This window comes from Pseudomonas sp. TWR2-1-1 (genome assembly GCF_049897045.1).
GTDB lineage: Bacteria > Pseudomonadota > Gammaproteobacteria > Pseudomonadales > Pseudomonadaceae > Aquipseudomonas > Aquipseudomonas versuta.
In genome coordinates this window covers 54,675-112,345 of the sequence record NZ_JAFCVM010000001.1, presented here as the reverse complement: position 1 = coordinate 112,345, position 57,671 = coordinate 54,675, and the positions used below count along the sequence as shown (strand labels likewise).

At 59.4% G+C, this 57,671-nt stretch carries 48 protein-coding genes (2 of these 48 cut by a window edge); 18 read left to right on the top strand and 30 right to left on the bottom strand.

The window, feature by feature from the left end; translation table 11 throughout:
- The 3 genes from rsfS to ACP7BO_RS00570 form a co-directional block, all read right to left on the bottom strand.
- Positions 1 to 320, bottom strand: the 5' portion of a protein-coding gene (rsfS, locus tag ACP7BO_RS00580; protein WP_060697013.1) for a ribosome silencing factor. 175 nt of this gene lie to the left of the window's left edge; the window shows 320 of its 495 coding nt (coding positions 1-320); its start codon is at positions 318 to 320; its stop codon lies off the left edge, out of view.
- A 71-nt stretch (positions 321 to 391) separates the two neighbouring features.
- A complete protein-coding gene (gene nadD / locus ACP7BO_RS00575) occupies positions 392 to 1,057 on the bottom strand; it encodes a nicotinate-nucleotide adenylyltransferase (RefSeq protein WP_060696811.1) in 666 nt (221 codons plus the stop codon).
- Between the two features lie 25 nt (positions 1,058 to 1,082).
- Positions 1,083 to 2,354: a glutamate-5-semialdehyde dehydrogenase gene (locus tag ACP7BO_RS00570; RefSeq protein WP_426208083.1), complete on the bottom strand. Its 1,272-nt coding sequence runs from the start codon at positions 2,352 to 2,354 to the stop codon at positions 1,083 to 1,085.
- A 177-nt stretch (positions 2,355 to 2,531) separates the two neighbouring features.
- Here ACP7BO_RS00570 and ACP7BO_RS00565 point away from each other — a divergent pair, with 177 nt between their 5' ends.
- Positions 2,532 to 3,209 (top strand): DNA-3-methyladenine glycosylase, encoded by a 678-nt coding sequence (locus ACP7BO_RS00565; RefSeq protein ID WP_426208888.1) that lies wholly within the window; start codon positions 2,532 to 2,534, stop codon positions 3,207 to 3,209.
- A gap of 78 nt (positions 3,210 to 3,287) precedes the next feature.
- Complete coding sequence (locus tag ACP7BO_RS00560; RefSeq protein WP_426208081.1) at positions 3,288 to 4,604, top strand: bifunctional DedA family/phosphatase PAP2 family protein; 1,317 nt, start codon at positions 3,288 to 3,290, stop codon at positions 4,602 to 4,604.
- Between the two features lie 13 nt (positions 4,605 to 4,617).
- Here the strand turns inward: ACP7BO_RS00560 and ACP7BO_RS00555 are convergent, their stop codons facing one another.
- From ACP7BO_RS00555 to ACP7BO_RS00545, 3 genes are read right to left on the bottom strand one after another with little or no spacing between them, the layout of a single operon-like run.
- Positions 4,618 to 5,220: an LON peptidase substrate-binding domain-containing protein gene (locus ACP7BO_RS00555; RefSeq protein ID WP_426208079.1), complete on the bottom strand. Its 603-nt coding sequence runs from the start codon at positions 5,218 to 5,220 to the stop codon at positions 4,618 to 4,620.
- 10 nt (positions 5,221 to 5,230) lie between these two features.
- Complete coding sequence (locus ACP7BO_RS00550) at positions 5,231 to 5,947, bottom strand: LrgB family protein (protein ID WP_060696806.1); 717 nt, start codon at positions 5,945 to 5,947, stop codon at positions 5,231 to 5,233.
- Positions 5,944 to 6,306, bottom strand: coding sequence for a CidA/LrgA family protein (locus ACP7BO_RS00545; protein WP_060696805.1), 363 nt, complete (start codon positions 6,304 to 6,306; stop codon positions 5,944 to 5,946). Before ACP7BO_RS00545 ends, ACP7BO_RS00550 begins: the two co-directional genes overlap by 4 nt.
- A 173-nt stretch (positions 6,307 to 6,479) precedes the next feature.
- On the opposite strand from ACP7BO_RS00545, the gene ACP7BO_RS00540 reads away from it, so the two are divergent.
- Both ACP7BO_RS00540 and ACP7BO_RS00535 read left to right on the top strand, forming a co-directional pair.
- Positions 6,480 to 8,171: a C13 family peptidase gene (locus ACP7BO_RS00540; RefSeq protein ID WP_426208076.1), complete on the top strand. Its 1,692-nt coding sequence runs from the start codon at positions 6,480 to 6,482 to the stop codon at positions 8,169 to 8,171.
- A 53-nt stretch (positions 8,172 to 8,224) separates the two neighbouring features.
- On the top strand, positions 8,225 to 8,866 hold the full coding sequence (locus ACP7BO_RS00535; RefSeq protein ID WP_397455668.1) for an oxidoreductase: 642 nt from the start codon (positions 8,225 to 8,227) through the stop codon (positions 8,864 to 8,866).
- A 91-nt stretch (positions 8,867 to 8,957) separates the two neighbouring features.
- On the opposite strand, the gene ACP7BO_RS00530 is transcribed toward ACP7BO_RS00535, so the two are convergent.
- The 4 genes from ACP7BO_RS00530 to ACP7BO_RS00515 form a co-directional block, all read right to left on the bottom strand.
- Entirely contained in the window at positions 8,958 to 9,245 is a 288-nt protein-coding gene (locus tag ACP7BO_RS00530) for a YceK/YidQ family lipoprotein (RefSeq protein ID WP_397455667.1), read from the bottom strand.
- Positions 9,238 to 9,867, bottom strand: a complete 630-nt coding sequence (gene ubiX / locus ACP7BO_RS00525; protein ID WP_003444235.1) for a flavin prenyltransferase UbiX — start codon at positions 9,865 to 9,867, stop codon at positions 9,238 to 9,240. Before ubiX ends, ACP7BO_RS00530 begins: the two co-directional genes overlap by 8 nt.
- The gene (gene mpl, locus ACP7BO_RS00520) at positions 9,864 to 11,213 is read right to left on the bottom strand and encodes a UDP-N-acetylmuramate:L-alanyl-gamma-D-glutamyl-meso-diaminopimelate ligase (protein WP_073508789.1); all 1,350 of its coding nucleotides are present in this window, start codon (positions 11,211 to 11,213) and stop codon (positions 9,864 to 9,866) included. The genes ubiX and mpl overlap by 4 nt, the downstream gene beginning before the upstream one ends.
- A 171-nt stretch (positions 11,214 to 11,384) precedes the next feature.
- On the bottom strand, positions 11,385 to 13,271 hold the full coding sequence (locus ACP7BO_RS00515) for a sigma-54-dependent Fis family transcriptional regulator (RefSeq protein ID WP_426208073.1): 1,887 nt from the start codon (positions 13,269 to 13,271) through the stop codon (positions 11,385 to 11,387).
- Between the two features lie 347 nt (positions 13,272 to 13,618).
- Between ACP7BO_RS00515 and exaC the strand changes: the two genes are divergently transcribed.
- The 7 genes from exaC to ppa all read left to right on the top strand — a co-directional run bounded on the left by exaC (position 13,619) and on the right by ppa (position 21,380).
- The gene (exaC, locus tag ACP7BO_RS00510) at positions 13,619 to 15,139 is read left to right on the top strand and encodes an acetaldehyde dehydrogenase ExaC (RefSeq protein WP_060696799.1); all 1,521 of its coding nucleotides are present in this window, start codon (positions 13,619 to 13,621) and stop codon (positions 15,137 to 15,139) included.
- A 143-nt stretch (positions 15,140 to 15,282) separates the two neighbouring features.
- A complete protein-coding gene (gene eat, locus ACP7BO_RS00505) occupies positions 15,283 to 16,731 on the top strand; it encodes an ethanolamine permease (protein ID WP_060696798.1) in 1,449 nt (482 codons plus the stop codon).
- 52 nt (positions 16,732 to 16,783) lie between these two features.
- A complete protein-coding gene (locus ACP7BO_RS00500) occupies positions 16,784 to 18,184 on the top strand; it encodes an ethanolamine ammonia-lyase subunit EutB (RefSeq protein ID WP_426208070.1) in 1,401 nt (466 codons plus the stop codon).
- 2 nt (positions 18,185 to 18,186) lie between these two features.
- A complete protein-coding gene (gene eutC, locus ACP7BO_RS00495; RefSeq protein ID WP_060696796.1) occupies positions 18,187 to 18,996 on the top strand; it encodes an ethanolamine ammonia-lyase subunit EutC in 810 nt (269 codons plus the stop codon).
- 259 nt (positions 18,997 to 19,255) lie between these two features.
- The gene (locus tag ACP7BO_RS00490; protein WP_426208068.1) at positions 19,256 to 19,903 is read left to right on the top strand and encodes a DedA family protein; all 648 of its coding nucleotides are present in this window, start codon (positions 19,256 to 19,258) and stop codon (positions 19,901 to 19,903) included.
- Positions 19,904 to 19,917: 14 nt separating this feature from the next.
- Positions 19,918 to 20,739, top strand: coding sequence for a zinc-dependent peptidase (locus ACP7BO_RS00485; RefSeq protein ID WP_060696794.1), 822 nt, complete (start codon positions 19,918 to 19,920; stop codon positions 20,737 to 20,739).
- 113 nt (positions 20,740 to 20,852) lie between these two features.
- Positions 20,853 to 21,380, top strand: coding sequence for an inorganic diphosphatase (ppa, locus tag ACP7BO_RS00480; protein ID WP_003444254.1), 528 nt, complete (start codon positions 20,853 to 20,855; stop codon positions 21,378 to 21,380).
- 777 nt (positions 21,381 to 22,157) lie between these two features.
- Here ppa and ACP7BO_RS00475 read toward each other — a convergent pair.
- The 6 genes from ACP7BO_RS00475 to ACP7BO_RS00450 all read right to left on the bottom strand — a co-directional run bounded on the left by ACP7BO_RS00475 (position 22,158) and on the right by ACP7BO_RS00450 (position 31,905).
- Positions 22,158 to 23,531 (bottom strand): N-6 DNA methylase, encoded by a 1,374-nt coding sequence (locus ACP7BO_RS00475; RefSeq protein ID WP_426208065.1) that lies wholly within the window; start codon positions 23,529 to 23,531, stop codon positions 22,158 to 22,160.
- A complete protein-coding gene (locus ACP7BO_RS00470) occupies positions 23,528 to 24,112 on the bottom strand; it encodes a restriction endonuclease subunit S (protein WP_426208063.1) in 585 nt (194 codons plus the stop codon). Before ACP7BO_RS00470 ends, ACP7BO_RS00475 begins: the two co-directional genes overlap by 4 nt.
- A gap of 621 nt (positions 24,113 to 24,733) precedes the next feature.
- The gene (locus tag ACP7BO_RS00465) at positions 24,734 to 27,856 is read right to left on the bottom strand and encodes a type I restriction endonuclease subunit R (protein WP_426208061.1); all 3,123 of its coding nucleotides are present in this window, start codon (positions 27,854 to 27,856) and stop codon (positions 24,734 to 24,736) included.
- Positions 27,856 to 28,905 carry a PDDEXK nuclease domain-containing protein gene (locus ACP7BO_RS00460; RefSeq protein WP_426208059.1) on the bottom strand — a complete coding sequence of 350 codons (1,050 nt, stop codon included), beginning with the start codon at positions 28,903 to 28,905 and terminating at the stop codon, positions 27,856 to 27,858. The genes ACP7BO_RS00465 and ACP7BO_RS00460 overlap by 1 nt, the downstream gene beginning before the upstream one ends.
- Entirely contained in the window at positions 28,902 to 30,182 is a 1,281-nt protein-coding gene (locus tag ACP7BO_RS00455; protein ID WP_426208057.1) for a restriction endonuclease subunit S, read from the bottom strand. Before ACP7BO_RS00455 ends, ACP7BO_RS00460 begins: the two co-directional genes overlap by 4 nt.
- Positions 30,172 to 31,905, bottom strand: coding sequence for a type I restriction-modification system subunit M (locus ACP7BO_RS00450; protein WP_426208055.1), 1,734 nt, complete (start codon positions 31,903 to 31,905; stop codon positions 30,172 to 30,174). Before ACP7BO_RS00450 ends, ACP7BO_RS00455 begins: the two co-directional genes overlap by 11 nt.
- A 546-nt stretch (positions 31,906 to 32,451) precedes the next feature.
- Between ACP7BO_RS00450 and ACP7BO_RS00445 the strand changes: the two genes are divergently transcribed.
- Positions 32,452 to 32,802, top strand: a complete 351-nt coding sequence (locus ACP7BO_RS00445; protein WP_426208053.1) for a DUF6124 family protein — start codon at positions 32,452 to 32,454, stop codon at positions 32,800 to 32,802.
- An 851-nt stretch (positions 32,803 to 33,653) separates the two neighbouring features.
- Here ACP7BO_RS00445 and ACP7BO_RS00440 read toward each other — a convergent pair.
- Together ACP7BO_RS00440 and ACP7BO_RS00435 are read right to left on the bottom strand one after the other, a co-directional pair.
- Positions 33,654 to 36,170 carry a heavy metal translocating P-type ATPase gene (locus ACP7BO_RS00440; protein ID WP_426208051.1) on the bottom strand — a complete coding sequence of 839 codons (2,517 nt, stop codon included), beginning with the start codon at positions 36,168 to 36,170 and terminating at the stop codon, positions 33,654 to 33,656.
- Between the two features lie 181 nt (positions 36,171 to 36,351).
- Entirely contained in the window at positions 36,352 to 37,350 is a 999-nt protein-coding gene (locus ACP7BO_RS00435) for a LysR family transcriptional regulator (protein WP_426208049.1), read from the bottom strand.
- Positions 37,351 to 37,477: 127 nt separating this feature from the next.
- Between ACP7BO_RS00435 and ACP7BO_RS00430 the strand changes: the two genes are divergently transcribed.
- Positions 37,478 to 38,236: a class II aldolase/adducin family protein gene (locus ACP7BO_RS00430; protein ID WP_426208047.1), complete on the top strand. Its 759-nt coding sequence runs from the start codon at positions 37,478 to 37,480 to the stop codon at positions 38,234 to 38,236.
- 352 nt (positions 38,237 to 38,588) lie between these two features.
- On the opposite strand, the gene ACP7BO_RS00425 is transcribed toward ACP7BO_RS00430, so the two are convergent.
- The 5 genes from ACP7BO_RS00425 to ACP7BO_RS00405 all read right to left on the bottom strand — a co-directional run bounded on the left by ACP7BO_RS00425 (position 38,589) and on the right by ACP7BO_RS00405 (position 44,356).
- A complete protein-coding gene (locus tag ACP7BO_RS00425; protein ID WP_397455659.1) occupies positions 38,589 to 39,368 on the bottom strand; it encodes an acetoin reductase in 780 nt (259 codons plus the stop codon).
- 68 nt (positions 39,369 to 39,436) lie between these two features.
- On the bottom strand, positions 39,437 to 40,834 hold the full coding sequence (gene lpdA, locus ACP7BO_RS00420) for a dihydrolipoyl dehydrogenase (RefSeq protein WP_426208044.1): 1,398 nt from the start codon (positions 40,832 to 40,834) through the stop codon (positions 39,437 to 39,439).
- Between the two features lie 8 nt (positions 40,835 to 40,842).
- Positions 40,843 to 42,360 carry a 2-oxo acid dehydrogenase subunit E2 gene (locus tag ACP7BO_RS00415; RefSeq protein WP_426208042.1) on the bottom strand — a complete coding sequence of 506 codons (1,518 nt, stop codon included), beginning with the start codon at positions 42,358 to 42,360 and terminating at the stop codon, positions 40,843 to 40,845.
- A gap of 2 nt (positions 42,361 to 42,362) precedes the next feature.
- The gene (locus ACP7BO_RS00410) at positions 42,363 to 43,382 is read right to left on the bottom strand and encodes an alpha-ketoacid dehydrogenase subunit beta (protein WP_397455655.1); all 1,020 of its coding nucleotides are present in this window, start codon (positions 43,380 to 43,382) and stop codon (positions 42,363 to 42,365) included.
- Between the two features lie 11 nt (positions 43,383 to 43,393).
- Positions 43,394 to 44,356, bottom strand: a complete 963-nt coding sequence (locus tag ACP7BO_RS00405; RefSeq protein WP_426208040.1) for a thiamine pyrophosphate-dependent dehydrogenase E1 component subunit alpha — start codon at positions 44,354 to 44,356, stop codon at positions 43,394 to 43,396.
- 201 nt (positions 44,357 to 44,557) lie between these two features.
- Between ACP7BO_RS00405 and ACP7BO_RS00400 the strand changes: the two genes are divergently transcribed.
- The 5 genes from ACP7BO_RS00400 to ACP7BO_RS00380 all read left to right on the top strand — a co-directional run bounded on the left by ACP7BO_RS00400 (position 44,558) and on the right by ACP7BO_RS00380 (position 52,539).
- On the top strand, positions 44,558 to 47,260 hold the full coding sequence (locus ACP7BO_RS00400) for a LuxR C-terminal-related transcriptional regulator (protein ID WP_426208038.1): 2,703 nt from the start codon (positions 44,558 to 44,560) through the stop codon (positions 47,258 to 47,260).
- A 150-nt stretch (positions 47,261 to 47,410) separates the two neighbouring features.
- A complete protein-coding gene (locus ACP7BO_RS00395; protein WP_003444260.1) occupies positions 47,411 to 47,653 on the top strand; it encodes an exodeoxyribonuclease VII small subunit in 243 nt (80 codons plus the stop codon).
- Entirely contained in the window at positions 47,650 to 48,537 is an 888-nt protein-coding gene (ispA, locus tag ACP7BO_RS00390; RefSeq protein ID WP_060696782.1) for a (2E,6E)-farnesyl diphosphate synthase, read from the top strand. Before ACP7BO_RS00395 ends, ispA begins: the two co-directional genes overlap by 4 nt.
- A gap of 130 nt (positions 48,538 to 48,667) precedes the next feature.
- Positions 48,668 to 50,566, top strand: coding sequence for a 1-deoxy-D-xylulose-5-phosphate synthase (gene dxs, locus ACP7BO_RS00385; RefSeq protein ID WP_426208035.1), 1,899 nt, complete (start codon positions 48,668 to 48,670; stop codon positions 50,564 to 50,566).
- Positions 50,567 to 50,655: 89 nt separating this feature from the next.
- Positions 50,656 to 52,539, top strand: coding sequence for a TonB-dependent receptor domain-containing protein (locus ACP7BO_RS00380; RefSeq protein WP_426208033.1), 1,884 nt, complete (start codon positions 50,656 to 50,658; stop codon positions 52,537 to 52,539).
- 96 nt (positions 52,540 to 52,635) lie between these two features.
- Here the strand turns inward: ACP7BO_RS00380 and ACP7BO_RS00375 are convergent, their stop codons facing one another.
- From ACP7BO_RS00375 to ribBA, 7 genes are all read right to left on the bottom strand, one after another.
- Complete coding sequence (locus ACP7BO_RS00375; protein ID WP_426208032.1) at positions 52,636 to 53,427, bottom strand: cobalamin-binding protein; 792 nt, start codon at positions 53,425 to 53,427, stop codon at positions 52,636 to 52,638.
- A complete protein-coding gene (locus ACP7BO_RS00370; RefSeq protein WP_426208030.1) occupies positions 53,427 to 53,846 on the bottom strand; it encodes an MFS transporter in 420 nt (139 codons plus the stop codon). The genes ACP7BO_RS00375 and ACP7BO_RS00370 overlap by 1 nt, the downstream gene beginning before the upstream one ends.
- Positions 53,843 to 54,460 carry a GTP cyclohydrolase II gene (gene ribA, locus ACP7BO_RS00365; RefSeq protein WP_426208028.1) on the bottom strand — a complete coding sequence of 206 codons (618 nt, stop codon included), beginning with the start codon at positions 54,458 to 54,460 and terminating at the stop codon, positions 53,843 to 53,845. The genes ACP7BO_RS00370 and ribA overlap by 4 nt, the downstream gene beginning before the upstream one ends.
- Before the next feature lie 201 nt (positions 54,461 to 54,661).
- Positions 54,662 to 55,624, bottom strand: a complete 963-nt coding sequence (thiL, locus tag ACP7BO_RS00360) for a thiamine-phosphate kinase (RefSeq protein WP_426208026.1) — start codon at positions 55,622 to 55,624, stop codon at positions 54,662 to 54,664.
- A gap of 15 nt (positions 55,625 to 55,639) precedes the next feature.
- Complete coding sequence (gene nusB / locus ACP7BO_RS00355; RefSeq protein WP_060696775.1) at positions 55,640 to 56,140, bottom strand: transcription antitermination factor NusB; 501 nt, start codon at positions 56,138 to 56,140, stop codon at positions 55,640 to 55,642.
- Positions 56,137 to 56,613 carry a 6,7-dimethyl-8-ribityllumazine synthase gene (ribH, locus tag ACP7BO_RS00350; protein WP_016779228.1) on the bottom strand — a complete coding sequence of 159 codons (477 nt, stop codon included), beginning with the start codon at positions 56,611 to 56,613 and terminating at the stop codon, positions 56,137 to 56,139. The genes nusB and ribH overlap by 4 nt, the downstream gene beginning before the upstream one ends.
- A gap of 91 nt (positions 56,614 to 56,704) precedes the next feature.
- Positions 56,705 to 57,671, bottom strand: partial view of a bifunctional 3,4-dihydroxy-2-butanone-4-phosphate synthase/GTP cyclohydrolase II gene (gene ribBA, locus ACP7BO_RS00345; RefSeq protein WP_060696774.1) — the 3' portion only. The gene runs 125 nt beyond the window's last position; the window shows 967 of its 1,092 coding nt (coding positions 126-1,092); the start codon falls outside the window, past its right edge; the stop codon is at positions 56,705 to 56,707.

Genomic DNA, 57,671 nt, shown 5'->3' with positions numbered 1-57,671 from the left:
ACCCAGTCGCTGTCGCCCTTGCCTTCTTCGCCCAGCGGCTTGACGCCCAGTGCTTTGACGGCTTCGCGAATCTTGTCCAGCATCGCGCCGATCTGACGGTTCGAAGTACCGGTAGCGATGATCATGAAGTCGGTGATGCTGTGCTTGTCACGCACGTCGATGATCTGGATGTCCTGACCCTTGACGTCTTCCAGGGCAGCTACGGCTACCTTGACCAGCTCTTCGCCTTTAAGCGGCTCACCGGCGAAAACCTTGACCGGCAGCGGTGCGCTTTTGGCTGTGCCTTTGCGCTTTACTTTGTTTACGTCGTTGTTCGTCATATAAAAACTCGTTTTGCTCATGTGTTCGGGCGTTTCAATACACGTTGAATCGTGCCTTGAAACGCGCCTTTTCAGTTCGACGCACGGTAAAGTCCGTGCGCATCGATGTAGGCCAGGACCGCGTCGGGCACCAGATAACGTACCGACTTACCGCTGGCCAGCAGTTGACGGATCTGGGTGGCGGATACCGCGAGCGGCGTCTGCCAGACGAATGCAATCTGTCCGCCGGGCCCCTTCAGGGCCAGCGGGTCGCTTACCGAGCGCGCTGCCAGCAGGTTGCGCAAGGCATCCGGCGGTTCGCTGTCGGCATCCGGGCGCTGTAGCACCAGGATATGGCAATGCAGGAGTAAATCCTCCCAGCGATGCCATGTGGGCAGGCCGCAAAAAGCGTCCCAGCCCAGCAGTAAAAACAACTGGTCATCTGCGGCCAGGTCGGCCCGCATCAATTCCAGGGTATCAATGGTGTAGGACGGCGTGTCCCGTTGCAGCTCCCGGGAATCCACTACCAGCGTAGCCACTCCGGCGACAGCGCACTCAACCATCGCCAAACGGTCGAGCGCCGACACCTGGGGGGTATCGCGATGTGGCGGCCTGGCGTTGGGAGTCAGACGCAACTCGTCGAGTTGCATCAGCTCGGCCACTTCCAGGCCACCGCGCAGATGCCCGATGTGCACCGGATCGAAGGTGCCCCCCAGCACGCCAATGCGCAGGGGTAACACGTCGATGACCGGCGCCACCACTAGCGGACTGAGGTCAACCAAGTCAGACCGGCTCCTGGCCGCGCAGCTGACCGTCACCGACCACAATGTACTTCTCGCAGGTCAGACCTTCGAGACCCACCGGGCCGCGGGCGTGCAGCTTATCAGTAGAAATGCCAATCTCCGCACCCAATCCGTACTCAAATCCATCGGCGAAGCAGGTTGGGGTGTTGAGCATCACCGAACTGGAGTCGACTTCGGCCATAAAACGCCGGGCATCGCCCTGATGTTCGGTCACGATCGAGTCGGTGTGATGGGAGCCGTAGTGATTGATGTGCTCAATCGCCTGATCCAGCCCGTCGACTATCCGGATCGACAGAATCGCGTCCAGATACTCGGTATTCCAGTCTTCTTCTGTCGCCGGTACCACGTCGATAAGCGCCCGGGTACGTTCGCAGCCGCGCAGTTCGACACCCTTGGCAATAAATTGCTCGGCCATTGCCGGCAAAAATTGCGCCGCGACGGCCTGATCCACCAGCAAGGTTTCCATCGCCCCGCAAATACCATAACGGTAGGTTTTGGCGTTGAACGCGATGCGTCGGGCCTTGTCCAGATCAGCCTGAGCGCTGACATAGACATGGCAAATGCCGTCCAGGTGCTTGATAACCGGCACCTTGGCATCACGACTGACGCGTTCGATCAGACCTTTACCACCACGGGGCACGATCACGTCCACATACTCGGGCATGGTGATCAGCGCACCGACCGCGGCCCGATCGGTCACCTCAACCACTTGCACCACTGCCGGCGGCAGCCCGGCTTCGGCCAGACCTCGCTGAATGCAGACGGCTATCGCCCGGTTGGAGTGAATGGCTTCGGAGCCACCACGAAGGATGGTCGCATTGCCCGACTTGAGGCACAGACTGGCCGCATCAATGGTCACGTTCGGACGCGACTCATAGATGATTCCTACTACGCCAAGCGGCACGCGCATCTTGCCCACCTGAATACCGGAGGGACGATAACTCATGTCACGAATGGCCCCGACGGGGTCCGGCAAGCTTGCCACCTGACGCAAACCGACAATCATGCTGTCGATACGGGCAGGGGTCAGCGCCAGGCGCTCCAGCATGGCGGGCTCAAGACCATTGGCCCGGCCGGCGGCCAGGTCCAGCTCGTTGGCAGCAACAAGCTCCGAACGGGCGGCATCCAGAGCGCCGGCAGCACCGTGCAGGGCACGGTTTTTCTGCGCCGTGCTGGCACGGCCGATCACGCGGGAGGCTTCGCGAGCAGCGCGACCCAGGCGGGTCATGTAGTCAAGAACGGACTCAGTCATGGTCTCAAGGGTCTTGGCAGGGAGGAAAGCGGCCGATTATAGCTGTCGCGCCGCCTCACGCACAGCGGTGGCAGGCGGATGGTCGAAATCGACCGTAAATACACTGTGTTCAGCCCTGATTAAGCATCCCTTGCTATGATTGGCGACTTTTTCAGCCATCCACTGACCCTCCCGAAGATGCCAATCACGCTGCCCGATGCTTTTTTCAATCGCGACGCCCTGCTCCTTGCTCGCGAATTGTTGGGGAAAGTCATTCGTCATCGGGTCGACGGCTTGTGGCTCAGCGCCCGGATCATCGAAACCGAAGCCTATTACTGCGCGGAAAAGGGCAGCCACGCGTCCCTGGGCTATACCGAAAAGCGCAAGGCGTTGTTTCTCGATGGCGGTCATATCTATATGTACTACGCACGCGGCGGCGACTCACTTAACTTCAGCGCTCACGGGCCCGGCAATGCGGTACTGATCAAGTCGGCCTACCCGTGGCAAGACGCATTGTCCGGACCGGCCAGCCTGGCCCGGATGCGCCTCAACAACCCTGATGCCCAGGGCCGGCCACGCCCGGACCAGAAACTCTGTGCGGGGCAAACCCTGCTGTGCAAAGCCCTGGGCCTGAAAGTGCCGGATTGGGACGCAAAATGTTTCGACCCCGAACGTTTACGGGTCGATGACGTCTCACAAGTGCCGTCAAGGATCATTCAAACCACCCGCCTGGGCATCCCCCATGGCCGGGACGAGCACTTGATGTACCGGTTTGTCGACGCCGATTACGCCGCTTATTGCACCCGTAACCCGCTGCGCCGCGGTCAGGTTGAGGGGCGCGACTATATCTCCCGGGAAAACCCGCCCCTTCTGTAAGAGCGAGCCTTTCAACGCAGCAACGCGGAACTCGCTTGCGCTGACGATTAAAACAACGATTAAAAAGGAAGTTTAAGCATGGGCCCATGGCTCGATAGCATGACCGGCTGGTTAACGGCCAACCCGCAATGGCTGGGCCTTGCAATCTTTTTAGTAACACTCCTGGAATGCCTGGCGATTATCGGTTTTGTCATCCCGGGAACCATATTGCTGTTCGCAATTGCCATCCTCGCGGGCAATGGCGCCCTGTCACTGGGCGAAACCTTATTGATGGGTCTTCTCGGCGGTCTGACGGGGGACGTGCTGTCCTACACCCTTGGCAAACGCTTCCACCAAAACATCCGCCGCCTGCCCTTGTTGCGCAATCACCCTGAATGGATCAACAGGGCAGAAGGCTATTTTCAACGCTACGGTATTGCCAGCTTGCTGGTCGGACGTTTTATCGGCCCGTTGCGTCCGATGCTGCCCATGGTGGCAGGCATGTGCGACATGCAGGTCCCGCGCTTTCTTATCGTCAGCCTGCTGGCAGGGGCCGGCTGGTCGCTGGTTTATCTGCTGCCGGGCTGGGCAACAGGGGCCGCGATCCGCCTGCCTCTGCCTGAAGGTTTCTGGCCACAGGCAGCCATCGTCGCCGCAGGCCTGGCCGCGCTGCTGGGGCTGAGCATCAATGCCAGTATCCGGCGCCAACCCAGGGCCACGCTATTGATCGGCGCCCTGGGCCTGGTGCTGCTGATCGCCGTCTTTGCGGGCTATCCGTACATGAGCGCGTTTGACCGCGGCATCAGCGCGTTGCTCCAGGAGCACCGCAGCAGTGCAATGGATATCGGCGCCGTGGTGGTCACGCAAATAGGCAACTTCCGCACCCAGTTTGTGGCTGCAGCGCTGCTCTGCGGGCTACTGCTGGTCACCCGACAATGGCGCGCGATGATCTTTTTCGGCGGGGTGACGCTGTTTACTGCGCTAGCCAACACCGCCACCAAACACTTCTTCGCCCGCATGCGCCCCGAAGTACTGGTCGACCCGCTGACCAGCTACAGCATGCCCAGCGGCCATAGCTCCGGCTCATTTGCGTTTTTTATCGCGCTGGCGATTCTGGCCGGGCGCGATCAACCGCAGCGCATGCGCATTACCTGGGTGTTGCTGGGCTGCTTGCTGGCGATCTGCGTGGCGTTGTCGCGGGTGTATCTGGGGGCCCATTGGCCAACCGACATCATGGCCGGCGCCCTGCTCGCCATCATGGTCAACGCCTTTGCCCTGGCGCTGAGCCAGCGCTACATGCCACTGCAGCCAATCCCACAAAAAATCTGGTGGCTGATCTTGCCTGCCGTCATCGCACTCTATGGTTTTTTCATGCTGCACAACTTGTCCCGCGAGCTGCTGCGTTACACCTATTGATGCAGTCCGGCGGTTACATCAGGGTTTCGCCCAGTGCTTCGCTCTGCATCTCGTCGAGCAGCACTTGAATCCCGTCCAGACGCTGCTGCGGGTCATCGACCTGCAGCAACTCGATCTTGTCCTCTTGCGCGAAGGGCAGCAGGTACGCCAACTGGTTAGCCAGTGACTGCTGCCCCGGCACGTCGGTGCTCATGTTCAATGCGGCCACCATCGGGTGTTCCGCCAGGGCTTTGAGCAATGCCAGCAAATCCTGGTCTTCCTCTTCCAGCGGCTGCTCGGGGAGTTCGTCCAGCCACTCGACCTCGGCCAGTAACAGCTGATTGCCCTGCAGTTCAGTACTCAACACCTCAAACCGCCGCCCGCCCTCAACCCGAATCCCAAGCAGACCGTTGTCCTGCTGCTGGAAATCGCGAATCAGCGCTTCACAGCCGATCCGGGCGAAATCTTGCGGCGCATCTCCCACCTCGCCGCCTTCCAGGATGCACACCACGCCGAACCCCGTGCCTTGCTTCATGCATCGGGCAATCATGTCCAGATAGCGCGCTTCGAAAATCTGCAAGTCCAGCACGCAGCCCGGAAACAGCACGGTGTTCAATGGAAACAGCGGCAAGCTCATATATTTTTCCTTAGACAACCAGGGTTACAGCCAACGGCAAGAAAACCGCTGTGCCTACGCCCATTAAACTCATGGCCAATGCTGCAAAAGCGCCGCACTCCTCACCTTCCTGCAGGGCTACCGAGGTGCCCACCGCGTGGGCCGTCATGCCCAGCGCCATACCCCGGGCCTCAGGGCTATGTACCCCCAGCAGCCGCAACAAACCGGGGCCGACAATCGCGCCGATCACCCCGGTAATCAGTACAAACACCGCGGCCAGGGGCGCGACACCGCCAATTTGTTCCGCCACCAGCATGGCAATCGGCGAGGTGACCGATTTCGGCGCCAGCGTCATCAGCATCATGTGCCCGGCGCCAAACCACCAGCCCAGCAACACCACCAGCCCGGTCGCCAGGACGCCGCCAATCACCAGCGTAGTAAAAATGGGCCAGAACAGCTGGCGAATTCTGCGCAGATTCAAATACAGCGGCACCGCCAGCGCCACAGTGGCCGGGCCCAGCAGAATGCTGAGGATTTCCGTGCTTTTGCGGTACTCGACGTAGCTCAGACCGCAACTGACCAGGACTCCGATCACCAGCAACATCGACGCCAACACCGGCTGCAGGAAAATCCAGCGGGTCTTTTCATAGGCCGCGAGCACCAATTGATAAGCGCCCAGGGTAATGCCGATGCCAAACAGCGGGTGATGGATAACCGACTCCCAGGCGCCTTGCCACTCAAGGTTCATGGCCGCTCCTGCGGGTGACTGTGCCCCTTGAGCAAGCGCTGCATCAGTACGCCGACAAACGCCATCGAGATCAGCAATGACAACACCAGGGCGCCGGCAATGGCCCAAAAGTCAGCCGCGATATCGGCGGCGTACACCATCACCCCGACAGCCGGGGGGACGAGCAGCAGCGGCAGGTAGCGCAACAACCCGCTGGCAGCCTGGCTCAAGGGTTCACCGACCTGACCGCGCAACATCAAAAAGACCAATAGCAGCAACAGTCCAATGATGGGGCCGGGCAATACGGGGACGTACAAGTGATTAAGAGCTGTGCCGAGCAACTGAAACAGCACCAGCCAAGTCAAGCCGCGTAACAACATTTCACCTCTCCAGCGAATATTTTTTGCGCCGCATTATAAGCACGTCGCCTACCAAGCCGGCATTGCCAAACCACGGCGGTTCGCCACGCAATAACCAGGATGTTTCATGCAGCCCTATAGAGCGGCTCCCATTGCTACGGCATACTCGCAAGCCTAACTATCCGGATCCCGCTATGCGCCCATTTGCCCCCCTTGCTTTGACCCTGCTGCTGACGGCCTGCGGAGACGGCGAATCGCTGATGCCCCCTGACGCACGCCTGCCCGATGGCGGCCGCTATCGGGGCGAAGTGGTCAACGGACTGTTGCAGGGGCAGGGCCGCATCGACTACCCGAACGGCAGTTGGTACGCCGGCGAGTTCAAAAATGGCCTGTGGCACGGCCAGGGCGAGTGGCATGCCAGCAACGGCGACGTCTATCGCGGGGGGTTCGAACAGGGTCTGTATAGCGGCCAAGGCAGCCTGACTACCCACGACAGCACTTACATCGGTGGTTTCAAGCAAGGCCGGCGCGAAGGTGAAGGCACGCTTAAAGAAGGCGGCATGAGCTACCGCGGCGAGTTCAAGGACGACCAGTTCTCTGGCGTAGGGCATCTTGAGCTTGAAGACGGCAGCCAGTACCAAGGCCAGTTTGCCCACGGCAAACCCAACGGCGAAGGCAAGCGCAGCGATGCCAGCGGTAATGAATTCAGCGGTCAGTTCGTTAATGGCGAGCTGGAAGGCAACGGCGTTTTCAACAGCGCCGACGGCGACCAGTACGAGGGCGCATTCAAACACAACCAACTGAACGGCAAAGGCCGCTATGAAAACGCTGACGGTGACGTCTGGATCGGCGAGTTCAAGGATGGCGCCCTGACCGGCAAAGGCGAGCTGATCGGCATTGATGGCTCCCACTATCGCGGCATGTTCAATGAGTGGCGGTTCAATGGTCCTGGCCACCTGACCATGGCCGACGGTAGCACCTATGTAGGCGAATTTGCCGCAGACACTTATCAGGGCCACGGCACCCTGACCATGAGCGATGGCACCGTCCAGAGCGGCTACTGGCTTAATGGCCAGCAAGTGCGCGACTCCAATGGCGCCGTGTTGCCCGACCCGCTGGAACTGGGCCTGCTTAATCAGGGCAAACTGCTCAATGAAGCGCTGGATGCCGTTCCACCTTCAACTGCAGACGTTGAGCTGTACAGCCTGGTGCTGGCGGGCGACGGCAAGCAAAGCGTCTTCATGCGCGAAGCCGAATACGTCAACAAGATGCTCGCCACCCGCTTTGGCAGCCACGGCCGGATCAACCTGATCAACCATCGCGACCATTTGCTGGACCGGCCAATGGCCACCCGCGAGAACCTGTACCGCGCAGCCAAAACACTGGCCGAGCGTAGCGGCCCCGAAGACCTGATATTTATCTACCTCACCAGCCACGGTACCCAGGAGCACGAACTGGTACTGGATCAACCGCGCCTGGAACTGGCAGACATGCCTGCCGACGAACTGGCAGCAGCTCTGGCACCGCTGAAAAACCGGGACAAGATCATCGTGATTTCATCCTGCTACTCGGGCGGGTTCATTCCGGCACTCAAAGATGAAAAGACCCTGATCATGACCGCGTCCCGGGCAGATCGCGTGTCTTTTGGCTGTTCGGAGGAAGCCGACTTCACTTACTTCGGCAACGCCCTGTTCGCTCAGGCGCTGAATCAGACCGACGATCTGCAAAAAGCTTTCAAGCTGGCCAAGGGTTATATCGCCGAGCGCGAGCAGACTGACGGCTACGAACCCTCCGAACCGCAGATATGGGCGCCAAAGGGGGTTCTGGCGCACTGGCAACGCTTGCGCCAGCAACAGGCAAAACAGGCTTTGCATTCACCTGATTGAACTGCAAGCAAGCCAACTAAGACTAAGCTGGATGTATCAAGGGAGAACCACGCATGTACTTGACGCCTCAGCACATCCTGCTTGCAGGAGCTACCGGTCTAACCGGCGAGCACCTGCTCGACCGACTGCTTAACGAGCCCACCATCACACGGGTACTTGCGCCTTCACGCCGGCCGCTGGCAAAACATCCGCACCTGGAAAACCCGGTGGGCGATCCGTCTGTCTTCCTGCCCGAGTTGAAAGGCCGGGTCGATATCGCGTTTTGCTGCCTGGGGACCACGATCAAGCTGGCGGGCTCGCAAGAAGCCTTCCGGGCCGTCGACCATGACATGGTCGTGGCCTTTGCCAAACGCGCACGGGAAATGGGCGCACGGCACCTGATCGTTCTGAGTGCGATAGGGGCCGACCCTAAATCCTCGGTGTTCTATAACCGGGTCAAAGGCGAGATGGAGCAATCCTTGCGCGCCCAGGACTGGCCGCAACTGACCATTGCCCGCCCGTCGCTGCTGATCGGCGAGCGCACCGAGCCACGCCTGACCGAACAACTGGTGGCTCCACTGTCCAGACTGATCCCGGGTAAATACCACGGTATCGAGGCCTGCCAGCTGGCTCGCGCCCTATGGCGCCTGGCATTGGAAGAACAGAATGGCGTACGGGTGGTCGAGTCAGACGAGCTGAGAAAGCTGGGTAAATAATCCCGCCCTGTAGTCGCTGCCGAAGGCTGCGAGCTTTATAAAACCGGGGCGTAGTCCTTCGAAGCACAGAGCTCGCAGCCATCGGCAGCGACTACAAACCTCCGCTGGCCTGATACCCCACACCCAGCACGGTCAATACCGACAACGGCAACAACAGCGTATCGAGCAATGCGCTGGCTGGCAGGTCCAGCCCCGGGTAGCGCGGGGCATCGGCACCAAAGCGGTCCGTCGCGCAACACCCACCCTCTAACGCATACATGTCCAGTCGCGTGCCGGAATAAACAATCGGCGCACCCGGCTTTGCCGCGTCCAGCGTGCGAACACTGGCGCAACCACATACATGCATAGCCGCAAGCATCACCAGCAGGGCTTTACTCATCGCCGCCCACATGGTGTTCACCCCAGCGTGGCAGCATGTCTTGCGGGATATTGAGCAGGTTGAGAATGCGTGCCACCACAAAGTCCACCAGGTCATCGATGGTTTGCGGCTGATGGTAGAAACCAGGGGATGCGGGCAGTATCACCGCGCCCATGTTCGACAACTTGAGCATGTTCTCCAGATGGATGCTGGAGTACGGCGCTTCACGCGGCACCAGAATCAGTTGGCGACGCTCTTTCAGCGTGACATCCGCAGCCCGCTCGACCAGGTTGTTACAGGCGCCGGTGGCAATGGCCGACAGCGTCCCCGTAGAACAGGGCACCACCACCATGGCGGCAGGGGCACCGGAGCCCGAAGCCACCGGTGACATCCAGTCTTCCTTGCCGTAAACCCGAATCTGCCCGGCGGCAGCTCCTGTGTATTCAGTCAGAAAGGTCTGCATGGCCTGTGGCTTGGGCGGCAGGCTGACATCGGTTTCAGTGGCCATCACCAATTGTGCGGCCTTGGAAATCAGGAAATGCACCTCACGGTCTTCCCGCACCAGGCAATCGAGCAGGCGCAGAGCGTATTGCATGCCCGAGGCGCCGGTTACCGCCAGAGTGATGCGTTCCGGGCCGCTCATTGCAGTGCATCCGCCAATTTGCCATGCAGGCCGCCAAAGCCGCCGTTACTCATGATCACCACATGGGTACCGGGTTTGGCATGACGCTTGACCTCGGCAATGATTGCCTCCAGCGAGTCGCACACCAGCGTCGGCACCGGGCTGCAAGCCACGGTCGCCGCCAGGTCCCAGCCCAGGTTGGCCGGTGCATACCAGACCACGTGATCGGCCTGCACCACACTCTGCGGCAAACCATCACGATGCGCGCCCAGTTTCATGGAATTGGAGCGCGGCTCGATGACCGCAATCAGCGGAGCATCACCGATGTGCTTGCGCAGGCCATCAAGGGTGGTGGCAATCGCCGTCGGGTGGTGGGCAAAGTCGTCGTAGATGGTAATACCGTGAACTTCAGCGACTTTTTCCATCCGCCGTTTCACGCTTTTAAACGCGCTCAGGCCATCAATCGCCAGGCTTGGCACTACACCCACATGGCGTGCAGCCGCCAGGGTTGCCAGGGCATTGGCCACGTTGTGCTGACCGGTCATGTCCCAGTCGACGATGCCTTGAACGAGGCCTTCAAACAGCACTTCAAAGCGCGAACCGTCTTCGCTGAGCAGCCTGGCTTGCCATTGGCCATCAACGCCTGTGGTTTGTACCGGCGTCCAGCAGCCCATCTCGATCACGCGCTGCAAGGCAGGCTCGGTGGTGGGATGAATCACCAGTCCTTCACTGGGAATAGTGCGCACCAGGTGGTGGAACTGACGCTCAATGGCCGGCAAGTCCGGGAAGATGTCAGCGTGATCGAACTCGAGATTGTTCAGGATCGCGGTGCGCGGACGGTAGTGCACAAATTTTGAACGCTTGTCGAAGAAGGCGCTGTCGTACTCATCGGCCTCGACCACGAAGAATGGCGTATCCCCCAGACGCGCCGACACCGCAAAGTTTTGCGGCACACCGCCGATCAGGAAGCCCGGCGCCATGCCCGCGTGTTCCAGCACCCAGGCCAGCATGCTGCTGGTGGTGGTTTTGCCATGGGTGCCGGCCACAGCCAGTACCCAGCGGCCTTGCAACACGTGATCGGCCAGCCATTGCGGGCCCGATACATAAGGCAGGCCTTTGTTAAGCACATATTCAACGGCCGGGTTGCCACGCGACAGCGCGTTACCGATCACCACCACATCGGGGGCCGGGTCGAGCTGGGCCGGGTCATAGCCCTGGGTCAATTCAATGCCTTGAGCTTGCAGCTGGGTGCTCATTGGCGGATAGACGTTAGCGTCGGAGCCGGTAACGTGATGGCCCAGTTCTTTGGCCAGAACAGCCAGCGAGCCCATGAAAGTGCCGCAAATACCAAGAATATGAATGTGCATAGTCGACCTCGTAAATCATCGGCGAAGGGTATCGCAGGGGGTTGTTTTTCGCACCTGATGATTCAGGGGGCATTTTGCGTGGGAGCCAGCAGCTTGCCGGCGATGGCATCGCACAGTTTCAAATCAAACCGCGCGACCTTGATTGCCAGCCACCCGCTCCCGCCCAAGAAGCTATCGTTCTATCCCGTGCTTGCGCAGCTTTCTATACAGCGTATTGCGGCTAACACCCAACTGCACGGCCGCGTGGCTCATGTGCCAACGGTGCATTTCCAGTACCTCGAGCAGCGCCAGTTTTTCAGCGTTTTCCAATGGCTGCCCGCAGGGGACCGGGGCTTTGCCTGGCGCCTGGCGAATGACGACCGGCAGATCATCAAATTCGATCACCTGCTCTTCACACAATGCCGCCAGGGTACGCAGCACGTTACGCAGCTGGCGCACGTTGCCCGGCCACGGGAACTCCAGCAGCGCCTGACGTGCCGCAGGGCTGATGAGCAACCCTTGCTGTGGCGCCTCTTCGGCCAGCAAAAAATCGAGCAGTTGCGACTTGTCACTGCGATCGCGCAACGCCGGCAAACCGATTTCCAGACCATTGAGGCGGTAATACAGGTCTTCGCGAAAACTGCCGTCAGCCACCCGCTCCTGCAAGTTGCGATGCGTAGCACTGATGATGCGCACATTGACCGCCACCGGCTCGCCACCGATCGGCACCACCAGGCGATCTTCGAGCACCCGCAACAAACGGGTTTGCAGCACCAGCGGCATATCGCCAATCTCGTCCAGAAACAGCGTGCCGCCATCGGCCTGCTGCAGCTTGCCCTGCATCCCCTCTTTGCGCGCCCCGGTAAAGCTGCCACCGCGATAGCCAAACAGCTCACTCTCGATCAGGCTTTCAGGGATAGACGCGCAATTGAGTGCGACGAACGGTTTGCCATGACGCAAGCTGGCCTGATGCACAGCCTTGGCAAAGGCCTCTTTACCCGAGCCGGTTTCGCCATTGATCAATAACGGCACATCACGCTCGAACACCCGCAGCGCGCGACGAAAATCGGTCTGCAGGGCCTCATCCCCCAAGCAAATTCCGCTCAAGCGCGCCGCCACGGGCTCGACCTGCGGCTTGACCGCGCACGGCACGCTGCGCGGCAGACCACGCACCGCAGCAAACAGCCGGCGACCATCGCGGGTACGCAGCGGCCAACTGGTGCCGGCCAGGGTGCTGGCACGGGCGAACAGTTCATCGCGCGGGCAATCGAATACGCTGTCGACGGTCTGCCCGAGCAATCCGCCTCGCACGTGGCCCAGCAAATTCAAGGCGCTTTGATTCACCGCACAGATAACTCCGTCGCCATCGAACGCCAGCATGCCTTCACTGAACAGCCCCACCGACTCGGCCTGCAGGTGAAAACGCAGCAGCCACTGGTGTTCGAAGTGCCGCAGAAAATAGCTGTTTTCGATAATCCGAGCCGAGAGATTGACCAGCGCCATGGTGTGAAACTGGCTCTGGCGCGAGACTTCATGCCGCGCCGAAGAGACGTCCAGCACCGCCAGCAACTCGCCCTGAGGGTCAAATACCGGGCTGGCCGAACAAGTCAGCCCGGTGTGACGGCCACGAAAATGTTCGTCCTGATGAATGGTCAAAGCCTGGCGCTCTACCACACAGGTGCCAATTCCGTTGGTGCCCTCGCGCGCCTCGCTCCAGTCAGCCCCCAGCCACAGCCCGGCCCGCTCAAACACTTTGCGTTCGGTCGCCGCCGTTACACAGTTGAGGATGACCCCGCGGGCATCGGTCAGCAGGACCGCGTGCCCGGCCCCCGAGAGCTGCTGATGCAGGCTGTTCATTTCGTGCCCGGCAATTTGCAGCACCTGCTGCAAACGCTCGCGCCCTTCAAGAATGCGGCCGTGTTCCAGCACTGTCGGGGCAATGGTCTGTGCGGGATCGAGGTGGTAGTCCTCCAGGCAACGTTGCCAGGAGCGAACGATAGAAGGGTCACACCCCTGAGGGCGACCCTGGGTCACATCCAGAACTTGCCGGGCGTGCCGGCTCAAATCATTACTGTGCATTCTTATTATTCTCCGCGCTGTATCGGCGGTCTCATGTCCGGCAGGGGCACATTTACCCTCTTCGCCAACATGGATCCAGGTTCAGACCGAGCGCCCAGCATCTGCTTGCCCGCGAGCCTTTGCAATCGCCAACTGACTCGCCGGTCATCAACTGCTCCGGTTTTGGTACAAAGTGTCACTGCAACTGTATCGACCCTGTGACACCCCCTGCCGGCGCCATACCCTTAATCAGCATAAAAACCCCGGCCCAGAGCCATCCAGACAATATGGCCCGGCCCTTGCTCTGACTTAGGGCAACGCCACAGCGCGTCCTCCCATAAGCACAATAAAGCCAGGAGACACTCCCCATGCGTTACGCACAACCCGGTACTGAAGGCTCTGTCGTCTCGTTCAAGAGCCGCTACGGCAACTACATTGGCGGCGAATTCGTGGCGCCCGTCAAAGGCCAGTACTTCACCAATACCTCGCCTGTGAACGGCAAGCCCATCGCCGAATTCCCGCGCTCGACTGCAGAAGATATCGAAAAAGCCCTGGATGCCGCCCATGCCGCTGCTGACGCCTGGGGCGCGACCTCGGTGCAGGCCCGCTCGCTGGTGCTGCTCAAAATTGCCGATCGCATCGAACAAAACCTCGAACTGCTGGCCGTGACCGAAACCTGGGACAACGGCAAAGCAGTGCGCGAAACCCTGAACGCCGACGTTCCGCTGGCAGCTGACCATTTCCGTTACTACGCCGGTTGCATCCGCGCGCAAGAAGGCAGCGCGGCAGAAATCGACGGCAACACCGTGGCCTATCACATCCACGAACCGCTGGGCGTGGTCGGGCAGATCATTCCGTGGAACTTCCCGCTGCTGATGGCCGCCTGGAAACTCGCACCGGCCCTGGCTGCGGGTAACTGCATCGTGCTTAAACCTGCCGAGCAAACCCCGCTGAGCATCACCGTATTCATGGAGTTGATCGGTGACCTGCTGCCGCCCGGCGTACTGAACGTGGTGCAAGGTTTCGGCAAGGAAGCAGGCGAAGCCCTGGCCACCAGCAAGCGCATCGCCAAAATCGCTTTCACCGGTTCGACACCCGTGGGCTCGCACATCATGAAATGTGCCGCCGAGAACATCATTCCTTCCACCGTTGAACTGGGCGGCAAATCGCCAAACATCTTCTTCGCCGACATCATGCAGGCTGAACCGGCCTTTATTGAAAAGGCGGCCGAAGGCCTGGTGCTGGCATTCTTCAACCAGGGTGAGGTGTGCACCTGCCCTTCCCGCGCGCTGATTCAGGAGTCGATCTACGACGACTTCATGAAAGTGGTGATGAAGAAGGTCGAGTCGATCAAACGTGGCGACCCGCTGGACACCGACACCATGGTCGGCGCCCAGGCCTCCGAGCAGCAATTCGACAAGATCCTGTCTTACCTTGAAATCGCCAAGGCTGAAGGCGCCGAACTGCTGACCGGCGGCCAGGTGGCCAAGCTCGAGGGCGACCTGGCAACCGGCTATTACATCCAGCCGACGCTGCTCAAGGGCACCAACAAAATGCGCGTGTTCCAGGAAGAAATCTTTGGCCCGGTGGTCAGCATCACCACCTTCAAGGACGAAGCCGAAGCACTGGCGATTGCCAACGACACCGAGTTCGGCCTGGGTGCCGGTTTGTGGACCCGCGACATCAACCGCGCCTACCGCATGGGCCGCGCCATCAAGGCCGGTCGCGTCTGGACCAACTGCTACCACCTGTACCCGGCCCATGCCGCGTTCGGGGGCTACAAAAAGTCCGGTGTTGGCCGTGAAACCCACAAAATGATGCTCGACCACTACCAGCAGACTAAAAACCTGCTGGTGAGCTACGACATCAACCCGCTGGGCTTCTTCTAACCCCCCTGCCCCTGTAGGAGCGAACTTGCTCGCGAGCAAGCTCGCTCCTACAGATCAGACCGCTCTAAACCGGCCCTCATGGCCCAGCTCTTGCTTTGCTCCCTGTCATATTTTCCAAACTATAAAAGAACAGGTGCACTCACATGCCTAGCGAACCCATTGGCGCTTCGGCGTCAGCTTCCTCCGTCGACTTTGAAAAAGTCGGCTCCGAATACTTTCAACAACGCGAGCTGAAAAAAGGCGCTGCCGGCTGGGTCCTGCTGGTGGGCCTGGGTGTGGCTTACGTCATCTCCGGCGACTACGCCGGCTGGAACTTTGGCCTGGCCCAGGGCGGCTGGGGCGGGATGTTTATCGCCACCTTGCTGATGGCCACCATGTACCTGTGCATGTGCTTTTCGCTGGCCGAACTGTCGTCGATGATTCCTACAGCCGGTGGTGGCTATGGCTTTGCCCGAAGCGCCTTCGGCCCGTGGGGCGGGTTCCTGACCGGCACCGCGATCCTGATTGAATACGCCATAGCACCGGCCGCGATTGCCGTATTTATCGGTGCTTATTGCCAATCGCTGTTCGGGATTGGTGGCTGGATGATCTATCTGGCGTTCTACATCATCTTCATCGGCATCCACATTTTCGGCGTGGGTGAAGCCCTTAAACTGATGTTCGTCATCACCGCCGTGGCCGCGATTGCCCTGGGCGTGTTTCTGGTTTCTATGGTGCCGCACTTCAGCGTCGCCAACCTGCTGGATATCCCGGTCACAGAAGCCAAAGGCGCCAGCGCCTTCCTGCCATTCGGCTACGTTGGCGTGTGGGCCGCGATCCCTTACGCGATCTGGTTCTTCCTCGCCGTCGAAGGCGTACCGCTGGCCGCCGAAGAAACCAAAAACCCCAAGCGCGACCTGCCTCGCGGCCTGATCGGCGCCATGCTGGTACTCGTCACCTTTGCCCTGCTGATTCTGGTCATCGGCCCTGGTGCCGCGGGCGCACACCATTTAATGGCCTCGGGCAACCCGCTGGTTGAAGCGCTGAGCAAGGCCTATGGCGGCTCAACCTGGATGGGCGGGTTCGTTAACCTGGTCGGCCTGGCCGGCTTGATCGCCAGTTTCTTTTCGATCATTTACGCCTACTCGCGTCAGATCTTCGCCCTGTCCCGTGCAGGGTATTTGCCGCGCAAACTGTCAGAAACCAACAAAAGCAAAGCACCGGTACTGGCGCTGATCATCCCCGGCATCATCGGTTTCGGCCTGTCGCTGACCGGGCAAGGGGACTTGCTGATTCTGGTGGCCGTGTTTGGCGCGACCATTTCCTACGTGTTGATGATGGCCGCGCACATCACCCTGCGTATTCGTCGCCCCAAAATGGAGCGTCCGTACCGCACTCCGGGCGGAATCTTCACTTCAGGCATCGCTTTGGTGCTCGCTTGCGTCGCGGTCGTGGCCGGCTTCCTGGTCGACCCGCGCGTGGTGATTGGCGCTGCCGTGATCTATGGCGTATTAATTGCGTACTTCGCTTTTTACAGTCGGCACCACTTGGTGGCCGGTACGCCTGAAGAGGAATTCGCGGCGATTCAAAAAGCCGAGCAAGCCTTGCACTAGTCGCTGAGAAACCCGCCAGACGCACTGCGTCTGGCGTTAAGGAGCACCCTGAATGGCAACTTTTTCTCACGCGGTAGGCACCCAGACTTACCGTTTTGACAGCCTCAAAGACCTCATGGCCAAAGCCAGCCCGGCGCGTTCCGGGGATTTTCTGGCCGGTGTCGCCGCACAGAACGATGGTGAACGGGTCGCTGCGCAAATGGCGCTGGCTGACGTCCCGCTCGCCTGGTTCCTGCAGGAAGCGCTGATTCCCTACGAGTCCGATGAAGTCACCCGGCTGATTATCGACACCCATGACCCGCTCGCCTTCGCTGCTGTCAGCCATCTGACAGTGGGCGGTTTTCGTGACTGGCTGCTCAGCGACGCCGCCGACGAGCAGAGCCTGCGCGCCCTGGCGCCGGGCCTGACCCCGGAAATGGCCGCTGCGGTGTCGAAAATCATGCGCGTGCAGGACCTGATTCTGGTGGCGCAGAAGATCCGCGTGGTCACCCGTTTTCGCGGCACCATGGGCCTGCGCGGGCGACTTTCGACCCGTCTGCAACCCAACCACCCCACCGACGATCCGGCCGGGATTGCCGCCAGTATTCTCGACGGCCTGCTGTACGGCAACGGCGACGCCATGATCGGTATCAACCCGGCCACCGACAGCATCGCGTCCATCTGCGACCTGCTGAACATGCTCGACGCCATCATCCAGCGTTATGAGATCCCGACCCAGTCCTGCGTGCTGACCCATGTCACCACCTCGATTGAAGCGATCAACCGTGGCGTACCGCTGGATCTGGTGTTCCAGTCGATTGCCGGTACTGAAGCCGCCAACGCCAGCTTCGGGATCAATCTGAATGTATTGCAGGAAGGGTATGACGCAGGCTTGAGCCTCAACCGCGGGACCCTGGGCAACAACCTGATGTATTTCGAAACCGGCCAGGGCAGCGCGCTGTCGGCCAACGCGCATTTCGGCGTCGACCAGCAAACCTGCGAAACCCGCGCCTATGCAGTGGCGCGGCATTTCAAGCCGTTTCTGGTCAACACCGTGGTCGGTTTTATCGGCCCCGAGTACCTGTACAACGGCAAGCAGATCATCCGTGCCGGGCTTGAAGATCACTTCTGCGGCAAGCTGCTCGGGGTGCCGATGGGATGCGACATCTGCTACACCAACCACGCCGAAGCCGATCAGGACGACATGGACAACCTGCTGACCCTGCTGGGTGTGGCCGGGATCAACTTCATCATGGGCATTCCGGGCTCGGACGACATCATGCTCAACTATCAGACCACCTCGTTCCATGACGCGCTGTATGCGCGAAAAACCCTGGGCCTCAAACCAGCCCCCGAGTTTGAGCAGTGGTTGAGCAAGATCGGGATATTTACCCAGACCGATGGCCGGATCGAGTTCGGGCATCAACTGCCGCCGGCATTTCGCCAGGCACTGGCTCATCTGGGAGGACGCTGAGCATGGCCACTACCCCCACAGACAACCTCAACCCCTGGCTGGAACTGCGCCGCCTGACCCCGGCGCGCATTGCCCTGGGACGTACCGGCACCAGCATGCCCACCGGGGCCCAGCTGGATTTTCAGTTTGCCCACGCCCAAGCCCGGGATGCGGTGCATTTGCCGTTTGATCACGCGGGTTTAAGCAGCCAGCTTGCCGAACGCGGACAGCAAACGCTGCTGCTGCACAGCGCCGCCATTGATCGCCACAGCTATCTGCAACGGCCGGATCTGGGGCGCAAGCTTAACGATGACTCGGCGCAACAATTGCGCGACTACGCCCTGGCTCATCCTGGCGGGATCGATGTCGCCATCGTGGTTGCCGACGGGCTGTCGGCGCTGGCGGTTCATCGTCACACCCTGCCCTTTCTGGCCCGCATGCAGGAGCAAACGGCCACTGAAGGCTGGAGCCTGTCACCGGTAATTCTGGTGGAACAAGGACGGGTAGCGGTCGCGGATGAAATCGGCGAGCTGCTGGGTGCAAAAATGGTGGTCATGCTAATCGGTGAACGCCCCGGCCTCAGTTCTCCTGACAGCCTGGGCCTGTATTTCACCTACGCGCCAAAGATTGGTCTGACCGACGCGTATCGCAACTGCATCTCTAACGTGCGGCTCGAAGGGTTGAGCTACGGCATGGCCGCTCATCGGCTGGCCTACTTGATGCGCGAAGCCTGTCGTCGGCAATTGTCGGGGGTGAACCTGAAAGACGAAGCACAGGTACAAACCATTGAATCAGAGGCTCCCAGCGAAAATTTCCTGCTCAAGGGTGAATAAACACGGGGCCATGACTCTGTAGGAGCGGGCTTGCTCGCGAGCTGTGTGCTTCGCGAGGCAAGCTCGCTCCTACGGTTGATTAGCCAGCCGCTGCGGCTCAATACACGCCTCGCTACAAACTCCACCAACAAGACTCGCCTCAATCCGTATAATCCGCTTTTTTAAGAAATGTACGAAAAAACTACATCCGTTGTAGTTAAATACCTTTCCCTTTCCCGCACGGACCTGCAGAGCCGGGTCATCAACACAGGTGCTTTACATGGATTTCAACCCGATCGACATTATCCTGCACCTCGATGTGTACCTGGACATGCTGGTAAGAGATTACGGAGTGTGGATCTACGCCATCCTGTTTTTGGTGATCTTCTGTGAAACCGGCCTGGTGGTCATGCCGTTCCTGCCGGGTGATTCGCTGCTCTTTATTGCCGGCGCGGTCGCTGCAGGCGGCGGCATGGACCCGGTACTGCTGGGTGGCCTGCTGATGGTGGCGGCAATCCTGGGCGACAGCACCAACTACGTCATAGGACGAACGGCCGGCGAGCGATTGTTCAGTAACCCGGACTCGAAAATCTTCCGCCGCGATTACCTGGAAAAAACCCACGATTTCTACGAACGTCATGGCGGCAAAACCGTGACCATGGCGCGGTTCCTGCCAATCTTCCGCACCTTTGCCCCCTTCGTTGCCGGCGTGGCACACATGTTCTACCCGCGCTTCCTGATGTTCAGCGTTTTCGGCACCATCCTCTGGGTCGGCGGCCTGGTGACGCTGGGCTACTTCTTCGGCAACGTGCCCTTCATCAAGTCCAATCTGTCCTTGCTGGTAGTCGGCATTATCCTGCTGTCTCTGGTACCGATGATCATTGGTGTGATCCGCAGCCGCATGGGCCGCAGCCCTTCCAAAGCCTGACCGGGACACGCCCCATGTGGTCTCTGAGTGAATGGCGGCGCCAGCGAATTCTGGCGCAACACCCGGTTGCGGCGCACGTGTGGCATGACGTGCGCCAGCACCTGAGTATTCTCGACGGGCTGGACGACGCGCAGGACAAATGGCTGCGCGAACACAGCGTGTTGTTTCTGCAAGACAAACACCTGACCCCCATGCCCGGGGTTGAACTCACCGATGAAGGCCGCCTGTTACTGGCCGCCCAGGCACAGCTGCCGCTGCTCAACCTGGGCGAACTGGACTGGTATCAGGGTTTCCACGAAATCGTGCTGTACCCCGATGACTTCATCAGCCCCCAGCGTCACCGCGACTCCAGCGGCGTCGAGCACGAATGGCAAGGCACCCACAGCGGCGAGGCCTGGGAACATGGCCCCGTGGTACTGGCCTGGCCCGGCGTACTGGCCAGCGGCAGGTGGGAAGGCTACAACCTGGTGATTCACGAACTGGCGCACAAGCTCGACATGCTCAATGGTGCCGCCAATGGCATGCCGCCCCTGCACAGCAGCATGCACGTGAGCGAATGGACACAGGCCATGCAACACGCCTACGACCACCTCAATCACTACCTCGACCACCACGCCCCCGACCACGCCCCCATTGACCCGTATGCGGCCGAAAACCCGGCAGAGTTCTTCGCGGTCACCAGCGAGTACTTCTTCAGCGCCCCTGACCTGCTGACCCACGCCTATCCCAAGGTGTACCAGCAGCTCAGCCTGTTCTACCGGCAGGACCCGCTGACCCGGCTGCAAACGTTACAGAGCGGGCACCCCGAGTACCGAGAGCCAGTGAACCGGGCGTGAGGCACCACTAAACCGGCCAGACGTGACGGCGTATGCGGAATACGCCTATAATCGCCGCCACTTTTTGGCCAAACCGGCCAAGTAAACTGGCCTATACACGGGGGCACCGCCCAATGAGCTACAGCAAGATTCCGGCTGGCAAAGACCTGCCGAATGACATCTACGTCGCCATCGAGATTCCGGCGAACCACGCGCCGATCAAATATGAAATCGACAAAGACAGCGACTGCCTGTTCGTTGACCGCTTCATGGCCACCCCGATGTTCTACCCGGCCAACTACGGCTTCATCCCGAACACCCTGGCTGACGACGGTGACCCCCTCGACGTGCTGGTTGTTACCCCTTACCCGGTAGCACCAGGCTCGGTAATCCGTGCCCGCCCGGTTGGCATCCTGCACATGACCGACGACGGCGGTGGCGATGCCAAAGTCGTTGCAGTCCCTCACGACAAGCTGTCCCAGCTGTACGTTGACGTGAAAGAGTACACCGACCTGCCACCTCTGCTGATTCAGCAAATCCAGCACTTCTTCGAGAACTACAAAGATCTCGAAAAAGGCAAATGGGTGAAGATCGAAGGTTGGGGCGATGCAGAAGCCGCCCGCACCGAGATCATGAAGTCGGTAGCGGCCTACAAAGGCTAAGTGATGCCGGTCCTGTCTTAAGGCAGGCTTGAATCACACAAAAACCTCGGTTCGCCGAGGTTTTTTTATGTCCGAAGATTGAGCTGTTTTCGCTGGGAAACGACATTGAATCCCCGTATGATTCGCGCCACATAAGCACCGCGCCCCGCATCGAGCAGGCCGGACCGCAGGCAAGGCAGCAATAAGCCGCCACGCCCCACCCCTGACTATCAGGGCCTGGATGTCTAAATTGAAGGCGAGTACGGCTTACCAAAAATAAGCCAAACCCGCCCCCGAGAAGCCGGCCACAAGCCGGCTTTTTAATTGTCCAGAATAATCCTGCCGCGTTCGAACCCCTTACTGATGGTTTAGCCGCTTCCGCAGCTTCAGGCACTCTTCTGTTCGATGGTGTTTACGCCAGCTTTAGAGGCTTAATGAAAACGAACGCCTATTAAACCGAGAATGCGCACCATGTAGAGGTGTTAGCTGACCGCACAGCAGCGTGTATTTCTCGTTGAATGGATACTCGAGGCTACCAATTTCGTACTCAAGCATAATCACGGCTTCATTGATGCCGGCCGTTCGCTTGACCTTAGCTACTCGACACTTAAACTTTGAGTGAGTCAACTTCAGCAGAAGTCCCCCTCTTATGGATTACATGTTAGCCCAGAAGAAAAATAATACATCCGCTATTATTTAACACATCGCTACGACTGGACACATGCTCACAAATTTAAAGGCGGTCAAGCGCCCGTTAAAACCGAAAAAGACATATTTTTCTTCCGGATTTATTGACCGCTATATTTCGTAATCAGCCAACAATTCGCCGAACTCCCTTTGCAACTCGACCAAGTTAACCTCGAGCTCTCTTTGTCTTTTAATAAGTTCAGAAAGCGATTTCTCTTGCGCTTGCCGGGAAAGAATATATCTTGAAAGATTTAAATTATAGTTATTAGCCGCTAGCTCATCAATCGTTACAAGCCTTGAGACCCCTTCGACCTCATCGAGCTTTTTATATATTTGAAGAGCTGCACCGAATAAAGGCTTGAGCGGAACGTGCAAATCAGCCCCCATATTTTTTTCCGCTGCAGCTGAGTCGATTAATAAAATAGGCTTATCAGCGAACTCTGGCTTTCTTAATACGAGGATAGCCGTTGGAATCCCAGTGCTTTTTAGCACTCCTCCGGGAATAGAAATTACGGCTTCAATTATTCCTGCCTGTATGATTTCTTTTCTGATACCCCCTTCTATCCCACCTCGAAAAAGTACCCCGTTGGAAATGAGCACAGCACCTCGACCACCTGGCTTAAGGGACTTTATAATCATTTGCAAAAAAGCAAAATCCGCATTATTGGCCGGGGGGGGGCCAAAATCAAAATATGAGCAGGTAGCACTTCTATCGTAACTGTCTGTAGCGAGCGAAAAGGGGGGATTTGCAAGTATTATGTCGTAAGCAGAAACATCTAAATCTTGGAGGGAATCCGCTGTACGTATATCGCTATCAAAAATCCCATGCACTATGCAATTCATTCTTGCAATTCGCGCAGCAGACAAATTTATCTCTCTCCCATGTATTTTAAGTGGCGCATGATTTGTAGAATTCAACGCTTTGGTATTTGCCAAAACTAAGAAGCCACCAGATCCGCACACAGGGTCGTATACACTTTCGCCGCCTATTGGCTCGACGATCTCCACCATCATTTCCACTAGCTCACGAGGCGTGTAGGACTCCCCAGCCCTCGTTCCGTGTGTTTCTGAAAAGCTCTGAATAATTTCTTCAAAGCAATCACCTGCGATAGCAGAAAATCCGCTATTTGACACTATTGTATGCAGTTGAATGCATGCATGTCTAAAGGCGGTAGCATTTTTTTTCCCTGCACGAGCTATTAAATGCTTTATAGTTTCACAAAGACCTAGCTCATCCTTAAAAATTGTGTCGACCTGTTCCGCAGCCAACACAAGCTCAGAAAAAAAACCATCTTCATATGGCGCCAGCATTGGCCCTGAAAACCTTAAATCAATATCTATATCGGGACCGCGGCGATGGGTCGACATAAAAAAAACAAAAAACACACTAATAAAAAAATCCTTATACTCTTGAACATCAAGATTTGTATTCGAGCGAAGCTCCGATATCACAGTACTAATAATTGAGCGATCAAATTTATTCACAAGTCTTCTCTCAAGAGTTTAGTGCAGAAAGCACCTAGGAGCTCTTCACCATTACTGGCTAATGACTCGAGGATTTTTTTTTGAGATATCCAGTTCTTGTATGCCTTGGCTATTTTCAGCTGGATGCATAAGCTTGGCTGAGGGACAGGAAGGTTTGATAAGTCCTTCAAGCTTATACTTGATATAACACTTCCTACTTTAAGACGTGATACTTGGGATCGACCCTCGCTAGAATTAAGATACCAGCACACATAGGCCGCATTAACCCCGTCCATTGGCATACTTAAGATAGCAACCTGATTCGTTGTGATAACAGGTTGCTTATCAGGCAGAGTAAGAAGAACGGCTTCTATTCTATTTCCACGCAAGGGAAATAGAATATCACCAGTGTGTAATGTATTTTTTAATTTACCTGATTCGACCGCAGCAAAAGGAAGATTAGAAAGGTCAACGCCTCCCTCCCGAATATCCTTTATTTGAATTACTTTATATCCATCGATGCGGCTACCGTCCTCAGCCTTACCTCTAAAGGTATGACCTGCGCGGACCTCCATCATTTCGGATAGTTTTTTGATATTCAATGACGTCTACCCACTTTGATTGGTTGTTCCAAGTGGGAGTTTACTCCAATGTACGTCGTAGAGCCCCCTGCGGTACCGGGTACAGTGTGCTCGTAGTAGAAGCTGGAATTCTGTATAAGCCACAACCAGGGTAAAATCATGCCGTAGAGCTTCGCTTTTTTCATTGTGGCCCCTAAAAACATATTAACAGTACCGCCAGTACTGCTTTTGGTCTGGGCCAATATAGCTTCCTTCGTACATCTCGTCAACAGTACCTTCAGTACTGCATCCAACCCCCCAAGTGTGAAGCTGAGATTTTCATATCTAAACCATCTCTTCCCTGCGTCCGCGCTACGCTTGTTATTCGGTTAGTCGCTGGAAAGCCCTCACTGCCCACGCGTTTTTTAGGTCACTACCACCATCTATGAGTACTCGATCAGTGTGTTTCAAAAGATCGTGAAAGGAGAGCCCTTCCTGGCTGATTGGTTCGCAAGAAAGCTCCCGACTCGGTCTCTACTCGTCTTGTAATTTGGATCTAACACGGCAAGAAGGCCTTTAAATTTCAAGCCAACCCACCTGAATTTGTGTAGCGCAGTCCACATCATCCGACGTGGACTGCATTACTCACAACAGGCTTAGCGCTTATAGCCAAGCCTCACACAGCATCTCAGCCTGATTAAGAATCATCTGTGCGGCATCCTCTGCTTGATCAGGCGGATATTTATACTTGCGCAAAATTCGCCGTACCAAGATTCGCAACCTGGCCCTGACACTTTCACGGCTACTCCAATCAACACTGACATTGGCCCGCAAACTGTCGGTCAGTTCATGGGCAATTTTGGCCAGTACTTCATCACCCAGCTCCCGCACCGAAGCTTGGTTGGTGGCCAAGGCATCGTAAAACGCCAGCTCGTCGTCGTTAAGACCCAATGCATCCCCACGCTGACTGGCTGCAGCGAACTTCTTGGCCATTTCAATCAGTTCTTCGATGACCTGGGCGGTTTCGATAGAGCGGTTCTGGTAGCGTTTGATCACATTGGACAGTAGCTCAGAGAACTTTTTCTCTTGGGTCAGGTTGGAGCTGTACCGGCTCTTGATCTCACCCTCCAACAAGCGTTCCAACAGCTCGACCGCGAGGTTCTTCTCGGGCAGGTTGCGCACCTCGGCAAGGAATGCGTCGTCCAGCAGACCGATATTAGGTTTGTCCAAACCGACAGCTTCGAAGATGTCCACCACGTCGCCAGAGACCACGGCATTACCGATGATTTGGCGAATGGCTAATTCACGCTCTTCATCGGTCTTTTTCTGCTGACTGACTTCACGCTTGATCAAGATCACCTTGATCGCCTGGAAGAACGCCACCTCCTCCCGGACGGCCTTGGCTTCATCCAGGGTGCAGCACAGAGTGAAGGCCTTGCTCATGGCCAGTGCGGTGTCAGCGAAACGCTTTTTACCGTCTTCCAACCCCAACACATGGTTGGCCGCCCCGGCCAGTAGCTTGTGTCCGCCGGTAAGGTAATCGCTGTAATCAAAACCATGCAGCAGGCTGCGCAGAACGTCTAGCTTCTCCTCCAACACCGAATAAGCTTCATGGGCATCCACAGTCAGTCGCCCTTTGCCCTTGCTGCCGGTGTACTCCTTGAGCGCGGCTTTCAGCTCATTGGCGATACCGATGTAGTCCACCACCAGACCGCCTTGCTTGTCCTTAAAAACACGGTTAACCCGGGCAATGGCCTGCATCAGGTTATGACCCTTCATTGGCTTGTCCACGTACAGGGTGTGGACACAAGGCGCATCGAAGCCGGTCAACCACATATCACGCACGATCACCAGCTTGAGCGGGTCAAACGGGTCTTTAAAGCGTTTTTCCAGGCGTTTTTTGACCTGCCCAGAATAGATGTGCGGCCGCAGCAAGGCCTTGTCCGAGGCACTGCCGGTCATGACGATCTTGATCGCGCCTTTCTCCGGGTCTTCGTCATGCCATTCCGGGCGTCGAGCGACGATCTCGTTGTACAGGTGCACACAGATCTCGCGGCTCATGGCCACTACCATGGCCTTGCCGGGCATCTGCCCCATGCTCACCAGACCTTGATTACGCGCTTCGAAGTGCGTGACCAAATCGGCGGCCACGCTTTGAATCCGAGGCTCGGCGCCGACGACTTTCTCCAGTGCCGCCCAACGGCTTTTCAGACGCGACTGCTGGTCGTCCTCTTCATCTTCGGCCAGTTCATCGACCTGATCGTCGATCGTCGGCAGTTCGCTGTCTTTCAACGACAGCTTGGCCAGCCGCGATTCGTAATAAATGGCGACGGTCGCGCCATCTTCAGTGGCCTGCTGCATGTCGTAGACGTGAATGTATTCACCGAAGACCGAACGGGTGTCGCGATCCTCACTGGATACCGGGGTGCCAGTAAAGGCCACAAACGTGGCGTTCGGCAGCGCATCGCGCAGATGCTGGGCATAACCGACCTGGTAACGGGCTTGGCCCTCGGCCACCTGAAGTCCCGTTGGCGCTTTGAGCTCAGCATTAAAACCATATTGAGTGCGATGGGCTTCGTCGGCGATGACCACGATGTTTGAGCGCAGGGACAGTACCGGAAAGCTGTCTTCATCAACCCCGGGCATGAACTTCTGGATAGTGGCGAACACAATGCCGCCGCTGGGCCGGTTGGCCAGTTTGGTCCGCAGATCACCCCGCGACTCGACCTGGACAGGCTGCTCGCGCAGCAGGTCCTGGGACAGCGAGAACACCCCGAATAATTGGCCATCCAGGTCGTTGCGATCAGTGATCACCACGATGGTAGGGTTCTCCATCGCCGCTTCTTGCATTACCCGGGCAGCGAAACAGGTCATGGTGATGCTTTTGCCCGAGCCCTGGGTGTGCCAGACCACACCACCCTTGTGCGTACCACCGGGGCGTGAAGCAGTAACCACCTGCTGGATGGCGGCGCGCACAGCGTGGAATTGGTGATAACCGGCGATCTTCTTCACCAGCCGGCCGTCATCCTCAAACAATACGAAGTAACGCAGGTAGTCGAGCAGCATCTGCGGCGCCAACGCACCGCGCACCAAAGTCTGCAGTTCGTTGAATTGACCCAGCGGGTCAAGGTCCTCGCCGTCAATGGTGCGCCAGTTCATAAAGCGCTCGGCATCGGCCGACAACGAACCCATGCGGGCTTCACTGCCGTCGGAAATCACCAGAATTTCGTTGTACTGGAACAGGTCCGGAATCTGCTCCTTGTAGGTCTGGATCTGGTCGAAGGCTTTGCCCAGGTCGGCCTTCACATCGGCCGGGTTTTTCAGCTCCAGCAACACCAGCGGCAGGCCGTTAACGAACAGGATGATGTCCGGACGCCGGGTGTGTTTTGGCCCCTGGATGCTGAACTGATTGATTGCCAGCCAGTCGTTAGCCTTTACTTCGGCCCAGTCGATCAGGCGGACAAAGTCGCCGCGGGTTTCACCGTCTTTTTGGTACTGCACCGGTACGCCGCTGACCAGCAGGCGATGGAACAGGCGGTTGGCCGAGAGCTGTATCGGCAAGCCAAGCTCAAGCACCTGTTTGAGCGCATCTTCGCGTGCGGCCAGTGGCACCTTGGGGTTGAGCTTGGCCATGGCACTGCGCAGGCGCTCGATCAGAACCACCTGCCGGTAGTGCTCGCGCTCAGGGCATTCACCATCATGGGCGACATTCGGCCCATAGAGGTGGGTGTAACCCACCTCTGCCAGCCAGCCGAGAGTTTCCTGTTCCAGTTGATCTTCGGTCATTACACTTCACGTCCTGTGTTCAGTTCATCGGCCAGCTCCGCCTCGATTTCGGCAATGCTCGGCAGATTTCTTCCCAGATTTTCCGGCAAATCGCGCAACAGTTGGTATTCGGCAACGCCTATAGGTTTGTCGATGCCCGACAACGCGTACTCGGCCACCAGGCGGTTTTGCTGTTTACACAGCAGCAGACCGATAGTGGGTTTGTCGTCCTCGGCCTTGATCTGTGCATCCACCGCCGCCAGGTAGAAATTCAACTGGCCGGCGTGTTCAGGTTTGAAGGCTGTCGCCTTGAGTTCCACCACCACATAGCACTTGAGGCGGGTGTGATAGAACAGCAGGTCGATAAAGAACTCATCACCACCGACTTCAAGGCGAAACTGCCGACCGACAAAGGCAAAACCCGCGCCTAACTCCAGCAAGAAACGGGTGATATGGCGGATCAGCCCCTCTTCAATATCGCGCTCGTGGGCATCGTCCCCCAGCCCCAGAAAATCGAACAGGTACGGGTCCTTGAGGGTTTCCTGGGCCAAGGCCGATTCAGCAGCCGGCAGGCGGGTGGCAAAGTTGGTGACCGCCGAGCCCTGGCGCTGCTGCAAGCGGTTCTTGATGCTCTGCTCCAGCGTACTGCGTGACCAGCCATGCAGGACGGTGTGTTGCGCATACCACTGGCGCTCGGCAGGGCTGTCCAGCTTGGTCAGCAGGGTGACCACATGGAACCAGGGCAATTGGTCAGCAGGCTGCTGACCAAATTGGCGATCCGGGCAATGCTGAGCGAAAAAGCGCATGTACTTAAGGTTGCTGGCTGACCAGCCCTTCATGTCTGGAAAAGCATCCTTGAGGTCGCGGGCCAGGCGCTCGATGACTTTCGCGCCCCAACCTTTGGTTTCTTGTCGTTGCTGAATTTCGATACCGATCCGGTGGTACAGCTGAACCAACTCGGCATTGACTGCCAGCGCCGCCCGCTGCCTGGACTGCGTGATGTCGCCTTTAAGCTGAGTCAGCCAGTCGGCGTAACCCTCGGGCAGTGCGGGAGTCGTTGCCTTGCTCATGCGTCAACCTCCTCGACCATGGCCTCCGCTTCCGGTAGGCGGAGTTGGCCAGAGATCAGGCGCGGAAGTAGGGTGTCGCGGAGTTGGGTGAGTGCTCTGAGCCTACGTTCATTATTCTCAATGCCAGCATCCAGCGGGGCGACAAGACCTTCAAATGCCTCAAGTAGTGACTCACCAGGCAGAAAGACTGGAAGCGCTTGAAAGTCCTTTTTGTTGATTGAACCGAACACTGTTCCTTCGCCATCATAAAGTTCAAAATGTGTTTTCAGGCTCCGGACGGAGTAGAACACAAAGCTTTGATGTCCATGCGGATGACGAACACTGGCTACTCCACGACCAAGTGCACAAGGCTCGAGCGCAATGTTCACATCACCCACTGGTGCACGTACACTAACCAATGTGTCACCAGCTTCCGCGAGTCTAGTTGGTGCACTGCAGAAGATACGTTGTGTCGGAAAACGGAATCCGAAATCAGTCCGGCCCTGGTAAAACGACAGCCCTTCACCGCTCTCATTATAAGTATCTCCCGGCGGGGATTGCCCCATGGTTAGAATGAAGGATTGCCCGACGGTTGAGCACTTCCATCCCCTCGGTACCAACCCTATCCCGGATTCTTCAAAGCTGTCAGGAAACAGGGCCGTGGTTGCCGCATCCATGCCTTCTGGCTCAAGCCCTTCCGCCTTGGCACGCACCGGGTCGAAATCGACGAACCAGGATTTGAACAGCGCCTGGGCGATGGCTTCAAGGGTGGCGTTGTTTTCGCGAAGTAGGGAAATTCGGTCGTCGAATAAAGTTAAAAAATCCGCGATTATTATCTGCTCTTGTAATCCCGGTACAGGAAAGGCCAAATCTCGCAAGACCTCTAAGTTTATATTCTCCTGAGCACTACCATACGCCCGCCGTTTGACGCTATCTCGAAAGGCCCTAAAGAGATACTCAACAAAACGCACGTCAGCCTTCTGCGGATCAACAGTAAAGCCGACAACACTATCCGGGAAGCAGGCAGGAAACGTTAGTAGCGCTGTTTCGGCAATATTGGCAGCGATTGTGATGCACAACGTTTTAGAGGGCCAAAGCTTGCTCTGAGCCAAGCCAGCTTCAGAATAAGTTTGCCTATAACTTATTATTCGTCCGCCTGCAGACGTTATATCGCCAGTCTGAATGAATGGGTAGGCTCCACCATACAAGTGCTTAGCGTCACGAGGCCTGTGCTTAGACTTACCTCGATCGAAAGTGCCCAGCGCTGATAGTTTCACAAGTTGCCAATCAGAACTCATATCCAAGTTCTCCCAACTTCACGCGGATTAACTGATCAAGCTCTCGCCCCTTCACTATCTGCTCCTTCAACAAAGCGGTGAGTTTCTGCATCTTCTGCTCAAAGACCTCATCGTCCTCCTCGACAACCTCGGCACCGACATAACGCCCCGGTGTCAGCACATAACCATGCTCAGCGATTTCGGCAAGGGAAACACTGCGGCAGAAACCGGCCACATCGGCGTATTCAGCAATCTCTCCACCCACATCCAGAGGCACCCCGCGCCAATTAGCCACAGTCTGCGCAATACGCTCGATGTCGCTGTCGAGCAGCTCGATCTGCACCCGGCTGACATTCGTACCCATTTTACGGGCGTCGATAAACAACACTTCGCCGGGACGGGCGACTTTTTGCTTGGCGAGGAACCACAGGCAGGCCGGGATCTGGGTGTTGAAAAACAACTGGCCGGGCAGCGCGACCATCACTTCCACCACGTCGGCCTCGACCATCGCCTTACGGATGTCACCTTCGCTGTTCTGGTTGGAACTCATCGAGCCATTAGCCAGGACTATGCCGGCACGGCCGCTAGGCTTGAGGTGAAACAACATGTGCTGCAGCCACGCGTAGTTGGCATTGCCTTGCGGCGGAGTGCCGTAGACCCAGCGCGGGTCGCCTTCGAGGCTGCCGTGCCACCAGTCGCTGATATTGAACGGCGGGTTGGCCAGGACGAAATCGGCGCGCAGATCGCTGTGCTGGTTGCGGATAAAGGTGTCAGCCGGTTCACGGCCGAGGTTGAAGTCGATGCCGCGAATGGCCAGGTTCATCGCGGCCAGACGCCAGGTGGTTGGGTTGGACTCCTGGCCGTAGATCGACACGTCGCCGAGTTTTCCACCGTGGGCTTCGATGAATTTTTCCGACTGCACAAACATTCCGCCAGAACCGCAGCAGGGGTCGTAGACCTTGCCGTGGTGGGGGTTGAGTACCGCAACTAGGGTTTTAACGATACTGGCCGGGGTATAGAACTGCCCGCCCTTCTTGCCCTCGGCGCTGGCGAACTGGCCGAGGAAGTATTCATAGACCTGGCCGAGCAGATCGCGGGCCTGGTTGGCATCACCGCCGAAGCCGATCGTCGAGATCAAGTCGACCAGTTCACCGAGCTTGCCGTCGGGCAGCTGGGCGCGGGCGTATCGCTTGTCGAGGATGTTTTTCAGTGGCGGGTTTTCGGCTTCGATGGCGGCCAGGGCCTCGTCGATGCGTTTGCCGATGTCCACCTGCTTGGCGGCGGCGCGCAGCGACTCCCAGCGCGCCACTTCCGGCACCCAGAACACATTCACTTCTTTGTAGTAGTCGCGCTCTTCCAGCTCACTGGCCAGCAGTTCGGCGTCCTCGCTGCCCAGGTAATAGTCATCGTTGGCATCGGCAAAACGCCGCGTCAGCTCGGTGCGGCGACCGGCGAAGCTGTCGGAGATGTACTTGAGGAAGATCAGGCCTAGAACAATGTGCTTGTACTCGGCGGCGTCCATGTTGGCGCGCATTTTATCCGCGGTCGCCCACAAGGTTTTTTGCAGGTCCTGCAGGGTGCTGCTGGTTGAGGTGGCGCCAGCCTTGCGCCCTGGCTTTTTCTTAAGCGGCTCAACTTCTGCACTAGCAGGGGTTTCGCTCGGCATATAACGGGCGCGGGCCTCGTTAAGCACCTGTTCGGCCAAGCTGCTAGCAGCCTGTTCGGTACCCTTTTGATCCGACATGGAGTGTTCCTGAATTCGGCGCAGATGAATTGCGCGGTAAAAAATAAAGACCCGACCACAAAGGACCGGGCGCAGATAGCCAGCATGATAACGGGTCGTTCGTGTTTCGTCTGACTTGTACCCCTCACGCGACCACAGCGTATTTTGCCAACCCGCTTGCCGCGCATTGCAACAAATCCGTGGACTGCAGCCACAAGCGCTCTACAAGCCGGCAGAATTAGGCATTTTGTAAGACTCTTTACTTTCATTCGTACGAAATTTCCGAGAAAATCCCGCTCGCTTGCGCCTGCTCAAATCGGGGCATAGTCTGGGCCCATCGCTGCAAATCAGCGATCGGGTTTAGTCGCCCGGTTTGTCATCTGGCGCATCAGCGCCACCTTTAGCGAGGCGCTTTTTTTCGGCCTCCGCTTTATGGTGGCCGTGCGCAGGGCGCCCTCGGGCGCACCGGTTTCCAGATGCACCGGTCGACTAACCTGCGTACGGCTGCCACCCACTCGTTTAGTCGCGACAAGTGGCAGCTCCTGTCGATGTATCTGGAGTTGAGCCATGAAGAAGATTGTCCCCGACCCGCCTTCTTTCACCCTGCAAGATACTGCGCCAAGCGATCAACAGTTGCTGGACCGTGCCGCCGCCGATCGCGCCCTCAATTACTACTTCCCCAACCCCAAGCCTGATCGCCCCGTGGTCACGGCCCTGTATGCCATCCCCGACAGCGTCAATTTAGAAGCCGCGCTGGCCCAAGCGTCAGAGCTGTTGCGCTGCGCAGGTGCCACGGCAAGTGAGGCAGGCAATGGCCTGGACGGAGCGGCACGGGATCGGGTGTTGTCGATCGCCTATTTGCTGGAACTGGCCAAAGCCTATGTCGACAAGTCACTGGACGGGGTAACCACCCACTGAAGCAAGCGGGTCAAACCCAACCCCTGTAGGAGCGAGCTTGCTCGCGAGCCACAAGCACTGCGATCTTTGCGACAGCCCCCAGTGCTGCCATCGCTGGCAAGCCAGCTCCCACAGAGAGTCCGCATAGACCCTGCAGGAGCGAGCTTACTCGCGAGCCACAAACACTGCGATCTTTCAGGCAGACCCCAGTACTGCCATCGCTGGCAAGCCAGCTCCCACAGAGAGTCCGCATAGACCCTGTAGGAGCGAGCTTGCTCGCGAGCCACGAACACTGCGATCTTTCAGGCAGACCCCAGTGCTGCCATCGCTGGCAAGCCAGCTCCCACAGAGAGTCCGCATAGACCCTGCAGGAGCGAGCTTGCTCGCGAGCCACAAGCGCTGCGATATTTCAGGCAGACTCCAGTGCTGCCATCGCTGGCAAGCCAGCTCCCACAGAGAGCTCGCATAGACCCTGTAGGAGCGAGCTTGCTCGCGAGCCACAAGCGCTGTGATCTTTCAGGTAGACCTCAGTGCAGCCATCGCTGGCAAGCCAGCTCCCGCAGAGAGCTCGCATAGACCCTGTAGGAGCGAGCTTGCTCGCGAGCCACAAGCGCTGTGATCTTTCAGGCAGACCCCAGTGCAGCCATCGCTGGCAAGCCAGCTCCCACAGAGAGCTCGCATAGACCCTGTAGGAGCGAGCTTGCTCGCGAGCCACAAGCGCTGCGATCTTTCAGGCAGACCCCAGTGCTGCCATCGCTGGCAAGCCAGCTCCCACAGAGAGCTCGCATAGACCCTGCCGGAGCGAGCTTGCTCGCGAGCCACAAGCGCTGCGATCTTTCAGGCAGACCCCAGCCCGCTCTCACAGAAAAGTCCTACACGCCACTCACCGCCATCGGCGCCTTGAAGCCCTTGAGCCGGAGCGCGTTGGCCAGCACGAAGATGCTGGAAAGCGCCATCGCGGCCGCCGCAAAGATCGGTGACAGCAGTGTGCCGTTCAGCGGGTACAACGCTCCCGCCGCGACCGGGATCAACACTGCGTTGTACGCGAACGCCCAGAACAGGTTCTGCTTGATGTTGCGGATCGTCGCCTGACTCAACGCGATGGCATTCGGTACGCCTCGCAGGTCACCTGACATCAGCACCACGTCAGCCGCCTCGATGGCCACATCGGTACCGGTGCCGATGGCCAGCCCCACGTCCGCTTCGGCCAGGGCCGGGGCGTCGTTGATGCCGTCGCCGACAAACGCCACCCGCGCACCATTGACCCGGAATTTCTTCAGCGCCGCGACTTTGCCGTCGGGCAGGACCTCGGCGGCCACCTCGTCAATCCCCAACTGGCGGGCGATGGCATTGGCCGTGGCCGCGTTGTCACCGGTGATCATCGCCACTCTGAGGCCAAGTGCGTGCAGCGCCTTGATCGCCTCGAGGGTGGTTTCCCTGATCGGGTCAGCGACTGCGATCACCGCCGCCAGACGGCCGTCGATAGCGGCATACAGCGGGCTCTTGCCCTGCTCGCCCAAACGCTGAGCCGTCGCGACAAAGCTCGACACATCCAGCCCCAGTTGCGTCATGAAACGGTCGGCACCGACGGACACGGTCCGCCCCGACACCTTGGCCGTCACGCCGAAACCCGGCGTCGCCTCGAAGCGGTCAATGGCATCAATCACCAGGCCACGCTGTTGTGCCGCGCTGACGATGGCTTCGCCGATCGGGTGCTCGGAGCGGGTTTCGACCGCCGCCACCAACCCCAGCACTTCGTCGTAATCAAAACCTTCGCCAGGTACCAGATCGGTCAGTTCCGGGCGGCCCTTGGTCAGGGTGCCGGTCTTGTCGAGGGCGATCACGCTCACGTCACGCAGCGCCTGCAAGGCCTCGCCTTTACGAAACAGCACCCCCAGCTCGGCCGCACGCCCCGTACCGACCATGATCGAGGTGGGCGTGGCCAGCCCCATCGCACACGGGCAGGCAATGATGAGTACCGCCACCGCATTGACCAGAGCAAAGGTCAGCGCCGGCGTAGGCCCGAAGATCAGCCAGATCAGAAAGGTCAACGTGGCCGCCGCCATCACGGCCGGGACAAACCACATGGTGACCTTGTCCACCAGCGCCTGGATCGGCAGCTTGGAACCCTGGGCCTGTTCGACCAGGCGGATGATCTGCGCCAGCACTGTGTTGGCCCCGATCCGGGTCACGCGAAAACTGAATGCCCCGGTCTTGTTGATCGTGCCGCCAATCACTTCAGCGCCAGCAGTTTTATGCACCGGCACCGGTTCCCCGCTGATCATGCTCTCGTCGACATAGGAGGCACCTTCGACAATCTCGCCGTCGAGGGCAATTTTCTCGCCCGGACGCACCAGCACCACATCCCCGGTTGTCACTTGATCGAGGGGCAGTTCAAGGGTTTTACCGTTGCGCTCTACGCGTGCGGTTTTGGCCTGCAGCCCGACCAGACGTTTGATCGCCTGTGAGGTTCGGCCCTTGGCCCGGGCCTCCAGCGAGCGGCCAAGCAAAATAAGGGTGACGATGACCGCGGACGCTTCGAAATATACGTTGGCGGTGCCTTGGGGCAGCACTTGAGGCGCAAAGGTCGCGACAAGCGAATAACCGTAAGCCGCCGAGGTCCCGACTGCCACCAGCGAGTTCATGTCCGGAGCACCGCGCAGCAGTGCCGGAACACCCTTGCGGAAAAAACGCAGCCCCGGTCCGAACAGCACCAGCGTGGCCAGCACGAACTGGATGTACCAGTTGGTCTGCTGACCGATGACTGTCATCACCCAATGATGCATGGCGGGGATCAGGTGCGAGCCCATCTCCAGAATGAACACCGGCAAGCTGAGGATGGCGGCAATCAGCAAGGAGCGCTGCAGCCCCCGGGCCTCGCCCTCGCGCCGCTGGTCGTCCTGCTCACCCGCATCCGGGGTATCGGCGGACACACGGCGGGCCGTGTACCCCGCCCGCTCGACGGCGGCCTCAAGGTCGGCAGCGCAGACAGCCCCGGCCAGATGAACCACCTGCGCGCGCTCGGTGGCCAGATTGACACTGGCCTGACGCACGCCGGGCACCTTCGCCAGCGCCTTCTCGACCCGGCCCACACACGAGGCACAGGTCATGCCTTCGATTGCCAGCTCGGTGGTTTCTTCACGCACTGAGTAGCCCGCGCGCTCGATGGCATCTACCACCGCCTGCAGATCGGCCGCAGCGCTGAAGGTAACATCGGCGCGCTCGGTGGCCAGATTGACCGCGGCCAACTGCACGCCCGGTACCGCCTTGAGCGCACGTTCGACCCGACCGACGCACGAGGCGCACGTCATGCCTTCAACCGGCAGACTCAGACGCGCCCCCACAGCGCCGGATGTTTTGGACTCTGGTTGAAGCGAAACGCTAGCCATTGGCAATTCTCCTTGAAATTGAGTCGATCCTGAAGCTTCCCAGTATGGCAAGGTCAAGGGCTTGGACCCTGAGCGATGAATACCGAATACCGTAGCCGCTGCCGAGCAGCGCGAGGCTGCGAGTCGTTAAAGACACCCAAGCAACCATCCAGGTATATCCCCTGCTACGGGATGTGAGGTTTTACGGGCGTTGCCCGATCGCAGCCTCGCGCTGCTCGTCAGCGACTACACCGGGGGCATTGCGCAACCGCTGTAAAAATACGGCTTCGGCCTGGCTCAGGCGCTGGTCTGCATGCCAGAGCAGGTTGATATCCATCGCGCAGACCTCCTCCTCGGGCGGCAGCGGCCAAAGGCGCGCGGCGACCCGGCTATCCAGGCAGACATGGTCGGGCAGGCAGCCAATGCCAAAACCGGCCAGCACCAGACGCAACGCCTCCTGAATATCGGCCGTGGACGCGACGATGTCTCCCGACAATGAATGTCGGTCACGGAATTCTGCGAGTGGCGACAGGTTGCCACCCAGCAAGTCTCCGGTGATGACGATCAAGGGTTCCAGGCGCAGATCGCTCAGGGTCAGGTCGCTGCGCCCGAACAGCGGGTGCTGGTCGCTGCAATAAAAGCGGTAGCGCTCGGTCGTCAGGCATTGCTGGTGCAACCACGGGTAAGTACTGCGGTTGACCGCCAGGCCGAAAGTGGCGGTTTTATGGCTCAGGGCACTGAGAATCGCTTCGCTGGAGCGCACCTCGATCTCAAGGGTGATGCCGGGATAATCGCGATGCAGTGCAGCCAGAAAACGGTCATAGGCCGGGCACTCAATGCCGCTCACCGACAGCAGCCGGACCTGACCGATGACCTGGTCGCTGGCGGCCTCGACTGCGGCTTGCAGCTGACCAAAATGGCCGTGCACCTCACCCGCGATTTTCAGGGTTTCGACACCCGCGCGGGTCAATTGAAAGCGCGGGCCGTTGCGCTCGATCAGCGCCACGCCGATTTGCTCCTCCAAGCGTTTCAACGCCTGGGTCACGGCCGGCTGGGACAAATGAAGCCGCACCGCAGCCCGGCTGATGCTCATTTCCTGGGCGATCATCTGGAAGGTGCGCAACAGGTTCCAGTCCACCCGCTCGCTCAAGGGCCGACGGCCAGCAGGCGTTACGCCACAAGGGTGGTTGGAAGCGGTCACGGCAATACCTTTAATTGGGCTGACGAATAATCACTATAAGAAATGGCGAATTGTAAGGTCGCGGCGTTATCTCGTAAAAATACCCGACGACGATACGTCAGACCTTACTCTTTTGCGGATCAAAGCCATGCACGATTTACCCCAGGACGCCGATGCAATGGAATGGGCTGCGCGCTGTGAACTGGCGGCGCTGTACCGCCTGATTGCACATTTTCGTATGACCGACTTGATCGACACCCATATTTCCCTGCGTCTGGAAGACGGCTCCGGGCACTTCCTGATCAACCGCTATGGCGTGCTCTTTGAGCATATGACAGCCAGTGATCTGGTGAAGATCAACAGCGAAGGCCAAGTGGTGGATACCCTGTTCCCGGATCACCGGGTCAATCGTGCCGGGTTCGTGATCCACTCGGCCATCCATGCCGCCCGACCGGACCTGCATTGCGTGATCCATACCCACACCGCCGCCGGCATGGCCGTGTCGGCACAGGCCGATGGCCTGAGGCCCATCAGCCAGCATGCACTGAAGTTTTATAACCGGCTGGCGTATCACGACTACGAAGGGATAGCCCTGGACACGGCCGAGCGCGAACGGCTGGTGGCCGACCTGGGCACGCATTCGGCCATGATCCTGCGCAACCATGGATTACTGGCCGCCGGTAGCAGCGTCGCCGATGCCTTTCAGAACATCTACTTTCTGGAAAGAGCCTGCCAGGCGCAGATCCAGGCCCTGGCCGGAGGCGGCAAACTGCTGCAGCCGGCGCCACACGTATGTGAGCACACGGCGCGTCAGTTTGAGCAGGATGATGCACAAGGGATAGTGCAACTGGCATGGGACGCGGCGCTCACCCTGATCGCCGATCAACAGGCCGACTACAGCGCCTGACCAGGGTTGATGCCTGCCACCCCCCCAAAAAAAACCCAAAACCTGTAACTGCGGTCCGACAGCCAGACCGCAGCGATGCCATCGCTGGCAAGCCAGCTCCCACAAGGGTTCTGCCAGCCGACACAATCCAAACCTCAACCCCAAAACCTGTAGGAGCGAGTTTGCTCGCGATCCGCTGACACTGCGGTCCGGCAGCCAGACCGCAGCGATGCCATCGCTGGCAAGCCAGCTCCCACAAGGGTTCTGCTAACCGACACAATCCAAACCTCAACCCCAAAACCTGTAGGAGCGAGCTTGCTCGCGATCCGCTGACAAAGCAGCTCCCACAAGGGGCATTGCCTGGACCGCAGGACTAGCGGAACACCAGCCCGCCATCGATCAACGGCGCCTGGCCGGTCATGTAGTCCGCATCCGGGCTGGCCAGATACGACACAAAAGCGGCCACGTCGTCCGGGGTTTCTGCCCGGCCCAACGCAATACCACTGACAAACTTGTCATAGGTCGCACCAATCGGGGCGCCCGTGAGCTCTGCCATGCGCTTGTCGATATCCACCCACATATCGGTACCCACGACGCCGGGGCAATAGGCGTTGACCGTAATGCCGTGCACCGCCAGCTCTTTGGCAGCCGCCTGGGTCAGGGCCCGCACGGCAAACTTGGTCGAGGAGTAAACCCCCAGCAGCGCATAACCTTCGTGGCCGGCAATGGAGCTGGCATTAATGATTTTGCCCTTGCGCTTGAGTGCCCTGAACTTCTCTGCCGCCGCCTGAATCCCCCACAGGGTGCCCTGAACGTTGATCCGGTAGATTCGCTCCACCTCCTCCTGGGTGACATCCGCCAGCGGCTTGACCTGGGAGATACCCGCATTGTTGACCATGATGTCCAGCCCGCCCAGTTCGTTGTGGGCGTAATCAACAGCGGCAAATACTTGTTCACGGTCACCCACGTCGGCCACAAAAGTGGTGGCTTTGCGCCCGAGGGCTTCCACCTCTTTGGCGACCTGCGCCAGCTTTTCAGGATTGAGGTCAACCAGTGCAATATCGGCACCGTCCTTGGCCAGGCGCAGTGCAATGCCGCGCCCGATGCCCTGTGCGCCACCCGTTACCAGTGCAATCTTTCCAGAGAGTTTCATTCGTTGGTTTCCTTTCAACAATTGATCCAGATCCTGCCGCTCTTACCATAGCGGGTTCACACCCTTGGCTATTGATGCAGGGCACGGTCTCTCGCTGCCAGCACGGCTTCATGCATGGCTTCACTGAGGGTCGGGTGGGCAAAAATCACCTGGCTTAATTCCACATCCGTGGCTTCCAGTGCCCGGGCAATACCGAACCCCTGAATCTGCTCGGTCACGTGCGGCCCGACCATGTGGGCGCCCAGCAATTCGCCACTGTCGGCATCGAATATGGTCTTCACGAAGCCTTTGCCTTCGCCCATGGCCAGCGCCTTGCCGTTGGCCTGATAGTCGAAACGGCCCACGGCGATGTTATGCCCCCCGGCTCTGGCGGCCAGTTCGGTAAGCCCCAGGCTGGCGACCTCGGGCCTGGCATAGGTGCAGCCGGGAATGCGGGTTTTATCCAGCGGGTGAACCCCGTCAACGCCCGCCAGTTTTTCCACGCAAAACACACCTTCATGGCTGGCCTTGTGCGCCAGGCACGGCGCTCCGGCCACATCGCCAATGGCATACAGCCCTGCCACGTTGGTACGGCACCACGGGTCGGTCTTGATGAAGCCGTTTTCGAACTCAACGCCCAACGCTTCGAGCCCCATGTCACCGGTATTGGGTTCGATCCCGGCGGCCAGCAATACCTGGGACACCTGCAAGGTCTGCTCGCTGCCATCACTGAGCGCAACCCGGCACTGCAGGGCGCCGACCTCCCCCTGCACCGCGCTGACCCGGGCCTGAGTCAGGACCCGAATACCGCGCTGTTCGAACTCGCGCTGAACCAGGCTGGCCACTTCCTGATCCTCGACCGGCATGATTTGCCTGGCCACTTCCACCAGGGTCACCTGGCTGCCCAGGTCGCTGTACAGGCTGGCGAACTCCACGCCAATGGCCCCGGAGCCGATCACCAGCAACGACGGCGGAACACTCTGGGGCACCAGCGCTTCGAAGTAACTCCAGATTTTATGACCATCGGCGGCCAGCCCGGGCAAGGCTCTGGGCCGGGCGCCGGTGGCCAGAATGATGTGCCGCGCCTGCAGTTCCTGATCGCCCGCCTGCGTGGTCACGCTGACCCGGCCTTTAGCCGTAACGCGGCCGCGGCCATCGACCACCCGGACCCCGTTCTTTTTCAACAGGTAAGCGATACCCGAGGTCAGCCGCTGCGACACGCCCCGGCTGTGGGCAACCAGTTGCGCAATATCAAACTGAATGTTCTCGGCACTGAAACCAAAGGTCGGCAGGTGTTTTAAGGTGTGCGCGACTTCAGCCCCCTTGAGCATCGCCTTGGTCGGAATGCAGCCCCAGTTCAGGCAAATACCGCCCAGATGTTGCTGTTCGACCAGTGCGGTACTCAGGCCCAGTTGCGCGGCACGAATCGCCGCGACGTAGCCCCCGGGACCGCCGCCGATGACCACCACATCAAATTTGTCAGTCATGGTCGCTCCTAGAGCATCATCAGGCTTGGGGTCTGTACCAGGCGCTTGAGTTCGGCGAGGAACGCCGCCCCCTGCGCACCATCAATCACCCGGTGGTCGCAGGACAGGGTTACGGTCATAAGTGTGCGCACCGCGACTTCTCCGTTGTGCGCCACTGCCCGCTGCTCGCCGGCACCGATAGCCAGAATTGCGCCCTGGGGCGGGTTGATGATGGCGTCGAACTGGCTGACCCCCAGCATGCCCAGATTGGAAATACTGAACGTGCCGCCCTGAAACTCCTGCGGCTTGAGCGTACCGGCCTTGGCCCGGGTCACCAGACCCAGCATTTCTTCGGATATTTGCCGCAGGCTTTTACGGTTGGCCTGGCGCACGATGGGGGTGATCAAACCGCCGGGCAATGCTACGGCCACCGAGATATCGGCATCGCTGAAACGCAGCACGGCCTGACGCGCTTCGTCGAATTGCACATTCACGTCCGGCACTTTAACCAGCGCCAGCGCGCAGGCTTTTATCAACAAGTCGTTGACCGACAGCTTGATCGCCGGAGTACTGGCATTCAGCTCGCTGCGTAGCGCCAGCAGGGCTTGCAAATCAAGGTCGGCCTGAAGCCGAAAGTGCGGCGCCGTGCGCTTGGATTCCTGCAGGCGGGCAGCAATCGCCTTGCGCATGCCACTCATCGGCAAGACTTCAACCTCGGCCTGCCCGGGTGTTGCATCAACGGGCGCTGCCACCGGCGGATTCTGCACCGCGCTGACTTCCAGAACATCGGCTTTGCAGACCCGGGCGCGGCTGCCGGTGACCCGGCAATCATTCAGGTTGACCCCCAGACTGGCTGCCAGCCGACGGGCCAGCGGCGTTGCCTGCACCTGGCTGTCATCACTGCGAGAGCGGGCGGGACCGCTGGCCTTGAGCGCAGGTTCAACGGCCGCGACCTTGCCGCCGCGGTCGCGGACCGCCTGTTGAATATCCGCCACGCTGACCCGGCCCTCGGGCCCCGAGCCGCTGACCCGGCTCAAATCTATCCCCAGTTCCTTGGCCAGACGTGTGGCGTGGGGTGTGGCAAACACCGATTCAGGGCTGGCCCCGGCTAACGCCTGAGGCACTTGCCAGCCCTGTGCCGATTTCACTGTCGGCGCCGCGACAGGCTCTGCCGCTTTCACCGCGACGGCCGGTGCAACGGGAGCCGTCGGTGTCGCCGCGACCACCCCAGGCTGCGGCGCGCCGGTGCCGGCCGGGGTGCTGCGCAGCGCCAGAAACGCATCAATCTCGGCATCGCTGACCGAGGCATCGGCGACCACCCCCAGCACACCGCCTACGGGCAGGGTTTGCCCGGCCACCGCAACCTTGCGGCGCAGTACGCCAGCAAAGGGTGCTTCCAGCACGTTGGCAATTTTGCTGGTCTCGATTTCGCAGACTTCCTGATGCAGCCTGAAACTGTCGCCTTCTTCAATCAGCCAACTGTTGAGGGTGCCCTCTTCCATCGACAGCCCCCATTTAGGCACCTCGATGATCTTGATATCAGTCATGTTCAGGCCTCCATCACTTTGCGCACGGCAGCTTCGATGCGATCCACACTGGGAATCCAGGCCTGCTCCAGCACGGGCGAGAACGGAACGGGCGTGTGCGGCGGCGTCACCATGATGATCGGCGCCTTGAGTTGATAGAACGCTCTGGTCGCGATCAGCGCGGCCAGGTCGTGGGCAAAGCCCAGTCGTGCTGCCGACTCATCGACAATCACCACCCGGCCGGTGGAGGTCACCGATTCCAGAATGCCGTCTTCATCCAGCGGCGACACGGTGCGGGGGTCGACCACTTCGACCGAGATGCCTTCGGCGGCCAGCTTGTCTGCCACCTGGTTGGCTTTGTGGACCATTGCCGCGAGGGCAATGATGGTCACGTCGGTACCTTCGCGGGTGTAATTGGCGACGCCAAAAGGAATGGTGTACGGCTCTTCAGGGACTTCGCCCTTGATGTCGTAGAGCGCCTTGTGCTCGCAGAACACCACCGGGTCGTCGTCGCGTATGGCCTGGATCAGCAGGCCTTTAACGTCGTAGGGGCACGAGGGCACGACCACTTTGAGGCCGGGGGTGGTGGCGAAAATGTGATACGGCGATTGCGAATGCTGCGCCGCCGCCGAGAAACCGGCACCGATCATGCCCCGTACCACCATCGGCGCTTTGGCTTTGCCACCGAACATGTAGCGGAACTTGGCCGCCTGGTTGTAGAGCATGTCGTGGCAGACGCCGAAGAAGTCCATGAACATCAACTCGGCCACTGGCCGCAGGCCGGTCATGGCCGCGCCGGCAGCCATGCCGATAATCGCCGACTCAGTGATCGGTGTGTCGATCACCCGCGCCGAGCCGAATTCGGTCCACAGGCCTTTGGTCACCCCCAGCACCCCGCCGAAGGCTTCACCCTTGCTGCCCACTTCGGCAGTACCGGCCTGCCCGCCGCACACGTCTTCGCCAATCAACACCACCCGATCATCGAGTGCCATTTCCTGAGCCAGGGCTTCTTTGACCGCTTCACGATAAGTACGAATTGCCATGGTTCAAATCCTCAGTAAGACACGTAGACGTCGGTCAGCAAGCTCTCTAGCGCAGGGAAATCTGCCGCCCGGGCCTTGGCCACGGCATCGTCCACCAGGGCCTGGACCTGGGCGTCGATGGCTTGCAGTTCCTCTACAGAGATTTGACCGGCAACCTGCTGACTGAAGATTTTCAACGGATCGTTTTCCTGGCGCAGGCGTTCGACTTCACCGTCCGCGCGATAGAGCATCGGGTCGCCCTCAAAGTGGCCGTACCAGCGATGGGCAATGGCTTCGATGGCGGTCGGCCCTTCACCGGCCCGGGCGCGCTCGACGGCGACTGCAACCGCCTCATGCACGGCAAAAAAATCGGTGCCGTCAACCTTGACCGCAGGCATGCCGAAACCTGCTGCACGGTGAGCGATATCACGCCCGCCGACGGCATAGTCGTGACCGGTAGCCTCACCAAAACCATTGTTCTCGAAGACGAAAATGACCGGTAACCGCAGGACCACGGCCATGTTCATCGCCTCGAATACCAGCCCCTGGTTCGAGCCTCCGTCACCGGTGAAAGACACCGCGACGCCACCGTTACCCAGGGTTTTGGCGGTCAGTGCCGCACCAATCGCCAGCGGCGGGGCGCCACCGACGATGGCGTTGGCGCCGAGCATGCCTTTACTCAGGTCGGCAATGTGCATCGAACCGCCCTTGCCACGGCACAGCCCCGAATCCTTGCCAAAAATCTCGGCCATCATCCCGTGGATGTCACAGCCCTTGGCGATACAGTGCCCATGCCCGCGGTGAGTCGAGCCGATGTAGTCGGTGTCTTCAAGGTTTTCGCAAACGCCCACGGCGATGGCTTCTTCACCGCAGTAAAGGTGAATGAAACCCGGAATATCACCGGTGGTATTTTCCTGGTGGAGGCGCTCTTCGAAGACGCGGATTTCGCGCATTTTGCGATAGGCCTTAAGCAGTTCTGACTTGCTAAGCGACATGGATTCGCCCTCTTGTCTTGGCTTTTTTATTGGATTTATCGAGCCCCCGCAGGCGCACGACGATGGCGTTCGCTTACGGTATGAGCCTAGAGTTCGCGCCATAACTACCCGGATGGGGGGGGCGCTTAAGAGCGATGGGGGGGCTACCCTTCAACCCCCAGAGGCGGCGTCAGTCAAACGCTAGAGGGATACATAACAACAATGACCCAAGCCAGATTGCCCAAACTGCCCACGGGCCCGGAACGCGTTGACATCAATTACGGCCTGCCCCTGATAACCACCAAGCTGGTACCTCCGCGCTCGGTCGGAACGGTGCTGGCACGAGCGCGGCTTCTGGAAAAAATCAGCCTGCTGGAGGGGCGCTGCCTGGCGCTGGTGTGCGGCCCGGCAGGGTTTGGTAAAACCACGTTACTGGGGCAGTGGTCGCAGATTTTGCGCGAGCAGGGTCATGGGGTGGCCTGGCTCAGCCTGGACGAGCAGGACGATACGCCCCTGACCTTTCGCCGTTATCTGCTGAGCGCCCTGAGCCAGGCCAGCGGGCAACCGCGAATTGAAGCCGATGCCCTGTCTGACTGTATGGCGTCGGCCGACAGCCGATTCATCCGTGAGCTGATCAACCTCTTGCAGGCCCGGCTTGAGCCCCTGTACCTGGTGCTGGATGACCTGCACCTGATTCACCACCCGGGCATTACCTCGGACCTGGAGCAGTTACTGCTGCATGCCCCCGGTTGCCTGCACTTGCTGGTGGGCAGTCGCAGCGTTGCGCAACTGCCTGTGAGCCGTTTGCAGGCACGCAATCAACTGCTTGAAATCGACACCAATGCACTGCGTTTCAATCTTGAGGAAACCCAGGACTACCTGGCCCACGCAACCACTCAGTGTTTTGCCCCGGCCGACCTTCAGCGCGTGCTGAGCCTGACTGAAGGCTGGATTACCGGGATCCAGATGGCAGCGCTGGCGCCCAGCGATCCGCTGCGCGATCTGGATCGCTTGCAACTGGGTAACCGCCAGATAGGACGCTATCTGCATGATGTGGTGCTGGCGCCCTTACCGCTGCCGCTACAGGCGTTTTTACTCAAGACTTCGATTTTGGGGCGCCTGACGCCTTCGCTGTGCAATGCGGTAACTGGCCGCGACGACGCGCAACAGATGCTCGAGGAAATTGAACGGCACAACCTGTTTATCTTTGCCCTGGATACCCAGGGCCAGTGGTTTCGTTACCACACGCTGTTTGTCGAGACCCTCAATGAGCGCCTGTTGCAGACCGGCATCGACGTGGCTCAGCTGCATGAACGGGCCAGTAACTGGCTCGCCGGCCATCAGTACTGGGCCGAAGCCATCCGCCACGCGCTGGCCGCGGGCAAGCTGGGGAGCCGCAACGATTGCGCCAACCAGGGCGCCCAGTCACTGGCCGAAGAAGGGGATGTCGACACACTGGTGCGCTGGCTGCAACAGATGCCCGACACCTGTGGCAAAGCCCTGGATGAACAGCGCATCGACCTGCAACTCAATCTGGCCTGGGCCCTGGGCCATCACTTTCACTTCGCCGCCTCACGGGGGTTGCTCGATAGCTTGGGGCCCTTGCTCAAGACCCTGGGGCATAACTCAAGGCTGAACATCAAATACCAGGTGATCGGCGCCATCACCGAGGCGTTCGCGGAAAATATCAGCCTGAGCATCGAACGTGTCGAACCCCTGCTGGCTCAAGTGCCCTGTGGTGATACATGGGTCGACGGGCTGATCTGCAACATCCTCAGCTATGACTACATGACCCGCGGTCAATTCCAGCAGGCACAAGCGGTACAACGCCACATGCCCTGCCCCGCCACCCCGTCGCATAACCTTTTTGTCAGTGTGTACCGGGCCTTTGTGCTGGGTTTGAGTCAGTTGCGCCAAGCCGATTTATACAGTGCCGAACAGTACTATCTTCAGGCGCTGACACCGGCCCAGCAGCTCACCGGGCCTCAGTCGAGCGGCAGCGCAACGCTGGCGGCGCTGTTGGGTGAGTTGCTGTATGAGCGTGGAGAATGGCAACAGCTACAGACGCTGCTGGAGCCGCGCCTGAGCCAGATTGATGCCGTTGCGCCGCCTGATGCGCTGTTTTGCGCGTATGCCAGTCTGTCACGCAGAGCGCTTTTGACGGGAGAGCCGGGCCAGGCCCGCTATCTGTTGCAGCATGCCCAGCAACTGGCAACGCTGCGCCGCTGGCCACGCCTGCAAGCCTGGCTGCTGGTGGAGGAGATACGCATTCACCTGGCCTGCGAGCAACTGCCCCAGGCGTTGGGGTTACTGGAGCAGTTCCAGGCACTCGACCACTCCCACCCTGACATCCGCCGTGCCCACGCCCAGGCGCAATGCCATATCGCCGCTGCGCAAAAACACTGGCGGGTGGCCGCAAGCCTGTTACAGACCTTGCTGCAACAGGACGAATGCCAGGGCCAGTTACTGCGCGCCGCACGCAGCCGCGCCGCCCTGGCGTGCGCGTTATGGCCCGATGATCAGGCAGCCGCCCTGAAAACCCTGCAACCGCTGCTCAATCTGGCGTGCCGGCAAAACCTGCGCCGCACCCTGCTGGATGCGGGAGCAGCCATGCCGGCCCTGCTCCAGGCCTCACTGAAAAGTGCCCGGGCACCGATAACCGCCTACCTGCGCCCCTTGCTCGAAAGCGTCGATCAGCCGATCGGTGATGATAAACAGAGCGGCGACGAGCCAAACCTGAGTGAGCGCGAACAACAGATCCTGCAACTGATTGCCCAGGGCCAGGCCAACAAGGAAATCGCCCGCAGCCTCGATATCTCGGCAGAAACCGTAAAGTGGCACCTGAAAAACCTGTTCAGCAAATTGCATGTGACCAGTCGCATTCAGGCGATAGCCCGCGCCCGCACACTGGACTTGCTGGGCTGATCAGCGTGGCGACGGCTGACGCAAGGCCAGGGCCATCGGTAAGCGGCCATTGCGGGGCGCCGGGCAGGCCCTGTTAGCGGCCCGGGATTTGCCCCAAAACCCGCCGTCTGCTAGTGTCAGCCGGTTTTAACGCCTACCGAGAATGCCGCTATGGCCCGCAAAAAAGTTGCTCTGGATTTCGAACAGTCCCTCGCTGACCTGCAATCACTGGTCGAGCGTCTGGAAAATGGCGAGCTGTCACTGGAAGATTCGTTGACCGCCTTCGAGCAAGGCATCCGCTTGACCCGTGATTGCCAAGGCGCACTGGCTCAGGCTGAACAGAAAGTACAAATCCTGCTTGAGCGTGATGGTGAATTGGCCCAAGAGCCCTTTGAAGCGGAACAGCCAGAATGATTGATGCCTACCAGACCAGCAGCCAGGACCGCGTCAACGCGGCGCTTGAGCGCTTGTTTGTCGCTCCGGCTCCGGAGCTGGCCCGCCTCTATGAAGCAATGCGCTACAGCGTGATGAACGGCGGCAAACGGGTCCGCCCGCTACTGGCCTATGCCGCCTGCGAAGCCTTGGGCGCTGCAGCTGAGCAAGCCAATGGCGCGGCCTGTGCAGTAGAACTGATCCACGCCTATTCGCTGGTGCATGATGACTTGCCCGCAATGGACGATGACGACCTGCGCCGCGGCCAGCCGACGACCCATAAAGCGTTCGACGAAGCCTGTGCGATTCTGGCCGGCGACGGCCTGCAAAGCCTGGCATTCAGCACTTTGCTGGATCCGCAGCTCAATACCCTGGACGCCGAGACGCGCTTGCGCATGGTTGCCGGGCTGGCACTTGCTGCAGGCCCCGCGGGCATGGTCGGCGGGCAGGCAATTGATCTCGGCTCGGTGGGGATCAAACTTGATCAGACCGCACTGGAGTTCATGCACCGGCACAAGACCGGCGCACTTATCGAAGCCAGCGTAGAGTTGGGCGCCCTGGCCAGCGGCCATGCCAGTGCAGATGATCTGCAGGCGCTGAACCTCTATGCAAGGGCGATTGGCCTGGCATTTCAGGTGCAGGACGACATTCTTGACGTTGAGAGCGATACCGCGACCCTGGGCAAACGCCAGGGGGCCGATATTGCGCGGGACAAACCCACCTACCCGGCGTTGATGGGGCTGCAAGGTGCAAAGGACTATGCGCTGGAGTTGCGTGACCAGGCACTCAATGCGCTGAAATCTTTTGACACTACAGCCGATCCGCTGCGCGCACTGGCGCGATACATCGTGGAACGTCGTCACTAAAACTGGAAAATATGGCGTTTTCAGACAGCGTCTAATGCCAAGGTCTGACTAACGATTTCCACCGCGCGTGGGCAGCTTACGTTCCTTAAGGTAAACTGCCCCATCTTCTATGCCTATAACGATTCGCCTGATGCCAACGACGTTTCAAGAGATCCCCCGCAAGCGCCCGACTACGCCCCTGCTCGACCGAGCGGGCACGCCTGTGGGCCTGCGCCGGCTGGCCGAAGCCGAGCTGGAAACCCTGGCCGATGAATTGCGCCAGGAATTGCTCTATACCGTCGGCCAGACGGGCGGGCATTTTGGTGCCGGCCTGGGCGTCATTGAACTGACGATTGCGCTGCACTACGTCTTCGACACCCCGGATGACCGGCTGGTATGGGACGTGGGCCATCAGGCGTATCCGCACAAAATCCTCACCGGCCGTCGCGAGCAAATGGCGACCTTGCGCCAGAAAGACGGGATCGCCGCTTTCCCGCGTCGCTCCGAGAGCGAGTACGACACCTTTGGCGTCGGCCACTCCAGCACGTCAATCAGTGCCGCTTTGGGCATGGCCATTGCCGCGCGCCTGCAAAACAGTGAGCGCAAGGCCATCGCCGTGATCGGTGACGGCGCGCTGACCGCCGGCATGGCCTTTGAAGCCCTGAACCACGCGCCTGAAGTCAACGCCAACATGTTGGTCATCCTCAATGACAACGACATGTCGATCTCGCGCAATGTCGGCGGCTTGTCCAACTACCTGGCCAAAATCCTCTCCAGCCGCACCTACGCCAGCATGCGCGAAGGCAGCAAGAAAGTGCTGTCGCGTCTGCCTGGTGCGTGGGAAATTGCCCGCCGCACCGAAGAATATGCCAAAGGCATGCTGGTGCCCGGCACCCTGTTTGAGGAGCTTGGCTGGAACTACATTGGCCCTATCGATGGCCACGACCTGCCGACACTGATCGCCACGCTGCGCAACATGCGCGACCTCAAGGGGCCGCAGTTCCTGCACATCGTCACCAAAAAGGGCAAGGGCTTTGCTCCGGCCGAGGCTGACCCGATCGGCTACCACGCCATCACCAAACTCGAACCGCTGGACGCACCCAAAGCGGCACCGAAGGTTGAGAGCGGGCCGAAGTACTCGGCGGTATTTGGCGAGTGGCTGTGCGACATGGCTGCCGCCGATCAACGCCTGGTCGGCATTACGCCGGCCATGAAAGAAGGCTCGGATCTGATCGCGTTCAGTGAACGTTTCCCGCTGCGTTACTTCGACGTAGCGATTGCAGAACAACACGCCGTGACCTTTGCCGCGGGTATGGCCTGCGAAGGCGCCAAGCCTGTGGTGGCTATCTATTCGACATTCCTGCAGCGCGGTTACGACCAGCTGGTGCATGACGTCGCCGTGCAAAATCTGGACGTGCTGTTCGCCATCGACCGCGCCGGTCTGGTTGGCGAAGATGGCCCGACCCATGCCGGCAGCTTTGACCTGTCGTACCTGCGTTGCATCCCGGGCATGGTGATCATGACCCCGAGCGATGAAAACGAACTGCGCAAAATGCTCACCACGGGCCATCTGTACAACGGTCCGGCGGCAGTGCGTTACCCGCGCGGCACCGGGCCCAATGCAGCCATCGAAAAAACCCTCGAGCCGCTGGAAATCGGCAAAGGCGTGATTCGTCGCAAAGGCAGCAAGGTGGCGATCCTGGTATTTGGCGTGCAATTGGCCGAAGCGCTGCAGGTGGCAGAAAAAATTGATGCCACCGTGGTCGACATGCGCTTCGTCAAGCCGATGGATGAAGCACTGGTCCGCGAAATGGCCGACAGCCATGAGCTACTGGTGACCATTGAAGAGAACGCCATCATGGGCGGTGCCGGGGCGGCAGTCAGCGAGTTCCTGGCCCGTGAAAACGTGCTCAGGTCGGTCCTGCACCTGGGCTTGCCGGACGTCTATGTCGAACACGCCAAGCCAAGCCAGATGCTGGCTGAATGCGGGCTGGATGCGGCGGGTATCGAAGCTTCGGTGCGCCAGCGCATGCAGCTGCTGGGGCTCTGAGCCAATCAGACTTACTGTAGGAGCGAGCTTGCTCGCGAGCTTTCCAACGAGCTCGCGAGGCAAGCTCGCTCCTTCAGATTTGGAAAAACATGAAACACCTTCGCCTGGCTTTAATCCTCGGTTTCATCCCTGCCTGCCCTTTGCTCGCCGACACTCTCGAACGGGAAGACGCGCTCAAGCTTGGGCAAACACTGATCACCGGCAACCGCCAGGTCGAGGCGCGCTCTGACAGCAGCAGCGCCAACACAGTGTTCACCCGTGAAGACATCGATCGGCTGCAACCTGCCAGTCTGACCGATCTGCTGGGCCGGGTTCCAGGCGTGCAGGTGGCACGCAGCGGTGGCCGCGGTGGCTTGCCGGGGATTTACATTCGCGGCACCAAATCGGCACAAAGCCTGGTACTGGTGGATGGTCAGCGCATGGCCAATGCCACCTCGGCCGACAGCAACCTGCAATACCTGAACATCGATCAAATCGAACGTGTTGAAGTACTGCGCGGCTCGCGGTCGGTCATCTACGGCAGCGATGCAATTGGCGGGGTGATCCAGATTTTCACCCGCCGTGGCGCGGACCAGGCCCCTCAGCTGCGGGTGCACAGTTCGGTTGGCAGTTATGGCAGCACCGACAACAGTGTCGGCGTGTCCGGTGGTGACGCACAAACCCGCTACAACCTGAGCGGTAGCCTTGAACAAACTGCCGGGATCAATCGCACCCATGAATCCTTCCCCAGCGACAACGATCATGATGCTTACCGCAATAAATCCCTGAGTCTGAATCTGAGTCACACCCTGGGCGATGATCTGGAAGTCGGCCTGACCGCGATGAAGAACATCGGCAAAACCGAGCTCGATAATTCGTTTGGACGCTGGGACCCGGACACCATGACCGTCAGTGGTCAGCAGCTCTACAGTGACTTTGATATCAGCAGCGTGGGCAGTTTTATCGACGCCCAGCTGACCGAGCGCTGGAATTCGCGCCTGGAACTGGGCCACAGCGAAAATCGCGAAAAAACCCGTGACAAGCTCAGCGCTGACATCTACAGCTTCAACACCTATCGCGACTCGCTGAACTGGCAAAACAACCTGACGCTCAATGATCAAAACACATTGATCCTCGGTGCCGATGCCTATGAGGATCGCGTGCGCAGCAGCACTGTCTTTGAACAGGACAGCCGCTGGAATCGCGCCGTGTTTATCCAGCACCGCTTCAATGGCGATTATTTCTCTACCGAACTGGGTCTGCGTCACGACGACAACCAGCAGTTCGGCAGCAATAACACCTGGAGCGCCAGCCTGACGGTACCGCTCAACCCTGCTAACGATGTGCTGCTGTCTTACAGCGAAGGGTTCCGGGCGCCGACGTTTAACGATCTGTACTACCCGCAATACGGCAACCCGGCCCTGAAACCCGAGCATTCAAAAAGCTACGAGGTGCAATGGCGCAGCCAGTTGAGCGAGAGCAGCCGATTGGAAACTTCGCTGTATCGGACCGACATTCGTGATGCGATTGTGGCCGATGCCGACTTCATTCAGCAGAACATTGGCGCCGCGCGCATCATCGGATTCGAGAGTGCCTTGCAGCAAGAATGGTTCGGCTGGCAGAGCAGCCTCGGGGTTGCCATTACCGATCCTCGTGATCGCGACACCGGCCATACGTTGAGCCGGCGTGCCCGCCGCACCCTGAGCCTGGATCTGGATCGCCAGTTCGACCGGGTAGGTGTCGGCGCCAGCTGGCAGGCGGTGAGTGGCAGCTTTAATGACGATGACAACAAGCAGCCCATTGGCGGTTATGGGTTGCTGGGCGTGCGCGGTAACTGGAAGGCCAGCTCCGAGGTCAGGCTCGATTTGAAAGTCGACAACCTGCTGGACAAGAGCTTCACCCGCGCGCTCTACAGCTATGACGGCAGCTACTACGGTTACCGGGAAGAGCGCCGCAGCGTGCAGCTGGCTGTTACCTGGACCCCGGCGCTCTAAAACCCCGATATCCCCCGTCCCCCTGTAGGAGCGAGCTTGCTCGCGAGCTTTTAATACGCAGAGCTCGCGAGCAAGCTCGCTCCTACAGGGTGAGAGTCAGTCAGCCAGTTGCTCACAGAGTCGGGCCGTTGCTTCGAGCATCTGTGCACTCGGGCGTTCGAGACCTTTATCGGTCAATAACAGCAAACGTCCGTGCTTGACCGCATCGATCTGCGGCCAGGCTTTCCAGGCGTCCAGTTGCGCCTGGCTGCTGGCAATGATTACTTGCGGATTGCGCTGCAATACCGACTCCACGCTCACCTGCGGCGCAGGCAGTTTGAGGTCGGCAAACACATTGCTCGCCCCGCACACCGCCAGTGCATCACTGATGATCTGTGTGCCGCCGACGGTGTACAACGGCTGATCCCACACCTGGTAAAACACCCGTAACGGTATCTCCCGCCGATATTGAGCACGCAGCCCGGCCAGGCGCTGGCGCAGTTGCGCTGCCAGTTCACGGCCGCGCTCGGGGCGATTCAGCGCCACGGCCAGGGCCTGGACCTGTTCGGCCAACTGCTCGAGGCTGGCAGGCTCTGCAGTGTAGGTAGGGATGTTGAGGTGACGCAGCTGTTCGCGCTGGGCAGCTGCAACGCTCCCCGGCCAGAGCAACAGCAGGTCGGGTTGCAGGCTGAGCAGGCGCTCCATGTCCAGCTGCCCGTAACGGCCCACAGAGGGCACATTGCGCAGCTGTGGCAAAGGTTCCCCGGCCTCCAGGCGCCCCACCAGCAGATCGGTGGCACCCAGCTCTACAACCATTTCGGACAAGGACGGTGACAGGCTGACCACCCGTGTGGCAGCCCCGGCCGGGATACCGACGGCCAGCAGCAACACCGCTAGCCAGGCGCGCATCAGCCGATCTGGCGCGGTATGCGATAGAGGTAAAACAGTACCAGCGTCGACACTGACAGCAGCAGCAACGGCACGCCTTCAAGCCCGACAAACACCGCGAGCGCGGCGATCCAGACCGGCAGGCCGGCAGCCAGTAAGGCGCCGTAGCGGGCACGGCCAAGCTCGGCCCAGGCAGCGGGTTCCTGCGGAGTATCAAGGGCTTTTTGCAGTGCGATCAGGCCATGCTTATACGGCCCGAAAAAGCGCAGCGTGACAAACATCGACGCGACACCGGCAATGAAAAACGGCATCGTCATCCCGGGCAGCAAGGGATCGGACTTGCCAAACAACCAATTGGCCAATACCAGCGGCAGCAGGGTCAGTACCAGTTGCTGCCACCAGCTGAAGCTCATGCGGCGACGGATCTGACCACGGGTCACGCCGGGTCGGCCTCGTTTTGATGTTGGCTGCCCATCATGTGCCCGAGTTTGTTGGCTTTGGTCGCCAGGTACAGCTTGTTGTGCGGGTTATGCCCGGTGTGCAGCGGCACACGCTCTGCCACGGTGATGCCCATGTCGGTCAAGGCTTTGACCTTACGCGGGTTGTTGGTCATCAGACGCAACGACTTGACGCCCATGTGCTCCAGCATTGGCAGGCAGATCCCGTAATCACGCTGATCGGCCGCAAAGCCCAGGCGCTCATTGGCCTCAACCGTATCGGCGCCACCATCTTGCAGTTCGTAAGCACGAACCTTGTTCAGCAAGCCAATACCACGGCCTTCCTGGCGCAGGTACAGCAACACGCCACGGCCTTCGCGGGCGATGGCCTGCAAGGCGGCTTCGAGTTGCGAACCGCAGTCGCAGCGCTGGCTGAACAAGGCATCGCCAGTCAGGCATTCAGAGTGCACCCGGCCTAAAACCGGAGCGCCGTCCGCCACGTCGCCCAAACTGAGCACAACGTGTTCACGACCCGTGGCTTTCTCGAGAAAGCCATGCATGGTGAATTCGGCAAAGGGGGTGGGAAGCTTGCAAGCGGCAACGAAAACGACGGGCACCGTGTGCTCCTGATCAGTTTGAGTACTGGAAATTCGCAGAGGCGACATTGTAACAGGACGTTCCTATAGACGCTTAGGCTGAATTATCGGAGATAAAGATCTAAAAGTTTGATAGCTCTTCCAGGCGCTGGCTTGCCAGCGATTCAGGCAACTGGGTGCATCGCTGGCAAGCCAGCTCCTACAAGTTATCTGGCCAGGTTGTTATTCACTGCGGAAGTGCTGATAGCCGCGAGTGGTCGGGGTGATGTCCCGGCCATCGACGTCCAGCAAGCCAACACCCTGCCCTTCAACCACTCGGCCAATCACATGAATCGGCCAGCCATCTGCCAGCAGGGTCGGCAATTCGACGGCCGCCAAGGTGAACGCCAGCACGTAGTCGTCACCTCCACTCAACGCCGCTTGCTGCGCATCGGCGTCACCCAGGAACTCTTGCAAGGCGAGCGAAACCGGTATGCGGTCGTTTTCGATCAGCAAGCGGACTTTCGACGCCAGGGCAATATGCCCGCAGTCGGCCAGCAGGCCATCCGAGATATCCAGCGCCGAACTGGCCTTGCCGCGCAGTGCCTGGCCCAGCGCCAATTGCGGTTGCGGCGACCAGTAGTGCGCCAGCAACGGCTCGGCGATGGCGGGTGTGGCGCTGCACTGGCCGAGGACCAGAGGCAAGGCGCCAGCGGCATTGCCCAGCTCGCCACCAACGCACAGCAAGTCGCCGGGTCGGGCTGCGCTGCGGGTCAATGCCTGACCCCTAGGAACGCGACCGAAGACCGTCAGCGTCAGGCACAGCGGACCGCGGGTGGTATCACCACCGATCAGGCGCAGGCCGCAGCCTTGAGCCATCAGGTTCAAACCACGGGCGAACGCTTGCAACCAGTCGGCTTCAACCGCAGGCAAGGTCAGGGCAAGGGTAAAAGCGAGGGGAGTTGCGCCCATGGCCGCCAAATCGCTGGCCGCCACTGCCAGCGAACGCTGACCGAGCAAGAAAGGGTCGCAAGGATCTGCGAAGTGCACCCCGGCTACCAGGGTGTCGGTGGAAATCGCCAGTTGTTCCCCGAAAGGAACATCCAGCAGGGCACAGTCGTCGCCGATGCCCAGAGCAACACCCTCGCCGCCCTGCGCACAAGGCGCGGCAGCGAAGAAGTTACGGATCAGCTCGAACTCGCCCATGGCCGACAGCGCTGGTTAGCGCTTGTAAGCCTTGACTTCAGCTTCACGCAGGCGCGGCGCCAGTTTGTCGAGTACACCGTTGACGAACTTGTGGCCGTCGGTAGAACCAAACACTTTCGCCAGCTCGATGCCTTCGTTGATCACAACGCGGTAAGGCACGTCGACACGCTTCATCAGCTCCCAGGTGGACAGGCGCAGAACGCAGAGCTCAACCGGGTCGAGTTCTTCGATGGTGATGTCCAGGCAAGGCGCCAGAACAGCATCGATTTCAACCAGGTTCGCCGGAACACCGTGCAGGATTTCCCGGAAGTAAGCGGCATCAACGTCGGAGAAGTCGTTATCGACGCGGAACTGCGCTTCGATTTCGTTCAACGATTGCTTGGCCATGTGCCGCTGATACAGCGCCTGAGTCGCGAGTTGACGCGCCTCACGGCGCTTGGCGCTCTTGGATGGCTTGCCAGCGTCCGCAGGTTTCGGGTCGCGCGGGTTGAAACGATCGCTTTCGTCGGAAATCACTTGGCCTCCAACTGTGCCAACAGGCTGACCATTTCAAGGGCGGACAAGGCAGCTTCAGCGCCTTTGTTACCGGCTTTAGTGCCGGAACGCTCAATGGCCTGCTCGATCGAATCGACCGTCAACACACCGAATGCAACCGGTACGCCGAACTGCATGGACACTTGGGACAAGCCCTTGGTGCACTCGCCGGCAACGTATTCGAAGTGCGGGGTACCGCCACGAATCACGGCGCCCAGAGCGATGATGGCGGCGAATTCGTTGCGCTGGGCAACCTTTTGCGCAACCAGCGGGATTTCGAACGCGCCAGGAGCACGGACGATGGTGATGTCGCTTTCGTTCACACCGTGGCGAACCAGGGCATCAACGGCACCACTCACCAGGCTTTCGACGACGAAGCTGTTGAAGCGGCCAACTACCAGAGCGTAGCGACCTTTGGGGGCGATGAAGGTACCTTCGATGGTCTTCAGGGTCATTCGGTATGTCTCGTATTAAAGAGCCAGAACGCACTCGCGTGCGTTCTTTAAGGATATTGGGCCACGAATTCGGACAGGACACGACCGGTCTTTATTCGGAGGGCACGTATTCTACAACTTCCAGATCGAAACCGGATATGGCATTGAACTTCATTGGTGAACTCATCAAGCGCATTTTGCGCACGCCCAGGTCACGCAGGATCTGCGAACCGGCACCCACGATGCTGTAAGTGGTCGGTTTTTTCGCCGGCACCTGGTCAGCGGTTTCGCGAATATGGGCCAGCAATACATCACCGTCGAGCGGGTGACCCAGCAACAGCACCACCCCGCTGCCAGCCTCTGCCACCGCAGTCATGGCGGCGCGCAGGCTCCAGCGGCCGGGCTGGCGGACCATCAGCAAGTCACGCAGCGGGTCCATGTTATGCACACGCACCAGCGTCGGTTCTTCGGCGCAAATCTTGCCCAGGGTCAGTGCCATGTGCACATCGCCTTCGACTGAATCACGATAGGTCACCAGGTTGAATTGGCCCAGTTCGCTGTCCAGTGGCTGTTCGGCAATCCGCTGAACGGTACGTTCGTGGATCATGCGGTAGTGAATCAGGTCGGCAATTGTGCCGATCTTGATGCCGTGTTCGGCGGCGAAGGTTTCAAGCTCCGGGCGGCGGGCCATGGTGCCGTCGTCGTTCATTACTTCACAGATCACGCCGCTCGGCTCGAACCCGGCCATGCGCGCCAGGTCGCAGGCTGCTTCGGTGTGGCCGGCGCGGGCCAGGGTACCGCCCGCTTGCGCCATCAACGGGAAGATGTGCCCCGGGCTGACGATGTCTTCCGCCCTGGCATCCTTGGCCGCTGCCGCCTGCACGGTACGGGCGCGGTCAGCTGCCGAGATGCCGGTGGTCACACCGGTGGCGGCTTCGATCGAGACCGTGAACTTGGTGCCGAAGCCGGAACCGTTGCGCGGCGCCATCAATGGCAGCTTGAGCAGTTCGCAGCGCTCGCGGCTCATCGGCATGCAGATCAGGCCACGGGCAAAGCGCGCCATGAAGTTGATGTGCTCG

What these genes read in the sequence shown, in the direction of transcription:
- ACP7BO_RS00570 (WP_426208083.1), bottom strand. Translation starts at nt 2,354, where the DNA reads ATGACTGAGTCCGTTCTTGACTACATGACCCGCCTGGGTCGCGCTGCT.
- ACP7BO_RS00565 (WP_426208888.1), top strand. Translation starts at nt 2,532, where the DNA reads ATGCCAATCACGCTGCCCGATGCTTTTTTCAATCGCGACGCCCTGCTC.
- ACP7BO_RS00560 (WP_426208081.1), top strand. Translation starts at nt 3,288, where the DNA reads ATGGGCCCATGGCTCGATAGCATGACCGGCTGGTTAACGGCCAACCCG.
- ACP7BO_RS00555 (WP_426208079.1), bottom strand. Translation starts at nt 5,220, where the DNA reads ATGAGCTTGCCGCTGTTTCCATTGAACACCGTGCTGTTTCCGGGCTGC.
- ACP7BO_RS00550 (WP_060696806.1), bottom strand. Translation starts at nt 5,947, where the DNA reads ATGAACCTTGAGTGGCAAGGCGCCTGGGAGTCGGTTATCCATCACCCG.
- ACP7BO_RS00545 (WP_060696805.1), bottom strand. Translation starts at nt 6,306, where the DNA reads ATGTTGTTACGCGGCTTGACTTGGCTGGTGCTGTTTCAGTTGCTCGGC.
- ACP7BO_RS00540 (WP_426208076.1), top strand. Translation starts at nt 6,480, where the DNA reads ATGCGCCCATTTGCCCCCCTTGCTTTGACCCTGCTGCTGACGGCCTGC.
- ACP7BO_RS00535 (WP_397455668.1), top strand. Translation starts at nt 8,225, where the DNA reads ATGTACTTGACGCCTCAGCACATCCTGCTTGCAGGAGCTACCGGTCTA.
- ACP7BO_RS00530 (WP_397455667.1), bottom strand. Translation starts at nt 9,245, where the DNA reads ATGAGTAAAGCCCTGCTGGTGATGCTTGCGGCTATGCATGTATGTGGT.
- ubiX (WP_003444235.1), bottom strand. Translation starts at nt 9,867, where the DNA reads ATGAGCGGCCCGGAACGCATCACTCTGGCGGTAACCGGCGCCTCGGGC.
- mpl (WP_073508789.1), bottom strand. Translation starts at nt 11,213, where the DNA reads ATGCACATTCATATTCTTGGTATTTGCGGCACTTTCATGGGCTCGCTG.
- ACP7BO_RS00515 (WP_426208073.1), bottom strand. Translation starts at nt 13,271, where the DNA reads ATGCACAGTAATGATTTGAGCCGGCACGCCCGGCAAGTTCTGGATGTG.
- exaC (WP_060696799.1), top strand. Translation starts at nt 13,619, where the DNA reads ATGCGTTACGCACAACCCGGTACTGAAGGCTCTGTCGTCTCGTTCAAG.
- eat (WP_060696798.1), top strand. Translation starts at nt 15,283, where the DNA reads ATGCCTAGCGAACCCATTGGCGCTTCGGCGTCAGCTTCCTCCGTCGAC.
- ACP7BO_RS00500 (WP_426208070.1), top strand. Translation starts at nt 16,784, where the DNA reads ATGGCAACTTTTTCTCACGCGGTAGGCACCCAGACTTACCGTTTTGAC.
- eutC (WP_060696796.1), top strand. Translation starts at nt 18,187, where the DNA reads ATGGCCACTACCCCCACAGACAACCTCAACCCCTGGCTGGAACTGCGC.
- ACP7BO_RS00490 (WP_426208068.1), top strand. Translation starts at nt 19,256, where the DNA reads ATGGATTTCAACCCGATCGACATTATCCTGCACCTCGATGTGTACCTG.
- ACP7BO_RS00485 (WP_060696794.1), top strand. Translation starts at nt 19,918, where the DNA reads ATGTGGTCTCTGAGTGAATGGCGGCGCCAGCGAATTCTGGCGCAACAC.
- ppa (WP_003444254.1), top strand. Translation starts at nt 20,853, where the DNA reads ATGAGCTACAGCAAGATTCCGGCTGGCAAAGACCTGCCGAATGACATC.
- ACP7BO_RS00465 (WP_426208061.1), bottom strand. Translation starts at nt 27,856, where the DNA reads ATGACCGAAGATCAACTGGAACAGGAAACTCTCGGCTGGCTGGCAGAG.
- ACP7BO_RS00460 (WP_426208059.1), bottom strand. Translation starts at nt 28,905, where the DNA reads ATGAGCAAGGCAACGACTCCCGCACTGCCCGAGGGTTACGCCGACTGG.
- ACP7BO_RS00455 (WP_426208057.1), bottom strand. Translation starts at nt 30,182, where the DNA reads ATGAGTTCTGATTGGCAACTTGTGAAACTATCAGCGCTGGGCACTTTC.
- ACP7BO_RS00450 (WP_426208055.1), bottom strand. Translation starts at nt 31,905, where the DNA reads ATGTCGGATCAAAAGGGTACCGAACAGGCTGCTAGCAGCTTGGCCGAA.
- ACP7BO_RS00445 (WP_426208053.1), top strand. Translation starts at nt 32,452, where the DNA reads ATGAAGAAGATTGTCCCCGACCCGCCTTCTTTCACCCTGCAAGATACT.
- ACP7BO_RS00440 (WP_426208051.1), bottom strand. Translation starts at nt 36,170, where the DNA reads ATGGCTAGCGTTTCGCTTCAACCAGAGTCCAAAACATCCGGCGCTGTG.
- ACP7BO_RS00430 (WP_426208047.1), top strand. Translation starts at nt 37,478, where the DNA reads ATGCACGATTTACCCCAGGACGCCGATGCAATGGAATGGGCTGCGCGC.
- ACP7BO_RS00425 (WP_397455659.1), bottom strand. Translation starts at nt 39,368, where the DNA reads ATGAAACTCTCTGGAAAGATTGCACTGGTAACGGGTGGCGCACAGGGC.
- lpdA (WP_426208044.1), bottom strand. Translation starts at nt 40,834, where the DNA reads ATGACTGACAAATTTGATGTGGTGGTCATCGGCGGCGGTCCCGGGGGC.
- ACP7BO_RS00415 (WP_426208042.1), bottom strand. Translation starts at nt 42,360, where the DNA reads ATGACTGATATCAAGATCATCGAGGTGCCTAAATGGGGGCTGTCGATG.
- ACP7BO_RS00410 (WP_397455655.1), bottom strand. Translation starts at nt 43,382, where the DNA reads ATGGCAATTCGTACTTATCGTGAAGCGGTCAAAGAAGCCCTGGCTCAG.
- ACP7BO_RS00405 (WP_426208040.1), bottom strand. Translation starts at nt 44,356, where the DNA reads ATGTCGCTTAGCAAGTCAGAACTGCTTAAGGCCTATCGCAAAATGCGC.
- ACP7BO_RS00400 (WP_426208038.1), top strand. Translation starts at nt 44,558, where the DNA reads ATGACCCAAGCCAGATTGCCCAAACTGCCCACGGGCCCGGAACGCGTT.
- ACP7BO_RS00395 (WP_003444260.1), top strand. Translation starts at nt 47,411, where the DNA reads ATGGCCCGCAAAAAAGTTGCTCTGGATTTCGAACAGTCCCTCGCTGAC.
- ispA (WP_060696782.1), top strand. Translation starts at nt 47,650, where the DNA reads ATGATTGATGCCTACCAGACCAGCAGCCAGGACCGCGTCAACGCGGCG.
- dxs (WP_426208035.1), top strand. Translation starts at nt 48,668, where the DNA reads ATGCCAACGACGTTTCAAGAGATCCCCCGCAAGCGCCCGACTACGCCC.
- ACP7BO_RS00380 (WP_426208033.1), top strand. Translation starts at nt 50,656, where the DNA reads ATGAAACACCTTCGCCTGGCTTTAATCCTCGGTTTCATCCCTGCCTGC.
- ACP7BO_RS00375 (WP_426208032.1), bottom strand. Translation starts at nt 53,427, where the DNA reads ATGCGCGCCTGGCTAGCGGTGTTGCTGCTGGCCGTCGGTATCCCGGCC.
- thiL (WP_426208026.1), bottom strand. Translation starts at nt 55,624, where the DNA reads ATGGGCGAGTTCGAGCTGATCCGTAACTTCTTCGCTGCCGCGCCTTGT.
- ribH (WP_016779228.1), bottom strand. Translation starts at nt 56,613, where the DNA reads ATGACCCTGAAGACCATCGAAGGTACCTTCATCGCCCCCAAAGGTCGC.